General features: G+C 48.7%; 50 protein-coding genes and 1 pseudogene (1 of these 51 running past the window's edge). 31 read left to right on the top strand and 20 right to left on the bottom strand.

Going from position 1 to position 57,671, the window contains the following annotated elements:
• Positions 1 to 117: 117 nt before the first annotated feature.
• Positions 118 to 258: pseudogene (locus C233_RS24030) on the top strand (6-phosphofructokinase); the annotation flags it as partial.
• On the opposite strand, the gene rnc reads toward C233_RS24030, so the two are convergent.
• The 3 genes from rnc to C233_RS0106515 are packed head-to-tail and all read right to left on the bottom strand — an operon-like array spanning position 217 to position 2,703.
• Positions 217 to 1,173 carry a ribonuclease III gene (gene rnc, locus C233_RS0106505; RefSeq protein WP_018666784.1) on the bottom strand — a complete coding sequence of 319 codons (957 nt, stop codon included), beginning with the start codon at positions 1,171 to 1,173 and terminating at the stop codon, positions 217 to 219. The pseudogene C233_RS24030 and the gene rnc overlap by 42 nt on opposite strands.
• A 7-nt stretch (positions 1,174 to 1,180) precedes the next feature.
• Entirely contained in the window at positions 1,181 to 2,443 is a 1,263-nt protein-coding gene (gene fabF / locus C233_RS0106510) for a beta-ketoacyl-ACP synthase II (protein ID WP_025069236.1), read from the bottom strand.
• Between the two features lie 23 nt (positions 2,444 to 2,466).
• Positions 2,467 to 2,703, bottom strand: a complete 237-nt coding sequence (locus C233_RS0106515) for an acyl carrier protein (protein ID WP_004291965.1) — start codon at positions 2,701 to 2,703, stop codon at positions 2,467 to 2,469.
• 98 nt (positions 2,704 to 2,801) lie between these two features.
• Between C233_RS0106515 and purN the strand changes: the two genes are divergently transcribed.
• Positions 2,802 to 3,428: a phosphoribosylglycinamide formyltransferase gene (gene purN / locus C233_RS0106520; RefSeq protein ID WP_025069237.1), complete on the top strand. Its 627-nt coding sequence runs from the start codon at positions 2,802 to 2,804 to the stop codon at positions 3,426 to 3,428.
• A 7-nt stretch (positions 3,429 to 3,435) separates the two neighbouring features.
• On the opposite strand, the gene pdxB is transcribed toward purN, so the two are convergent.
• Positions 3,436 to 4,494: a 4-phosphoerythronate dehydrogenase PdxB gene (gene pdxB, locus C233_RS0106525; RefSeq protein WP_018666787.1), complete on the bottom strand. Its 1,059-nt coding sequence runs from the start codon at positions 4,492 to 4,494 to the stop codon at positions 3,436 to 3,438.
• A gap of 109 nt (positions 4,495 to 4,603) precedes the next feature.
• On the opposite strand from pdxB, the gene C233_RS0106530 reads away from it, so the two are divergent.
• The 4 genes from C233_RS0106530 (at position 4,604) to C233_RS0106545 (ending at position 7,648) form a co-directional block, all read left to right on the top strand.
• A complete protein-coding gene (locus C233_RS0106530) occupies positions 4,604 to 5,152 on the top strand; it encodes an ORF6N domain-containing protein (RefSeq protein WP_018666788.1) in 549 nt (182 codons plus the stop codon).
• A gap of 99 nt (positions 5,153 to 5,251) precedes the next feature.
• Complete coding sequence (locus tag C233_RS0106535; protein ID WP_018666790.1) at positions 5,252 to 5,968, top strand: glycosyltransferase family protein; 717 nt, start codon at positions 5,252 to 5,254, stop codon at positions 5,966 to 5,968.
• A 7-nt stretch (positions 5,969 to 5,975) separates the two neighbouring features.
• A complete protein-coding gene (locus tag C233_RS0106540) occupies positions 5,976 to 6,740 on the top strand; it encodes a lipopolysaccharide kinase InaA family protein (RefSeq protein ID WP_025069238.1) in 765 nt (254 codons plus the stop codon).
• Positions 6,741 to 6,748: 8 nt separating this feature from the next.
• The gene (locus tag C233_RS0106545; protein ID WP_018666793.1) at positions 6,749 to 7,648 is read left to right on the top strand and encodes a glycosyltransferase family 2 protein; all 900 of its coding nucleotides are present in this window, start codon (positions 6,749 to 6,751) and stop codon (positions 7,646 to 7,648) included.
• Between the two features lie 22 nt (positions 7,649 to 7,670).
• Here the strand turns inward: C233_RS0106545 and C233_RS0106550 are convergent, their stop codons facing one another.
• From C233_RS0106550 to C233_RS0106565, 4 genes are read right to left on the bottom strand one after another with little or no spacing between them, the layout of a single operon-like run.
• Positions 7,671 to 8,849, bottom strand: a complete 1,179-nt coding sequence (locus tag C233_RS0106550) for a glycosyltransferase (protein ID WP_018666794.1) — start codon at positions 8,847 to 8,849, stop codon at positions 7,671 to 7,673.
• Positions 8,850 to 8,857: 8 nt separating this feature from the next.
• Positions 8,858 to 9,739, bottom strand: a complete 882-nt coding sequence (locus tag C233_RS0106555; RefSeq protein WP_025069239.1) for a beta-1,6-N-acetylglucosaminyltransferase — start codon at positions 9,737 to 9,739, stop codon at positions 8,858 to 8,860.
• The gene (locus tag C233_RS0106560; RefSeq protein WP_018666796.1) at positions 9,739 to 10,653 is read right to left on the bottom strand and encodes a glycosyltransferase family 2 protein; all 915 of its coding nucleotides are present in this window, start codon (positions 10,651 to 10,653) and stop codon (positions 9,739 to 9,741) included. Before C233_RS0106560 ends, C233_RS0106555 begins: the two co-directional genes overlap by 1 nt.
• 14 nt (positions 10,654 to 10,667) lie before the next feature.
• Positions 10,668 to 11,513 carry an alpha-1,2-fucosyltransferase gene (locus C233_RS0106565; protein ID WP_018666797.1) on the bottom strand — a complete coding sequence of 282 codons (846 nt, stop codon included), beginning with the start codon at positions 11,511 to 11,513 and terminating at the stop codon, positions 10,668 to 10,670.
• Between the two features lie 252 nt (positions 11,514 to 11,765).
• On the opposite strand from C233_RS0106565, the gene C233_RS0106570 reads away from it, so the two are divergent.
• The 4 genes from C233_RS0106570 to C233_RS0106585 are packed head-to-tail and all read left to right on the top strand — an operon-like array spanning position 11,766 to position 15,554.
• The gene (locus tag C233_RS0106570; RefSeq protein WP_025068554.1) at positions 11,766 to 12,785 is read left to right on the top strand and encodes a glycosyl transferase family 90; all 1,020 of its coding nucleotides are present in this window, start codon (positions 11,766 to 11,768) and stop codon (positions 12,783 to 12,785) included.
• A 9-nt stretch (positions 12,786 to 12,794) separates the two neighbouring features.
• Positions 12,795 to 13,709 carry a glycosyltransferase family 8 protein gene (locus C233_RS0106575; protein WP_025068555.1) on the top strand — a complete coding sequence of 305 codons (915 nt, stop codon included), beginning with the start codon at positions 12,795 to 12,797 and terminating at the stop codon, positions 13,707 to 13,709.
• Between the two features lie 9 nt (positions 13,710 to 13,718).
• Entirely contained in the window at positions 13,719 to 14,618 is a 900-nt protein-coding gene (locus C233_RS0106580) for a capsular polysaccharide synthesis protein (RefSeq protein ID WP_018666800.1), read from the top strand.
• A gap of 18 nt (positions 14,619 to 14,636) precedes the next feature.
• Entirely contained in the window at positions 14,637 to 15,554 is a 918-nt protein-coding gene (locus C233_RS0106585) for a WaaS/CpsH family glycosyltransferase (RefSeq protein ID WP_018666801.1), read from the top strand.
• On the opposite strand, the gene glf is transcribed toward C233_RS0106585, so the two are convergent.
• Positions 15,544 to 16,665, bottom strand: a complete 1,122-nt coding sequence (glf, locus tag C233_RS0106590) for a UDP-galactopyranose mutase (RefSeq protein WP_018666802.1) — start codon at positions 16,663 to 16,665, stop codon at positions 15,544 to 15,546. The two genes, C233_RS0106585 and glf, sit on opposite strands and share 11 nt — an antisense overlap.
• Positions 16,666 to 17,099: 434 nt before the next feature.
• Here glf and C233_RS0106600 point away from each other — a divergent pair, with 434 nt between their 5' ends.
• Positions 17,100 to 18,938, top strand: coding sequence for an ABC transporter ATP-binding protein (locus C233_RS0106600; RefSeq protein WP_018666804.1), 1,839 nt, complete (start codon positions 17,100 to 17,102; stop codon positions 18,936 to 18,938).
• 576 nt (positions 18,939 to 19,514) lie between these two features.
• Here C233_RS0106600 and C233_RS0106605 read toward each other — a convergent pair.
• Positions 19,515 to 20,156, bottom strand: a complete 642-nt coding sequence (locus C233_RS0106605) for a ribonuclease H1 domain-containing protein (RefSeq protein ID WP_018666805.1) — start codon at positions 20,154 to 20,156, stop codon at positions 19,515 to 19,517.
• A 99-nt stretch (positions 20,157 to 20,255) separates the two neighbouring features.
• On the opposite strand from C233_RS0106605, the gene C233_RS0106610 reads away from it, so the two are divergent.
• From C233_RS0106610 to C233_RS0106635, 6 genes are all read left to right on the top strand, one after another.
• The gene (locus tag C233_RS0106610; RefSeq protein ID WP_018666806.1) at positions 20,256 to 20,858 is read left to right on the top strand and encodes a nitroreductase family protein; all 603 of its coding nucleotides are present in this window, start codon (positions 20,256 to 20,258) and stop codon (positions 20,856 to 20,858) included.
• Between the two features lie 223 nt (positions 20,859 to 21,081).
• Entirely contained in the window at positions 21,082 to 21,609 is a 528-nt protein-coding gene (locus C233_RS0106615; RefSeq protein ID WP_018666807.1) for a shikimate kinase, read from the top strand.
• Positions 21,610 to 21,744: 135 nt separating this feature from the next.
• Positions 21,745 to 23,637: a biosynthetic arginine decarboxylase gene (speA, locus tag C233_RS0106620; protein ID WP_018666808.1), complete on the top strand. Its 1,893-nt coding sequence runs from the start codon at positions 21,745 to 21,747 to the stop codon at positions 23,635 to 23,637.
• Entirely contained in the window at positions 23,637 to 24,410 is a 774-nt protein-coding gene (argB, locus tag C233_RS0106625) for an acetylglutamate kinase (protein WP_018666809.1), read from the top strand. Before speA ends, argB begins: the two co-directional genes overlap by 1 nt.
• Before the next feature lie 61 nt (positions 24,411 to 24,471).
• Entirely contained in the window at positions 24,472 to 24,981 is a 510-nt protein-coding gene (locus C233_RS0106630) for an RNA polymerase sigma factor (RefSeq protein ID WP_018666810.1), read from the top strand.
• Positions 24,971 to 25,453 (top strand): hypothetical protein, encoded by a 483-nt coding sequence (locus C233_RS0106635; RefSeq protein ID WP_018666811.1) that lies wholly within the window; start codon positions 24,971 to 24,973, stop codon positions 25,451 to 25,453. The genes C233_RS0106630 and C233_RS0106635 overlap by 11 nt, the downstream gene beginning before the upstream one ends.
• A gap of 468 nt (positions 25,454 to 25,921) precedes the next feature.
• Here C233_RS0106635 and C233_RS0106640 read toward each other — a convergent pair whose 3' ends face one another.
• Positions 25,922 to 26,785: a head GIN domain-containing protein gene (locus C233_RS0106640; RefSeq protein ID WP_018666812.1), complete on the bottom strand. Its 864-nt coding sequence runs from the start codon at positions 26,783 to 26,785 to the stop codon at positions 25,922 to 25,924.
• 261 nt (positions 26,786 to 27,046) lie between these two features.
• Between C233_RS0106640 and C233_RS0106645 the strand changes: the two genes are divergently transcribed.
• Positions 27,047 to 27,751 (top strand): YgjP family zinc-dependent metalloprotease, encoded by a 705-nt coding sequence (locus tag C233_RS0106645; protein WP_018666813.1) that lies wholly within the window; start codon positions 27,047 to 27,049, stop codon positions 27,749 to 27,751.
• Positions 27,752 to 27,758: 7 nt separating this feature from the next.
• Here the strand turns inward: C233_RS0106645 and C233_RS0106650 are convergent, their stop codons facing one another.
• Positions 27,759 to 28,160 (bottom strand): hypothetical protein, encoded by a 402-nt coding sequence (locus C233_RS0106650; RefSeq protein WP_018666814.1) that lies wholly within the window; start codon positions 28,158 to 28,160, stop codon positions 27,759 to 27,761.
• A gap of 196 nt (positions 28,161 to 28,356) precedes the next feature.
• Here C233_RS0106650 and rimP point away from each other — a divergent pair, with 196 nt between their 5' ends.
• The 10 genes from rimP (at position 28,357) to C233_RS0106700 (ending at position 41,535) form a co-directional block, all read left to right on the top strand.
• Positions 28,357 to 28,824 (top strand): ribosome assembly cofactor RimP, encoded by a 468-nt coding sequence (rimP, locus tag C233_RS0106655; RefSeq protein WP_018666815.1) that lies wholly within the window; start codon positions 28,357 to 28,359, stop codon positions 28,822 to 28,824.
• Positions 28,825 to 28,828: 4 nt separating this feature from the next.
• Complete coding sequence (nusA, locus tag C233_RS0106660) at positions 28,829 to 30,094, top strand: transcription termination factor NusA (protein WP_018666816.1); 1,266 nt, start codon at positions 28,829 to 28,831, stop codon at positions 30,092 to 30,094.
• 61 nt (positions 30,095 to 30,155) lie between these two features.
• Positions 30,156 to 33,098 (top strand): translation initiation factor IF-2, encoded by a 2,943-nt coding sequence (infB, locus tag C233_RS0106665; protein ID WP_026314761.1) that lies wholly within the window; start codon positions 30,156 to 30,158, stop codon positions 33,096 to 33,098.
• 97 nt (positions 33,099 to 33,195) lie between these two features.
• The gene (locus C233_RS0106670; RefSeq protein ID WP_018666818.1) at positions 33,196 to 33,702 is read left to right on the top strand and encodes a CvpA family protein; all 507 of its coding nucleotides are present in this window, start codon (positions 33,196 to 33,198) and stop codon (positions 33,700 to 33,702) included.
• Positions 33,702 to 35,156 carry a Fe-S cluster assembly protein SufB gene (sufB, locus tag C233_RS0106675; protein ID WP_018666819.1) on the top strand — a complete coding sequence of 485 codons (1,455 nt, stop codon included), beginning with the start codon at positions 33,702 to 33,704 and terminating at the stop codon, positions 35,154 to 35,156. Before C233_RS0106670 ends, sufB begins: the two co-directional genes overlap by 1 nt.
• 148 nt (positions 35,157 to 35,304) lie before the next feature.
• Positions 35,305 to 36,060 (top strand): Fe-S cluster assembly ATPase SufC, encoded by a 756-nt coding sequence (sufC, locus tag C233_RS0106680; protein ID WP_018666820.1) that lies wholly within the window; start codon positions 35,305 to 35,307, stop codon positions 36,058 to 36,060.
• Positions 36,061 to 36,147: 87 nt separating this feature from the next.
• Positions 36,148 to 37,491, top strand: a complete 1,344-nt coding sequence (sufD, locus tag C233_RS0106685) for a Fe-S cluster assembly protein SufD (protein ID WP_018666821.1) — start codon at positions 36,148 to 36,150, stop codon at positions 37,489 to 37,491.
• 105 nt (positions 37,492 to 37,596) lie between these two features.
• Positions 37,597 to 38,808, top strand: coding sequence for a cysteine desulfurase (locus C233_RS0106690; protein WP_018666822.1), 1,212 nt, complete (start codon positions 37,597 to 37,599; stop codon positions 38,806 to 38,808).
• Positions 38,809 to 38,874: 66 nt separating this feature from the next.
• Entirely contained in the window at positions 38,875 to 39,195 is a 321-nt protein-coding gene (locus C233_RS0106695) for a heavy metal-binding domain-containing protein (RefSeq protein ID WP_018666823.1), read from the top strand.
• Between the two features lie 138 nt (positions 39,196 to 39,333).
• Positions 39,334 to 41,535 (top strand): sodium-translocating pyrophosphatase, encoded by a 2,202-nt coding sequence (locus C233_RS0106700; RefSeq protein ID WP_018666824.1) that lies wholly within the window; start codon positions 39,334 to 39,336, stop codon positions 41,533 to 41,535.
• A 312-nt stretch (positions 41,536 to 41,847) separates the two neighbouring features.
• Here the strand turns inward: C233_RS0106700 and C233_RS0106705 are convergent, their stop codons facing one another.
• The 7 genes from C233_RS0106705 to C233_RS0106735 all read right to left on the bottom strand — a co-directional run bounded on the left by C233_RS0106705 (position 41,848) and on the right by C233_RS0106735 (position 54,774).
• Positions 41,848 to 43,785 (bottom strand): MGH1-like glycoside hydrolase domain-containing protein, encoded by a 1,938-nt coding sequence (locus C233_RS0106705; protein ID WP_018666825.1) that lies wholly within the window; start codon positions 43,783 to 43,785, stop codon positions 41,848 to 41,850.
• A 14-nt stretch (positions 43,786 to 43,799) separates the two neighbouring features.
• Positions 43,800 to 46,952, bottom strand: a complete 3,153-nt coding sequence (gene lacZ / locus C233_RS0106710; RefSeq protein WP_018666826.1) for a beta-galactosidase, LacZ type — start codon at positions 46,950 to 46,952, stop codon at positions 43,800 to 43,802.
• Between the two features lie 20 nt (positions 46,953 to 46,972).
• Complete coding sequence (locus C233_RS0106715; RefSeq protein WP_018666827.1) at positions 46,973 to 47,578, bottom strand: LysO family transporter; 606 nt, start codon at positions 47,576 to 47,578, stop codon at positions 46,973 to 46,975.
• Entirely contained in the window at positions 47,575 to 47,853 is a 279-nt protein-coding gene (locus tag C233_RS0106720; protein WP_018666828.1) for a LysO family transporter, read from the bottom strand. Before C233_RS0106720 ends, C233_RS0106715 begins: the two co-directional genes overlap by 4 nt.
• A 122-nt stretch (positions 47,854 to 47,975) precedes the next feature.
• A complete protein-coding gene (locus C233_RS0106725) occupies positions 47,976 to 49,574 on the bottom strand; it encodes a RagB/SusD family nutrient uptake outer membrane protein (protein ID WP_025068557.1) in 1,599 nt (532 codons plus the stop codon).
• A 29-nt stretch (positions 49,575 to 49,603) separates the two neighbouring features.
• Positions 49,604 to 52,726 (bottom strand): SusC/RagA family TonB-linked outer membrane protein, encoded by a 3,123-nt coding sequence (locus tag C233_RS0106730; RefSeq protein WP_018666830.1) that lies wholly within the window; start codon positions 52,724 to 52,726, stop codon positions 49,604 to 49,606.
• A 428-nt stretch (positions 52,727 to 53,154) separates the two neighbouring features.
• Positions 53,155 to 54,774, bottom strand: coding sequence for a tetratricopeptide repeat protein (locus tag C233_RS0106735; protein ID WP_018666831.1), 1,620 nt, complete (start codon positions 54,772 to 54,774; stop codon positions 53,155 to 53,157).
• Positions 54,775 to 54,869: 95 nt separating this feature from the next.
• Here C233_RS0106735 and C233_RS0106740 point away from each other — a divergent pair, with 95 nt between their 5' ends.
• Positions 54,870 to 55,475 carry a ribonuclease HII gene (locus tag C233_RS0106740; protein WP_018666832.1) on the top strand — a complete coding sequence of 202 codons (606 nt, stop codon included), beginning with the start codon at positions 54,870 to 54,872 and terminating at the stop codon, positions 55,473 to 55,475.
• A 17-nt stretch (positions 55,476 to 55,492) separates the two neighbouring features.
• On the opposite strand, the gene C233_RS0106745 is transcribed toward C233_RS0106740, so the two are convergent.
• The gene (locus C233_RS0106745) at positions 55,493 to 55,852 is read right to left on the bottom strand and encodes a helix-turn-helix domain-containing protein (RefSeq protein ID WP_025068558.1); all 360 of its coding nucleotides are present in this window, start codon (positions 55,850 to 55,852) and stop codon (positions 55,493 to 55,495) included.
• Positions 55,853 to 56,143: 291 nt separating this feature from the next.
• Between C233_RS0106745 and C233_RS0106750 the strand changes: the two genes are divergently transcribed.
• Together C233_RS0106750 and C233_RS0106755 are read left to right on the top strand one after the other, a co-directional pair.
• Positions 56,144 to 56,845 carry a hypothetical protein gene (locus tag C233_RS0106750; protein WP_025068559.1) on the top strand — a complete coding sequence of 234 codons (702 nt, stop codon included), beginning with the start codon at positions 56,144 to 56,146 and terminating at the stop codon, positions 56,843 to 56,845.
• Between the two features lie 22 nt (positions 56,846 to 56,867).
• Positions 56,868 to 57,671, top strand: the 5' portion of a protein-coding gene (locus C233_RS0106755; RefSeq protein ID WP_018666835.1) for a hypothetical protein. 84 nt of this gene lie beyond the right edge of the window; only the first 804 of its 888 coding nucleotides appear in the window; its start codon is at positions 56,868 to 56,870; the stop codon falls past the right edge of the window.

Here is a 57,671-nt window from a genome sequence, read left to right on the forward strand (position 1 = left end):
AAGATTGTGTGAGAAATTACAGGAATAGGACTATAAAAATGGCATATGAAGTGAGTATGCTCTATCATCTTCATATGCCATCTTGATTTTTAGGGACATTTACTGAATATCCCTAAACAGTTCGGACGTATGGTAACTTTGAAAGGAAATGAAATATCTTCCGCGCCTTTGGACGAAATAGCCGGTAAGCTGAAATTAGTGACCGAGGAGCACGATTTAGTCGTTCAGGGGAAGCGTATGGGAATTTGTTTCGGGTGATTCGGCAGTCTTCCGTACGGTATCCTCCTTTGTACTTTCCGGAGCTTCGGCCGTTTCCGGTGCTTCCACAGCGGGGATGCCTTCCGTTGCAGTTTCTTCTGCTACTTCTTCTTCTTCTTCTGCTGCTGCTGTTGCTGTTGTGTGGTTTTGTATTTTGGCTGTTTCAATGGCCTCCTTGAACGCCTCGTCGCTCTTGATTTTCTTTAATGCCATTTGTGCGGCGTTCTGTTGCGATTCTTTCTTGGAGTAGCCCGTACCCGTACCGGCAGAAAGCCCTTCGATGCGTACTTCCGTATGGAACATCGGATTGTAGTCCCGGTCGAGAAATTGCTCTATCAGTTCAAAGGACACTTCCATTTTGTTCTTCTGGCTCCATTCGATAAGTTTGGATTTGAAGTTGACCTCCTTGCGCGACATTTTGTCGAGGTCGATGTAGTTCTTAAGTATTTTCTCCTCCATGAACTGCTTGCAGCGTTCGTATCCCTGGTCCAGGTAGATAGCTCCGATAAATGCCTCGAAAGCATTTCCGTACATATAGCTGTTGTGCGAGGAGGAGCGGGTGGAGTACTTGACGAGCTTGTCCAGCCCTATCTCCACAGCCAGTTTGTTCAATGTTTCGCGCTGTACTATTTTTGAGCGGGTATTGGTTAGGAAACCCTCGCGGCGGCCTTCGAAATGTCTGTATACGATATCTCCTACGATAGCGTCCAGAATGGCATCGCCCAGGAATTCCAGCCGTTCGTTGTTTAGCGGACGCCCTTTTTCGGAACGGATAGAGGTGGATTTGTGCAGCAGGGCCTGCTGGTAGAAACGGATGTCGCGGGGAAAGAAACCGAGTATCCTGTAAAAACAAAAATAAGACTCTCTGTCCTTACGGAATAAGAGCCTTATCTTGTCTATCTGGTTACGTAACACGACCGTATTATTCTGCGTATTTCTTGAAAATAACACATGCGTTATGACCGCCGAAGCCAAAAGTATTGGATAAAGCTACGTTCACTTCGCGCTTCTGAGCCTTGTTGAACGTAAAGTTCAGGTCATAGTCGATGTTTTCGTCGTTATCGCCCTCTTCGTGATTGATAGTCGGGGGAACGATGCCGTTCTGAATGGCAAGGATACTTGCAATCGCCTCTACCGCACCGGCAGCACCCAGCAAGTGACCTGTCATGGACTTAGTCGAACTGATATTCAGCTCGTAAGCATGTTTCCCGAATACCTCCTGGATAGCTTTCACTTCCGAGATATCACCCACAGGAGTAGATGTGCCGTGCACATTGATGTAATCCACTTCTTCGGGCTTCATTTCCGCATCTTCCAGTGCATTCATCATTACCAGCTTGGCTCCCAGGCCTTCCGGGTGGGAAGCTGTCAGGTGATGAGCATCGGCAGACATACCTACGCCGGCAACCTCTGCATAAATCTTGGCTCCGCGCGCTTTGGCATGTTCCAGCTCCTCGAGAACCAGGCATCCGCCGCCTTCACCCATGATGAAACCGTCACGGCTTGCGCTGAACGGGCGGGATGCAGTCTCCGGAGAGTCGTTGCGGGTGGACAAGGCATGCATGGCGTTGAAACCGCCTACGCCGCAAGCGGCGATAGCTGCTTCCGAACCACCGCTTACAATGGCATTGGCCTTACCCAGACGGATAAGGTTGAATGCATCGGCAATTGCGTTGGTAGAAGTGGCGCATGCAGAACACGTCGCATAGTTAGGACCATGAAAACCGTACAGGATAGAAATTTGTCCGGCAGCGATATCCGAAATCATCTTGGGGATGAAGAACGGATTGAACTTGGGACCGTTTTCTTTATGGAGGGCATAGTTACCTGCTTCTTCTTCAAATGTACGGATTCCACCAATACCGGCGCCGAAGATGACACCGATTTTGTTCAAATCCTCATTTTCGACATCAAGACCGGAATCCTCTACCGCCTGCTTGGCTACGCCGATAGCATATTGAGTGTACAAGTCCATCTTGCGTGCCTCTTTGCGGTCGATATATTGATTGGCATCAAAGTTTTTCACTTCGCATGCGAATTGGGTCTTGAAAAGCGATGCGTCGAAATGAGTAATAGGTCCCGCTCCACTAACCCCATTCACGAGATTTTCCCAAAATTCGGGTACTGTGTTGCCAATGGGAGTAATGGCGCCAAGACCTGTTACTACAACTCTTTTTAATTCCATACTAAGAAATGAATGGATTAAGATTACTTAGCGTGTTCTTCGATGTAAGATACAGCATCACCTACCGTACCAATCTTCTCAGCCTGGTCATCGGGGATAGAGATACCGAATTCCTTTTCGAATTCCATGATAAGTTCTACAGTGTCAAGAGAATCTGCTCCCAAATCGTTAGTGAAGCTAGCTTCGTTAGTAACTTCTGATTCTTCAACGCCTAATTTGTCGACGATAATCGCTTTCACTCTTGATGCAATTTCAGACATAACTTTAAGTTTTTAATTAATAATTAGTTTTATTTCTTTAAATTTGCGGTGCAAAGGAATGAATATTTATCATTCCTCGCAAATATTTGATGAATTAAATGCACATTTTTGCACATTTTTCACGGTTTTGTGCAGGGATTGGAGGGTTTATGAGTAAAAACATTGCTATTTTGGCTTCCGGTAACGGGACGAATGCAGAAAATATCATCCGCTATTTCCGAAATAGCGGAACGGTGAATGTAGGGCTGGTTCTGTCTAACCGGAAGGCTGCCTTTGTTTTGGAACGTGCACGTAGTCTGAATGTTCCGTTTGCCTATATGGAGAAGGCCGAATGGACGGACGGAGAGGCTGTGTTGTCCCTGCTGAAAGACAAGCATATCGACTTTGTAGTCCTTGCCGGTTTCCTTGCGCGTGTGCCGGATTGCATCTTGCATGCTTATCCCAATAAAATTATAAATATTCATCCTTCCTTATTGCCTAAATTCGGCGGCAAGGGAATGTACGGCGACCGTGTACACCAGGCAGTGGTAGCTGCCGGCGAAACGGAAACCGGTATCACTATACATTATTTGAATGAGCATTTCGACGAAGGCGAAACCATAGTGCAGTACAAATGTCCGGTTTTGCCGCAGGATACGGCGGAAGATGTGGCAAAGAAAGTGCATGCGTTGGAGTATGAATATTATCCGCAAGTCATCGCCCGCCTGCTCTCGGAAATCCGCTGACGCTTTCTCACAGAATCCGCTGCATGGTATTCGATATTGTATATGCTTCCTTCTCTCTCCGCAAGGGATAGTCTCCCCGTAGCTTTTCGAATAACTCTGGACGCGTTTTCAGTGCATCGCTGTCCCGCCGGGGGTCGTACATTTGCAGGTAGACTTCCGATAGGCTGGTTGCCATAATTTGCGGCTGCGCCGGAGGAGGGGGGACAATCCGGTAATCTGCCTGTATATTGAAATGCCGGCATAAGGCATCCAGCGACATGCGGGTTGCATTGGCCTTGCCGTCTGCCGAATAACCGGCAATGTGCGGCGTGCCGAGGAACACCTTATTTAATAAGGTAAGATTTATATCCGGCTCGTTCTCCCATACATCGATAACGGCATCCGAAACCTGTCCGTTTTCCAGGGCATCCAGCAGTGCACCGGTTTCTATCACTTCGCCGCGCGAGGTATTGATGATGACGGGGCGGCGTTTCAGCGACCGGAAAAAAGCGGCATCGGCCAGGTGATAAGTCTTGTATTTACCTCCCCTATGCAGAGGCACATGGAAAGTGAGTACGTCGCATTCTTCTGCAAGCGACTGCAGGGAAGCGAATCCCCGTTTTCCCTCTTTATCTTCGCGCGGGAGGTCGTTCAGCAGAACGCGCATTCCCAGCTCTTGTGCAACTTTGGCTACTTTGCTGCCCACGTTGCCCACTCCGATAATGCCGATAGTGGCTTTCGATAAGTCGATACCTTTCAGTTTACGCAGTAAAATCAGGGATGAGTGCAGGTATTGGGCTACGGAGGCGGAGTTGCAGCCGGGAGCATTGCTCCAGGCGATACCTGCTTTACGACAATATTCCGTATCGATGTGGTCGAAACCGATAGTTGCCGTGGCGATGAATTTCACTTTGCTGCCTCCCAATAACTCGCGGTTGCAGCGGGTACGTGTACGGATAATAAGCGCATCCGCATCTTTCACCAAATAGGGGGTGAAATCTTTTCCCGGCACATAGACCACTTCATCCGCTATCTTTTCAATGACTTCCCTTATAAAAGGTATCTTGTTATCGACAATTACTTTCATATCTTTTTATTTATTGCAGGCAAAGTTAGAAATAATTCGTGAGAACAGGCATTGCCGATGTAATAATGCATATCTTTGGCAGATTGTTTATATCATAAATCATACGCTGATGAATACACTTGCCGGTTTTGAAGAAATAGAAGATAAGATAATTACCCTTCGCGGGCAGAAAGTCCTTTTGGACAGGGATGTAGCAGTTTTGTACGGGGTGGAGACACGCGACATAAATAAAGCTGTCAAGAACAATCCGGATAAATTCCCCAAAGGGTATCTTATTGAATTGAATACCAGGGAATTCGTTGGTTTGCGGTGGAAAAATTCCACCACAAACCTTTCCAAATCCCGGGTGCTTCCCAAAGCCTTTACCGAAAAAGGCCTTTATATGCTTGCCACCATTCTGAAGAGTCCCCGTGCCACAAATGCGACATTCACGATTATCGAAACCTTTGCCAAGTTGCGCGAACTTTCCCGTGCGATAGGCAGTTTGCCGGATGCTTCCGAGGAAGAGCAAAAATCCCTGTTGCAGAAAAGCGGCGATATGTTCGCCGACCTGTTGGATAATAACCTGCAGGCAACGGATTCGGAAACGACAATCGAACTGAATCTCGCCCTGTTGAAGGTAAAGCATACGGTCAAGCGGAAAGCGGGCGAAGAATAAATGCAGCGAACGGTTTGGCTGTGTGCAAAATATTGTATAGTTTTGTCAACTTGTGGGAATTTTACAGTTTGTTGAACAAAGACGAATTATTAATATCAGATGAAGTGTATTCATATCATTACTCCTGTAAAGGACTCTTTCGAACTGACGCTGCAAACGGCGGAGGCCGTTATGGCATCCGATTTTCAGACGCCGTTTACCTATACCGTGTACAATGATTTCAGCACGGAAGAAAATACGGCAAAGTTGCAGGAAGCCTCCGAAAAGTTGGGATTCGAACTGGTGAATCTTGCGGAGATTACGGTACACCCCTCTCCGAACTACCTGTTGGTTCTGCAAATGGCACAGCAGCGTGCTATTGAAGCGGAAGCCGGCCTGATTATCGTAGAGTCGGATGTGATAGTACGGAAAGATACGTTGCAGGCCTTGTTCGACGGAGCGACGGAAAGGCCGGACTGCGGTATTGCCGCTGCCGTAACGGTAGACGAGAATGGAGACATCAACTATCCCTACCTTTTTGCGAAAGGCAAGGAAAACCGGGTGTTCCCCGAACAGAAACATTGTAGCTTCTGCTGTTCCCTGCTGACATTGGATTTTCTGAAAGCCTTCGATTTCCACCGGTTAGACCCTGAAAAGAACTGGCATGATGTAACTATCTCGCATCAGTCCTTGAAGGAAGGGTTTAAGAACTACCTGTTTACCACATTGCCCGTATGGCATCGTCCTCACGGTAGCCGTCCGTGGAAACAACTGAAATATAAGAATCCGCTGAAATATTACTGGTTGAAGTACACGAAAGGACTGGATAAAATCTGATATGGCTATGAAATCTGAAATGAACCGGAAAACCGATATTTTTCATCCCCGTACCGTGGTGATTCATCCGGATTTTGAGGCATTGAGAGAGTTTGTCCTCTCTTTGCCGGAGCGCTTCGAACGGAATGAAGGCATTGTTATCCATAAAGGGCGTAACGAATTGAGGAAAATGGAGTATAACGGAGGGCAATACGTCGTTAAGTCCTTCCACCGTCCCAATCTCATCAACCGTTTTGTATACGGTATTTTCCGTCCTTCTAAAGCAAAGCGCTCTTACGACCATGCCGGGATGTATCGGGATATAGGAGTGGGAACCCCCGAGCCGGTAGGATATCTCAATGTACGCAGTGGCCTGCTGTTCGACAAGAGCTACTATGTGAGTTGTCTATCGGTATGTCCCTATGTTTATAATGATTTGTTCAAGCAGAAATTCGAATACGAAGAAGAAGTCTTGCGCGAGATAGGGAGGGTGACTGCCGTTCTTCACGAACATGGCTATGCCCATAAAGACTATGGGCGCGAGAATATCCTATTCCGGAAAACGCCGGAAGGAATAAAGCTGGAGATTGTGGATTTGAACCGTATGTTCATCGGAACTATCGGGATGAAAGCCGGCTGCAAGAACTTCGAACGTTTGCCCGCTACCCCGCAGATGCACCGTTGGATGGCCGAGGAATATGCGAAAGCCCGTGGCTTCGATGTGGAAAAATGTTTTGAACTTATGGTTGCTTATAGAAGTACCCAACCGGGAAAAATCGATAACCTTTATTAAAGATTGCCATGAATATCATAGCCGTAGTCGTTACCTATAATCGGATAGAGCTCTTGAAGCGTACAGTCCGTTGCCTGCAACAGAATAAGCCGGTTTCCGCTATCGTAGTTGTCAATAATGGAAGTACGGATACTACTGCCGAATGGCTGGAGACGCAATCGGAGCTTATCGTTATCAACCAGGCGAATGTCGGCGGTTCGGGCGGCTTTTATACGGGTATGCAATACGCATATCAGGCAGGTGCGGACTGGGTATGGTGTATGGACGACGATGTTTTTCCGCGTGCCGATTGTCTGGAGCAACTATTGCTCCATGCCGACAGGGAAGACATAGGCATACTTGCACCCCGCCGATTGCAGGAAGGCAAACTCTTTACCCATGAGTTCCAAGGTTATAATCTAACAAACCCTTTTGCTTCCATGTACACCGGAAAACTATCGAAGCAAACGGTAACCGCTCCTGTAGAGATACAGGGGGCAGCCTTTGAAGGACCTTTCATACGGCGTGAAGTAATCGGGAAGATAGGTTATCCCAATAAAGAATTATTTATCTTCTGCGACGATACGGATTATTGCCTTCGTGCGGTGCAGGCCGGATATAAAATACTGTATGTACCCACGGCATTAATGGATAAGGAAAAATTCTTCTCGAATGACAGTTGGAGTGTACGGAATAAGAAGAAAAAGTGGAAACGTTTCTATCAGATACGTAATTCCACTTACCTGAACCACCATTATGGCCGTAACTGGGCAGTAAAGTACCTTCGCGGATTTAATGGAGTGGCAGGTTATATCCTGACTGCTCTTGTTACTTGCCCGTTTACCGATGCCTATCAGTGGGGCGATATTCCGAAATTATGGAAAGCCTATCGCGACGGCATACGCGAACGGCTGGGCATTATGAAGTAGCGGTGATTGATAAAAAATCATACTATTCCTCCACTAATTTTATCCATTCCTTTATTATGGTGTCAATGGTAAACCGTTTGCTGCTTTCAATGGCATTGGCCGCCATGGATTTGCGCAATTTATCATCTGTCATTAGCCGTTTGATTTGTTTGATATACATCGGAATATCATTATTGGGGATGATGAATCCGTTGTCCTCACTTGTTATTATATTTTTCAATGATGCAAAGCTGTTGAAGGCCAGAGGAACGCAGCCGCATTGTTGTGCTTCAGTTAATGTCAGCGCCCACCCTTCAAAGGAGGAGGTCATCATAAATATGGAGGCTTCATTGTAATAAGGTTCCGAATTCTTTGCTCCTTCAAAAAAAACGCGGCTCAGGTTATGATGTCTGACAAAGTCTTTATATTGGCTTTCCATTTTCCCATGGCCTACAATTCTTAATTTCCAATCGGATAAGCTGCTGTCGGCTTCAATCTCTTTCCATATTTTTAAAGCTATGGAAACTCTTTTAGGTTCTTCCTCCAATCTGGACACAATGAGTACTTCTTTCTTTTTGCGCCCGTAGTTTGCCATATCATAAAAAGATTGGAATGAGAGGGCATTGTGAATTATTCTAATTTTGCTATCCTCTTTTAGACGGGCATATTTTAGAAAGTCGTTTTTGAAGTGCCCGGATAAGAGGACTACTTTGTCTGAAAAAGTATATGACTCTTTATATAGGACGGGTAGCTTTATGAGTTTTCTCATTTTTTGGTATGGGAAAGATGCGAATTTTCTGATATTCTTCCATATGTTCTTTCCCTCTTTGAGCTCTTTCTTAGGGTTGTCCAAAGTAATAAAGTTGACTTCAGCGGCAGGTTTGGTGTGAAGTGCAAATATCAGTTTACACTCTTTTCTATTCGATTGGCTTAAGGCTATCTTCAGGTGTTTGGTTAGTTTATGTTCCCCCTGGTTGATAATGACATCAATCTTGTTCTGCTCTATGAACTGAATTAACCGGGTGAGTTTATGGTAAGATGTGATTTTGATTGTATCGACGAATTGTTGTTTCTCAAATGAACTGTCAATGTCATATTTATAAGCTGAATAACAGTTTGCATTATAAAATGTGGTTAATGCATCTGCTATATTGGCTGTTATTCTTTCAACTCCTCCATATTGTGGAGCTACTTCATTGACAGTATAAAATAAAATATTCATTACGTTCGTTATTTTGAATATGATTTCTGTATTTCATGAACCACCTGCATTTGTTTGGAGTGAAACTTCCGGGCGAAAATCTTGTTGGAGCCGGCGAGTTTTTTATAATCGGCATTTTGCCATATGTAGGGATTCCCATGCTCCCAGTCAATGTCTCGCATGCAGCCTGTGTCGGCATCATTTATGCAGTACATCTTTTCCCGGAAAGGAGAGTTCCACAAGAGGGTTTGGATAAATATTTCGTCTGCGCAAAGCGTGTACCTCATCCGTTTCAATATAATGCTCTTGTATTGCAGCAGATATCTGACGGCATTTTCAGTGATGCTCACCCATTGTCCTCCTTTTTTGAACTCAAATGTTGTCTTTCTGCGGTAGTTGCTTATTTTATGGAGGGCTAAAACGATATTTCGGAGAAATGCGGTGATTCCATGCAACAGGTTTCCTTTATTTTTCAGTTTTTGTGTGAAAAAATAATATCGGAATACTTTACGCTCCAAATCCCGTTGGTGGGCTGCATCTTGCCAAAAGCCGACAAACTCTTTTCCTGAATTTTTATAAAAGAATTCATGAATGTAGTCTTGGCTCTTGATAGGAAGGTCTACTCCTGACAGTAAGTGATAATAGGCATAAGGCCCGTTTCTCAGAGCAGTCTCGAACAAGAGATATTCCACTTTTACTAAACTGATGTCTCCCCAATACACCTTCATATTTTTTTCGATGAGATAGAAACCGGCTTTCTTTATCTTGAATCTTTTAATTTTTTGATATAGGTTCACTGCTCGTTTGTCGATATGCAGATAGATATCGTTGCGTTCGTCGTCTAACATAGAAAGCAATACTTCGAGTATCGGATATTCGTTGTGGGCGATAATCAGAAAGGCGTGTTTCATCATTGGTGTATGTTTAGTTCTTTAAAGACATCCGGAATGGTTGTGTCCGGAATGATAAACTGCTCCTCACACAGCGCTTTATAAAAGGATGTCCCGATAACCCGGTCATACTCCGATTCAAGTTTTCCTTCTTTGTATAATTTGTAAAAGTACCTCCAATGACGACCTCCATGTCTGCCTTTATGCTGTTCTAGTTGTTTGCCCCCATTTATCATCTTTTCTAGGAATTGTTGTTTCCCGCGTATGTTATAATGGTATATACGTATACTACTGTCTGCGGATAGTTTGGGAAACATGGTAACTTTATGGTTTCCCATAGAGATTTGCAGATAGCCGGCGCTTCGATGAATGACTTTTTTGTTCTGTCGTTCGAATATGGAATAGGTAGACAAATCGTAGCGTTCCGGTTCATTGACAGGTTTCACAACTTTATCCCATTGCCAGAAAGGCTTGTTCTCTTCCGGATAAACGCTTCTCATTTCACAATTCAATACGTTGGCACGGGTGGCCGACAGGTCTGTTTTAAGATTACCGGAGGGAGAGTACCACAACTCGTCGGCATCGGCATTGATGAGCCAATCGGCTTTGTAGATAGTTTTGGCTTTCCAAATCATCCGGTCTACCCATTCTTTTTGTTCATAGTCTGTTGCTTTCTCCTCAATGACTTCCTTTATCCACCCTTTTTGTTTATATTTTCGGATAATGTCAGGAGTAGAGTCGGTGGAATTATTGTCTGTAATGATAAAGCCGTCCACACCCATTGCTTTGTGAAACAATAAGTTCTCCTCCAGCATGTTTTCCTCGTTTTTCACCAATAAGGTCATTATTAATTGTGAGGGAGGGGCCTTGCGGAATGTTTTGAAACTTTCCACAAGAGCTAAACTTATTTTCTTTATAAGGTAAGTATTTATCATCGCGATGTATGTAATCAGTTAATAGGTACTTTTATCCAACCGGCAGGATAGATGTTGGGCGTTTCACAATGTTGAAACCAGCGTTCAGGCATAATCACCGTCTTATTTTCTTTGGGGTTCAACCATGCTCCCCACCAACTGAATGTACTGTTACAAATGATGTGATGACGGCAATGACTCATCAGCATCATATCCTGCCAACTTTCCACTCCTTTATTCCAATCAATGAAGACGGCTTGTGGCAACGGTAGGTTTTCCTTTACCCAGGCTATGTCATCCGAAAAAACATAATAGAAAGGTTGTTCTATCCGTCTGTTCATTTCGGCAATAGCATTGATGTAATAGGGTAGTTGGCACACGCTGCCTGTTGTTTTCCAGTGTTTGGGCTCTAAATAATCTCCCCGGCGGACGTGTAGTGAAACGGCATGTTCATTATGCTCTATTTGCTTTAGCATTGTTTGGGTCTTTTCATTGAATAGCCCTGAGTTGAATGTAAAGGCTTTTCGTATGTCGTTTTCCATGTCGGCAAAGAACCTTTCCGACTGATAGAAGCCTTTAAAATATAGCAAAGGCCAAAAGTATTTTTTATCGAATGGGAGGAGGTTTGACGAGTCCTGTTTACGTTCATATATTTTCTTGAAGAAAAGAAATTCTATAACCTTTTTTAGAGGTTGGTTGATACAGAATTCTGTTTTGGGAAGATTGAACACGTGATGCATTTCATAGCCATGGTGGACGTTGTAATGCATCATGTCGGACAAATCAATCCGAGTGTTTGTATGACGTTTTTTCATTCGTAGATAGAAAGCATAGATAAACATTTGGTTTCCTAAGCCGCCTGTCATTTTAATCAGTCTCATATGTCTGTTTTTAAGGAATAGTGTTTTTTAAACGTTCGTTTAAAAAACACCTCTCAGAGCCTTCGTATAGGAAGAGCATTTGTTTATATTTATAACTATTCGGAAATCAGATATTATCAGATTAATACGTTTTTATCAATGGATATGAAAAAACGAGTAACAATATTTTTTATATAAGAAATTACTCCTATCTTTGTGTTTTTTAAACGAACGTTTAAAAAACACTATTTATTGCCTATAAAACAATATTAAATGAGTGATAGTCTGTTGTATAAGCTTCGTAGCGGTAAACCATCAAAAGCATTCTTTTTTCTGAAAGGGTATCTGAAGCGGTGTATACCTGATTGTTTTTTCAGTATGCGGAGAAAGAGCTGTTTGGAGCAAGTAGAAATGCGGCCTGATAAGGATTACATTTATGAACGGGTGAACTATTACAATAAGTTGCAGCATCCGGTAATACTGCCGGAACAGGTTTTGCACGAACATAAACATAGTCATTATGTATATTTGGATAAGATAAAAAACTTTCGTCCTTCTACTTTTCACAAAGCATATTATTTCGATTTGCAGGATGTTGCCCGTTGGTTCAATCAGAATCTGCGTATAAGTTATATCCCCGGCGACGTATATTTTACCCCTGAATATCCCTCGATAGTGAAAAGCCGGTTATTAAAAGATGATAACGCTTATTCCGTGGTACTGAAGCTGGACAAACTGCGCCATTTTATTTTCCTAAATGACCCTGTGCCCTTCTCGGAAAAACGTAATCAGGCCGTCTTTCGTGGCAAAATCCGCCTTAGCCGTATTCGCGAAAGATTCCTTCGGATGTATTTTGGCTCTGCCATTTGCGACTGCGGCGTTGTAGGTAAGAATGAAGGCTATCCGGAAGAATGGATGACTCCTAAAAAGACAATCCGCGAGCACCTTGATTATAAATTCATTATGGCCTTGGAGGGAAATGATGTAGCCTCTAATCTGAAATGGGTAATGTCCTCCAATTCTATTGCCGTGATGACTCGCCCCACTTGCGAAACCTGGTTTATGGAAGGAAAATTGATTCCCGACTACCATTACATAGAAATAAAGGACGACCTGTCCGATTTGGAACAGAAACTGACTTATTATATCAATCATCCTGCGGAAGCAGAGCAGATTGTCCGGCATGCACACGAGTATGTAGCCCAGTTCTTCGATACGGAGCGTGAACGGTTGATTTCGTTGCTTGTGATGAATAAGTATTTTCAAATGACGGGTCAAAATAACAATAAATAAAAACCTTTTATGATTCATATAGCTTGCAATATTGATGCTAATTTTACGCAACATTGTGCTGTTATGTTAGTTTCCTTGTTCGAAAATAATAAAACTGCTGATATTTGCGTACATATTGTAGCTCCGAATTTGCCGGAGAAGGCTCAGGATATATTGAAGTCTTTGGCTGCTTCTTACGACAATGAAGTCCATTTCTATTTTCCTTCGCCGGAGTTGTTGGCTAACTTCTCTATCAAGAAGTTCGGCAAACGTATTTCCATGGCTACTTATTATCGTTGTATGTTTTCTGCAATTCTGCCTGCAACGGTAGATAAGGTATTGTATCTGGATTGTGATATTGTCATTTTGGGAGACATCTCGGATTTTTGGAATACAGACCTTACAGGTTATGCAGTAGGGTGTGTAGAAGATATAGGATACGATGATATGGAACGTTACGATACTTTAAAGTACGACCCTAAATATTCTTATTTTAATGCAGGCGTGTTATTGATTAACCTGAAATATTGGAGAGAACATAAAGTAGACGAGCAATGTATCCAGTATTTCTTGGCCTACCCTGAAAGAATCCGTTATAACGACCAGGACCTGTTAAATGCCCTTTTGCACGAGCATAAGCTATTTGTATCTCTAAGGTGGAATATGCAGGATGCCTTCTATCGGTATGGTATGGAAAAGAAAATAGAACATTGGCCGACGTTAAAGCAAGATTTGCAGAATCCGGTTATACTGCATTATACCAATAAGAAACCTTGGAATTATGATAGTATGCATCCGTTACGGAAAGAATATTATACGTATTTAGATATGACACCCTGGAAAGGCAAGCGTCCTTTGTTGTCTTTGAAGAATTGTTTTTTGCGGTTTGTCAAGTTACTTCCGTATGTATTGAAATTGCGTAAGCCTAAGTATATGAAATTATAATTTGAAGAAATGAGTAATTTTCCGATACGGCAATCTAAGACCAAACGTTTTTTTAAACGTATAGAGAGATTTATTGTTTCCTGCAAACAATATGTAATCGTACACCATTTATTATCTCATGGCGGTAAGAAAGTTATCGCTGAATACGAACATTCTTCGTTGGAAAATTGTGAGAGGATTACCGAAACGTCTCCTATCTGGATTTGTTGGTGGCAAGGTGAGGAAACTATGCCGGACATTGTGAAAGCTTGTTACAAGTCTGTCTTGGCACATGCCGATAATCATCCGGTTATACTGATAACCGAAAATGATTATCGGGAATATGTTACTTTACCGGATTGTATTTTGCAGAAATGGAAAGCGGGAAAAATAACTTTAACCCACTTATCCGATATATTACGTATGCTATTGCTGAAAGCCTATGGAGGAATTTGGATGGATAGTACGGTATTGCTCCCCTCTAAGAATATCGGTGAGTTTATCGACCCTTCTAAAATATTCTGGAGCTGTCATCATTTGCCTATTTATTATAATATCTCAAGAGGCGGGTGGACCGGTTTCTTTTTGGCATGCGGCAAAGGAAATCTATTGCCGGCATTCATTTCAGATATGTTTTTGACATATTGGCAAAGTCATAACAAGTTGATAGAATATCTATTAATCGATTACACTTTTGCTATAGCCCGCGCCAATGTGCCGGCTATACATCAGATGATTGAAGAAGTACCGATAACGGTTATGGGGCCTCTTGGCAAGTGTTTGAATCAAGAATACACAGAAAAACGGTGGAATGAGTTCTGCTCTGATTACGATTTCCATAAATTAACCTACAAGATACCATTATCTCTCACAACTCCGGAAGGAAAAAAGACCTTCTACGGACATATTATTGAAACTTATTTAAGGTGAAATAGCTTTAATACATATATGACCTATATTATACATGCTGATTATCAGCCCCTGAATTATATTATTTCAGGAATTAATAGTTCCCAAATAAAAGAAATTTGTTTAAAAGATGTCGGAGATACATTGTTCTTACGTTGTGCCCGCGGTTTTTTTCGGCGAGTAGGGTTGTTTTGGTTTTTTCGCAGTCTGTATATCAAAGGTGAATCATTGAAACAAATCTCTCTTATTGAAGAAAATACGAGAGTCATTATTATTGATAACAGGCATCTTGTAGACTTACGTATTATCGATAAAATATTGCCTTCTTCTGTGGAACGGAATCTTTTCTATTGGACTCCGATTTGCCAACTTTTTCATCGGTATACTCCTGAGAAGCGAAGTAAATATATGAAAGCAATCAGTAAAATGTACCGGATAAGTAGTTTTAATGCGGACGATGCAAATATTTATCCTGAGATTACGGTAAAGCCGCCCTTTTTCAGGTTTCCCAATGAAAGCGAATCAGCCTCTGATATAAAGCAAGGATTGTACTTTATCGGTTATGAAAAAAATCGTTTGAATGTTCTATTGAAGTACAAGGCTTCATTTGAAAAGTTGGGGTTGCAGTGCTCCTTTCTGATATTCAAAAGGAAAGCAAAGGGCATATCTTATCTTGAAAATATACGGAATGTAAGCCATTGCAGTTGTGTTGTCGATATAACCGCAGGACAAGCAGGTATCTCCTTAAGACCTTTAGAAGCTTTATTCTTTGATAAGAAACTAATAACGAACAACAAAAGTATCAAAGAATACTCTTTCTATCATCCCAGTAATATCTTTGTACTGGAAGAAGATAATTTGAATGACTTACCGGCATTTGTTAATGCTCCGGTGTCTGTAATAAGTAAGAATATAAAAGAGGAGTTTGATATAAATACTTGGATACTTAACTATTAGTACGGTTAACCTCTTTTTCCCACAATCCCAGTGCCGCCGCCACCGTATCATCCATATCCGCATAGGTATATTGTGCCAGCCTGCCACCGAATAACACCTTCTCCTGCTGCTGTGCCAGCTCCTGATAACGATTGAAAATCCGGGTATTTTTCTCGTCGTTTACCGGGTAGTAAGGTTCTTTCCCCTGTTCGAAATCATCGGGATACTCGTAAGTGATGACGGTAGAAGGTTGCTTGCCGAACTCGAAGTGCTTGTGCTCGATGACACGGGTATAAGGAGTCTCGCGGTCGGTATAGTTTACAACAGCATTGCCTTGGAAATCTTCCACGTCCGCCAGATGCCTGTGCTCGAACCGTAGGCTGCGATACTCCAGATGTCCGCATGTATAATCGAAATATTCGTCTATACAACCGGTGTAGAGCACCTTTTCTGCCAAAGGCTCCAATTCCTTGCGATACTCTGTATAATCGATTCCGGTACGGACCTCGATACCTTCCAGTAAAGCGCCGATTAAACGGTTATAACCTCCTATGGGAATACCCTGGAACGAATCGTTGAAGTAATTGTTGTCGAAGATAAAGCGGAACGGAATGCGCTTGATGATAAATGCCGGCAGTTCCGTTGCCGGGCGTCCCCATTGTTTCTCCGTATATCCCTTTATCAGTTGCCGGTAAATATCTTCCCCGCAGAGTTTCAATGCCTGTTCTTCCAGGTTTTGCGGGTCGGTTATATGCTCGTACTTCCGACACTGCTCCTGTATCTTCGCTTTGGCTTCCGCCGGAGTACGCACTCCCCACAACTGGTAGAAAGTATTCATATTGAAAGGCAGGTTGTATAACTTTCCTTTGTAGTTGGCAATCGGAGAATTGGTGTACCTGTTGAACTCTACAAGACGGTTCACATACTCCCATACCTCCTTATTGTCGGTATGAAAAATATGAGCACCGTATTTATGTACATTGATACCGCTTATCTCCTCGCAGTAGATGTTGCCGCCGGTGTGAGGGCGCTTTTCTATCACAAGGCATCTTTTACCGGCTTTATGAGCTTCGTGGGCAAATACAGCTCCGAACAGGCCGCTGCCCACAATCAGGTAATCGTATGGTTTCATTTCTTCTTTAGAGTTGGTTTTGTTATTATTTGTAAGCGACTATACTTCTCTATAAACGCTATAAATCTTCTTTCTTCATCTGTTGTTTTTCAAGATAGTGTTCTCTTGCTATGGAGATAACCCGTTTCAGCTTTTCGGAAAGCACCTTCTTATCGGGAAGTTTGGTATATTTCTCTGTCGGCCGAATGGCTGAATTCCCGATAACCTGCTTACCGTATTCTGCACGACGGTTATACAACGCATCAAACTATCATTTGCCATAGGCAATATTTGCAATTCGGACTACAAAGCTACACAATTATTGCCAAGATAACGAAAAAACTGCCATTATCGTGTTGGGTTTGATAAAAATATCTGTTCCGCATTTTATTCTCCCCTTGGTTTGTGCTATCTTTGTCCCCAATACACAATGTAATGAATTAACTGCTGACCGAATGAAAGAATTCCTCCGACTCCTGCGGCGTTTTGTTCCGCCCTACAAGAAATATCTGATATGGGCCTTATTCCTGAACTTGCTATCGGCAATCCTGAATATATTCTCCTTCGCCCTGATTATCCCTATCCTTCAGATACTTTTCAAAATGGATACCAAGACCTACGAGTTTATCCCTTGGAATACCGTGGGAGTGGGACTGGAAGATATAGTGGTCAATAACTTCTATTACTACGTTACCGAGCTGATAGCCTCGCAAGGTGGTTCGTTGACCCTGCTGATTCTGGGCATATTCCTGGCGGGGATGACCCTGCTGAAAGCCTTCTCCTATTTCGCTTCTTCGGCGGTGATGATTCCACTCCGTACGGGCGTGGTACGCGATATCCGCGCACAGGTCTATAATAAAGTGCTGCACTTGCCGCTGAGCTTCTTCTCCGAAGAACGGAAAGGTGATATTATTGCCCGCATGAGCGGTGACGTTACCGAGGTGGAAACATCCGTAACCAGCTCGCTGGATATGCTGATAAAGAACCCGATACTGATTATAGCCTATTTCGGCACGCTGATAGCTATCAGTTGGCAACTCACGCTGTTCACGTTGCTGGTACTCCCGGGCATGGGCTGGGTAATGGGTACGGTGGGCAAGAAGCTGAAAAGGCAGTCGCTGGAAGCACAGGCAAAGTGGAGCGACACCATGTCCCAACTGGAAGAAACCCTGGGCGGATTGCGCATCATCAAAGCCTTTATTGCCGAGAGCAAGATGCTGGAACGCTTCAACAAGTGCAGCAACGAGTACCGCGACGCTATCAACCGGGTAGCCACCCGCCAGGCATTGGCACATCCCATGAGCGAGTTCCTGGGCACATGCGTCATCGTTATCGTGCTATGGTTCGGCGGTACGCTGATTCTCAGCAACAGCGCCACTATCGACGCCCCCTCGTTTATCTACTACCTGGTGATACTGTACAGTGTTATCAACCCGCTGAAAGAATTTTCCAAGGCCGGATACAACATACCCAAAGGACTTGCCTCCATGGAACGTATCGACAAGATACTCTTTGCAGAAAACCCTATCAAGGAGCCTGCCCGGCCGAAACCACTCTCCTCGCTGAATGACAAGGTAGAATTCAAGGACATCAGTTTCAGCTACGACGGTTCGCGCCAGGTGCTGAAACATATCAACCTGACCGTACCCAAAGGCAAGACTATCGCACTGGTAGGGCAGTCCGGTTCCGGCAAATCGACGCTGGTAGACCTGCTGCCCCGCTATCACGACGTACAGTCGGGCGAGATACGGATAGACGGATTGAACATTAAGGATATGCGCATCTCGGACCTGCGCGGCCTGATAGGAAACGTCAACCAGGAAGCTATCCTTTTCAATGACACTTTCTTCAATAACATAGCCTTCGGTGTGGAGAACGCCACCATGGAGCAGGTTATCGAAGCCGCCAAGATAGCCAACGCCCACGATTTCATCATGGATACCGAGAAAGGCTACGACACCAATATCGGCGACCGCGGCGGCAAGCTCTCCGGCGGACAACGCCAGCGCATCAGCATTGCCCGCGCCATTCTTAAGAACCCGCCCATACTGATTCTGGACGAGGCCACCTCCGCGCTCGATACGGAGTCGGAACGCCTGGTGCAGGAAGCTTTGGAACGGCTGATGAAAACCCGCACCACTATCGCCATTGCACACCGTCTTTCCACTATCAAGAATGCGGATGAAATCTGCGTGCTCTACGAGGGAGAAATCGTGGAGCGGGGCAAGCACGAGGAACTGCTCGCCAAAGACGGTTACTATAAGAAACTGAATGATATGCAGTCTTTGGCATAAGGACGGACAACCGTTTTTTTGCGTTTTTCTCGTCACTCGTCACTTTTTGGAATAAAGCATTGGAAATAAGTATTTTACCGAGTGACGACAACCGGTATGAGCAGTGATGACCGGATGTTGGTCGTCACTCTGTATTCTGTATCTTCTTGAATAAAGCCGCTTATTATTGAAGCTCTAAATAGAATTAATTGCCCGTATAAATTGCATAACCTACCGGATTACATAAATCCCGCATGAAGCCGGCCCCGTCGTATTGTCCCGGATTAGGTTGACTGATTGCCACAGCCTACGCTTCGCTTTCCGGAAACACGCTGCGTATTCCTTGCCGCTCTTGTGTAAAACCTCTTTTCGCATAGGCGGAAATGCCGTTATCCTTCTGCTTAAATCCCGTTTTCCAGTTGTGGGCTCTCCGGTTGCCAACTGTGTGCCGTGCGGTTTGCAGTTGCGGGCCCGACAGCCCGCAACTGCGGGACGAAGTTTTACATGCTGTACCGGTCTGTTTTAGTAAGGGTATAACCGTATTATCCCGTTGGAGAAGCGGGATTTTTTAGTGGGGGCAGAAGCGTTTCCACCCGTTTATTTCCTCCCGAAGTCTGCGGGTATTTCTCCCCATTGCCGGGTTTCCCATTTAAGGATAGGGGTGGAGTAGGTGTTCTCGCGCAGCCATTTCTCGGCGCGTTCTATCAGTTGGAAGAGTGTTTCGGTCTTGGAATCGCGCGGTAGCTTGGTTTTGCACTTCTTCTGCTTCACCCAGCCGATAGCGTTGACGCTGTCGCTGTAGATAGGCATGTCGTAACCTTTCTGTTTCAGCAGGGCGAGGCCGTGTACAATGGCGAGGAACTCGCCGATATTGTTGGTTCCGTACACGGGGCCGAAATGGAAAATCTGCTGCCGGCTGGCAACGTGCACCCCCCGGTATTCCATTGCGCCGGGGTTTCCGCTGCATGCGGCATCTACGGCAAGGCTGTTTTCGAGTACGGCAGGCGGAAGGGTATCTGTCTTTTGAGGCTGTCCGGGTTGCCCGCCGCCTGCGGGGGTGGTGCGCTTGATGTAGTCGTACGGAGAAGCGGCAAAGGCTTTCTCTGCTTCCTCGCGAGTGTCGAACGACTTGAATTTCGCTCCTTCGTAACCTTTGGTTTGTAACTGGCAGTCTGTCCAGGAGGTATAAATGCCCGGAGTGCCGCCTGCCCATACTACATAGAATTTCTCTTTCTTCATAACTCGGGCAAAGGTACGAATATATTTCGCAAATCAGAACAACTTATCCCTTCCGCTTGTTATCTTAAGAAGATAATAACGATAATGAAAAGAAAATATATGAAAAGAACATTCGCAGAAGCGCTGGAACACCGGCGCAGCTATTATTCCATAGGCAGCGACTCTCCCGTCCTGGACGAGGAGGTGGTGCATATCGTACGTACAGCGGTAAAGTATGTGCCGTCGGCTTTCAACTCGCAGTCCACGAGAATCGTGCTCTTGCTGGGCGATGAACATAAGAAACTGTGGGATATCGTAAAGAGTACTTTGAAACAGCGTATCCCGTCCGAAGCCTTCGTGAAGACGGAGGCCAAGATTGACGGCTGTTTTGCTTGCGGGCACGGTACTGTACTCTATTTCGAGGATACGGACGCTGTGAAGAAGTTGCAGGATGCCTTCCCCTCTTACAGCGGGAACTTCCCCACCTGGTCGCAACACACCTCGGCCATGCACCAGCTCGCCATTTGGACGATGCTCGAGGATGCCGGATTGGGGGCTTCGCTGCAACATTACAACCCGCTGATTGACGATGAAGTACGCCGTACCTGGAAGTTGCCCGAAAGCTGGATGCTGATAGCCGAGATGCCCTTCGGCACACCGCTTGCCGAACCGGGAGAAAAGGAGTTCCGGGAGCTGAGCGAGCGGATTAAGATTTTCCGCTGAGTGTGGAATAGCTTCGTTATGCGGTTACTTGTCTTTGCTCTGAAAGCGAAAATAAGCTGTACTTCGGCATAAAAAAAGAACAAGTTCGTTTTATTCTGCTTTCAGTTTGCATTATCTTTGCTCTAAAAGCGAAGATAAGCTGCGCCTCGGCATAAAAAATGAACAAGTTCATTTTATTCTGCTCTCGGTTTGCATTATCTTTGTGCCCAAACGGTAAGCAACTATGATACGTATCTTTTTAACCGGCTACATGGGAGCCGGTAAGACGACTTTGGGAAAGGCTTTTGCCCGCGAATTGGATGTACCCTTCATCGACCTGGACTGGTACATCGAAGAACGTTTTCACAAATCTATCCGTGAACTGTTCACCGAGCGGGGGGAAGCCTCTTTCCGTGAGTTGGAGCGGAACATGCTGCACGAGGTGTCCGAGTTCGAGGATGTGGTTATCTCGACCGGCGGCGGCACTCCTTGTTTCTTCGACAATATGGATTATATGAACGGGCACGGGCAGACCGTTTTTCTCGACGTACATCCCGATATACTGTTCGACCGCCTGCGGGTGGCCACCCGGCAGCGCCCTATCTTGCAAGGCAAGACGGACGACGAGCTGCGCTCCTTTATCGTGGAGGCGCTGGCGAAGCGTGCGCCTTTCTACTCGCAGGCGCGTTACCGTTTCGATGCCGGAAGCTTGGAGAGCAGGAGCCAGATAGCTGCGTCCGTGCAGCAACTACGTACTCTCCTGGACGTTTAATCTCTTGTAAATGTGTGTTTTTCGCCCGAAAAGGCAGGATGTTCCGGATTTATCATTATTTTTGCATTCCTTAATTAAGGTAATACCTCCGGTTGGATATAGTAATTTGTAAATAGTCAAATAGTAAATGTACTGATGAGAAAATGGCGTATTGAAGATTCGGAAGAGCTGTACAACATCACTGGTTGGGGCACTTCGTACTTTGGTATCAATGACAAGGGTCATGTAGTAGTAACACCGCGCAAAGACGGGGTGGGCGTCGATTTGAAGGAGCTGGTGGACGAGTTGCAGTTGCGCGACGTAACGGCTCCCATGCTGGTGCGCTTCCCCGATATCCTCGACAACCGGATTGAGAAGATTTCCTGCTGTTTCAGGCAGGCGGCGGAGGAGTATGGCTACAAGGCGGAGAACTTTATTATCTATCCTATTAAAGTGAATCAGATGCGCCCCGTGGTAGAGGAAATTATCAGCCACGGCAAGAAGTTCAACCTCGGGTTGGAGGCGGGTTCCAAGCCGGAGCTGCATGCAGTGATTGCTATCAATATGGACTCCGATTCGTTGATTATCTGCAACGGCTATAAGGACGAGAGCTACATAGAGCTTGCTTTGCTGGCGCAGAAAATGGGCAAACGCATCTTCCTCGTGGTAGAAAAACTGAACGAGCTGAAACTGATTGCCAAAATGGCGAAGCAATTGAACGTGAAGCCCAATATCGGCATTCGTATCAAGCTGGCTTCATCGGGAAGCGGCAAGTGGGAGGACTCCGGCGGCGATGCCAGCAAATTCGGCCTGTCGTCCAGCGAACTGCTCGAAGCACTCGACTTTATGGCGGATAAGGGTATGCAGGATTGTCTGAAATTGATACATTTCCATATCGGCAGCCAGGTAACGAAAATCCGCCGTATCAAGACGGCCTTGCGCGAGGCGTCGCAGTTCTATGTGCAGTTGCATGCCATGGGGTTCAATGTGGAATTCGTGGACATCGGCGGCGGTCTGGGCGTGGACTACGACGGAACGCGTTCCTCCAATAGCGAGGGCAGTGTAAACTATTCCATTCAGGAATATGTGAACGACTCCATATCTACTTTGGTGGATGCCAGCGATAAGAACGGCATTCCCCACCCCAATATAATAACGGAGAGCGGACGTGCCCTGACGGCACATCACTCGGTACTTATCTTCGAGGTGCTGGAAACGACCAACCTGCCCGAGTGGGACGATGACGAAGAGGTGACCGAGAACGACCACGAGCTGTTGCAGGAACTTTACGGCATTTGGGACACCCTGAACCAGAACAGGATGTTGGAGGCCTGGCATGATGCGCAGCAGATACGCGAGGAGGCGCTCGACTTGTTCAGCCACGGTATCGTGGACTTGCAGACCCGTGCCAAGATAGAGCGTTTGTACTGGTCTATCATGCGCGAGGTAAATCAGATTGCCAGCGGGCTGAAGCATGCGCCCGACGAATTCCGCGGGCTTCCCAAGCTGTTGGCGGATAAATACTTCTGTAACTTTTCGCTTTTCCAGTCTTTGCCGGACTCCTGGGCGATAGACCAGATATTCCCCATTATGCCTATCCAGCGCCTGGAGGAAAAACCAGACCGGACGGCTACGTTGCAGGATATTACCTGCGACTCGGACGGCAAAATAGCCAATTTCATTTCTACGAAGAATGTGTCGCATTACCTGCCGGTGCACTCTTTGAAGAGCAAAGAGCCGTATTATGTGGGGGTGTTCCTGGTGGGCGCCTATCAGGAAATTCTCGGCGATATGCACAACCTGTTCGGTGATACGAACGCCGTACACGTGTCTGTAAGCGATAAGGGTTATACCGTGGAGCAGGTTATCGACGGCGAAACGGTGGCGGAGGTACTGGATTATGTGCAGTACAGTCCGAAGAAGCTGGTGCGCACCTTGGAGACGTGGGTTACCCAGTCTGTAAAGGAAGGGCGTATATCGCTGGAAGAGGGAAAGGAATTTTTGTCTAACTATCGTTCCGGCTTGTACGGATATACGTATTTGGAATAATGAGAGAGAAACTGACGGTGATTAAGGTGGGTGGCAAGATTGTGGAAGAAGAGGCTGCCCTCTGTAAGTTGCTGGACGACTTTGCTGCTATCGGCGGCTATAAGGTGCTGGTGCACGGCGGCGGACGTTCGGCAACGAAGATTGCAGCCCGGTTGGGTATCGAGAGCAAAATGGTGAACGGACGCCGCATTACCGATGCCGAGACTTTGAAGGTGGTGACAATGGTGTATGGCGGGCTGGTAAACAAGAATATCGTTGCCGGCTTACAGGCGCGGGGCGTGAATGCGCTGGGGTTGACGGGGGCGGATATGGATGTGATTCGCTCCGTGAAGCGCCCGGTAAAGGAGGTGGACTACGGTTTTGTAGGCGATGTGAAGCAGGTGAACGGAGATTTCCTGGGCGGGCTTATCCGCCGGGGTGTCGTTCCGGTAATGGCTCCGCTGACGCACGACGGCGAGGGGCATATGCTGAATACGAATGCCGACACGATTGCCGGCGAAACCGCCAAGGCGTTGTCCGGCCAGTTCGACGTGACACTGGTGTATTGCTTTGAAAAGAAAGGTGTGCTGCGCGACGAGAACGATGACGACAGCGTCATTCCCCGGATTACCCGGGAGGAGTTTGAACGGTATGTTGCCGAAGGAGTAATCCAGGGCGGTATGATTCCCAAGTTGGAGAATTCTTTCGAGGCATTGGATGCCGGGGTATCAGAGGTCGTAATTACTTTAGCTTCAGCTATTAACAGTAACGGTGGAACCCGTATCATAAAATAATCCGAAAAAAAGTGGCGGTAGGCTGTAACTTCCGGCCTGCTGAACCGTCAATTAATTAGAGATGCAAGAAATCAGCTTTCGTAATGACATTCTCCCTCTGAAAGACAAGCTCTTTCGGTTGGCCCTGAGAATTACATTCGACAGGGCAGAAGCGGAAGATGTTGTGCAGGAAACACTGATTAGGGTGTGGAACAAGCGTGACGAGTGGTCGCAGTTCGGCTCTGTCGAGGCTTATTGCCTGGCAGTAGCAAGAAATCTGGCAATAGACCGGAGCGAACGGAAAGATGCTCAAACGGTGGAGCTGACACCCGATATGGAAAAGGTTTCCGATGCATCGGGTCCTTACGAAAGGTTGGTGAACAGGGAGCGAATGGCATTGGTGCACCGTCTGATAAATGAGCTTCCCGAAAAACAGCGCTTGATTATGCAGTTGAGGGATGTGGAGGGTAAGAGCTACAAGGAGATAGCGGCAGTCTTGAATTTGACGGAGGAACAGGTGAAGGTGAATCTTTTCAGGGCGCGGCAGAAAGTTAAACAACGGTTTATCGATATAGAAGGTTATGGACTTTAAATATATAGAACAGCTTTTGGAACGCTATTGGCAGTGCGAGACTTCTCTGGAGGAGGAGGCGCAGTTGCGTGCTTTCTTTACGAAAGGGGATGTACCCGGACATCTGCTCCGTTACAAAGATTTGTTTGTATATCAGCAGCTTCAACAGGAGGAGCACCTGGGTGCGGATTTCGACGCACGGGTACTTGCCCGGGTCGAGGCTCCGGTGGTGAAGGCAAGGCGCATGACGCTTGCCGCGCGCTTCATGCCGTTGTTCAAAGCCGCTGCGGTAGTGGCGGTGGTGCTTTCGTTGGGCAATATGATGCAACACTCGCTCTTTGCCGATGTACAGGAAGTAGCCGCAGCCGATACTATCGGTAAACAGATTTCCGCTCCGTCGGTAGCTCTCTCGGGAGAGGCGGCGGTAACGCACGAGAAGCAGATGCTGGATAGCCTGCACCGTGTGAACCGGGGAAAGGAAATCAAGGAATAGACATTTTTCATTTGCTTTTTAAATAACATTTTCATTTGCTTTAAAATATAGTTAGTGTGCTTTTATTAAAACAAAAAACAGAGGCTGTGAAGTTTCAATTCTCTCAAAATTTATAAGAACTAACTAAGATAAATGGGACGCCGCGTGATGCAGCGTCCCTTTTATGTGTTATTACGGAGGGTACAGAGTTTTTCACCACAGAGCACACGGAGTTTCACAGAATTTTTTTCTTTTTTACTTTGTGGTATGGAGGGCACAGAGCTTTTCACCACAGAAGGCACGGAGTTTCACAAAGTCTTTTTTACTTTGTACTACGGAGTACACAGAGTTTTGCAGAGGTAATGAAACAAAGCAGTAATGAAGTAAGTAAAGTAATTATATACCAATCTGTGTTAATCCAGTGTAATCTGTGGTGAAAAACTCTGTGCCCTCTGTGGTGAAACCTGAGCCAGTGAACCCGCTGATACATCAGAGCTTATACAACCCCTTTTTCGGGTAATCCAGCTCCGGATTGCCTTTGTAACCGATATTTCCGCTTCCGCTGGTACGTGCTTTCAGGAAATCGGTGGCATGGCATTTGATGTTGCCTGAACCCGATACACTTGCAGAGACGCGTTTTGCTTGCAGGTCGGAGGCGAATAAATCTCCAGAACCTGTTACGCGATAGTTGGCTTCCTGGGTCGTTCCTGTCAATATCACTGTGCCGGAGCCTGCTACGGAAGCTTCGGTGGCGGTGGCTGATACGTTGCTGAGCTTCATGTCTCCGGAGCCTGTTACGGATGTCTTGAAATCGGCGCAGGTGATGTTGCTGCCTTGTATGTCGCCGGAGCCGGCAATGGATATGCTGAGGCAGCCGGTGCACGCGATGTCGTTTGCCTTGATATCGCCGGAACCCGCTACGGACATCTTCAGGCGGTCGGTTTTCAGGCCGTTGGCAAGTTCTATATTTCCTGAACCTGCTACGGAGATAGAGTTGAGCGTAGCGGAAGAAATACGGATTTTCAGCTTGTTGTAAGATACGTTGACGCCTTTCTTGAATTTGATAGTCAGCATGCCGTTGTCTACGCTGATGTCCAGGAGGTCTATAATATTGTCGGAAGTGTATATTTCTACCTCGGGCTTGCCTGCTTTCTGCGTGTAGGTGATATCGGGGCTGCCTGCCAGGCTCACGCCGGTGAACTCGTCTACTTTGATGTTCTTGGTTACGTAGTTCTTGCTGGCTTTGACGGTTTTTCCGCCGAATAGCCCGGAGTACTGTCCGTGTTTCGGTGAACAAGCTGTTGCGCTTAGTACGAAGACACTTAATGCGATGATTGTTGTTAAAGTTTTCATGTTCGTTTATTTTTAAGTTCTTTTGTTGGTTAGACGTGGCGTCCTTTCAAAAGGTTGCAGGCAGGGCAACTTTTTTGCCGGAACTTTTTACCGGTAATTCCTGTTCAAACTCTGTGCCATGTGTGTAAGTCGCTGTTTGTGAGGATGCGGTACGGGATACGCCGTGTCCGTTTTCGGACACTCTGTTCGTTTTTGATAGCCGGTGGTTTGCTTTTTCGGATGATTCTTCGTTCTTTTGCCTCCGTTTCAAGAAAAAGACGGATGATGACGGAACATATATTGGAGGACGAGGAGCTGGGGCGCCTGGCGGTACGGGTAAATGCCCGCGCCCAGCGTTTGACTTTCCGTACGCGCGGGGATGTTATCCATGTAACTGTTCCGCCGGGTACGACGGTGGCGGAGGTGAGGAATGCTGTCGAGCAGCTTCGTTCCCGGTTGAGGGCGGCACGGCAGAGGCAGAGCCGCCCGTTGATAGACCTGGATTACCGTATCGATACGGAGTTCTTCAAGTTGAGCCTGGTCAGGGGAGAACGTGCCCGCTTCCTTTCCCGTTCGGAGCTGGGGGAGATGCAGATTGTCTGTCCGCCGGATGCGGATTTCCGGGACAAGGAGCTGCAAGCCTGGTTGCGTAAAGTGATTGAGGAGGCGCTGCGCCGGAATGCCAAAATTATTCTCCCTCCCCGGCTTTATGCGCTTTCGTTGCAATACGGTCTTTCCTATAAGAGCGTGAAAATAAATTCCAGCAGCGGACGCTGGGGGAGTTGCTCGGCAAGCGGAAACATCAACCTTTCCTATTTCCTGGTGTTGCTGCCCAGGCATCTGATAGACTACGTATTACTGCACGAACTGGCGCATACCCGCGAGATGAATCACGGCGAGCGTTTCTGGGCTTTGCTCGACAGCATGACGGGCAACAAGGCGCAAGCCCTGCGCAGCGAGTTGAGGAAGTACAGGACAGATTTCTGAAACGGCTTTATTCTTCTTGTGCCAGCAGCTTCACTTCGTCGCCCTCTTTCTCGAAGCGGTAGCTGCCGCCTTTCTCGCTCAGCTCGAACAGGGAGAGCTTGTCGGTGGCTTTGTCCACTATCATCAGGGCGCTCTGCTCGGCGAAGCGCTTCACCTCGAAAGTGAAAGGTTCTTTGCCGATGCGCCGGTTTACCAGCAGGCTGTCGTTGAGAAGGACGGATATGGAGTCGCCTGCAAATCCTTTTACTAAAGTGATGCTGTAAGTCTCGGCGAAGTACCGTTCGCCTTCTTTCTGGCGTTGCAGCCGCATGCTCATATAGACGAAAATAACGACAACGAATATTACGGCAAAGGCGAGGATGCCGTTGCCTATCATGAATTGCTTGTTGGTATTCAGGTGATGTGCCATGATAATCGGGTTTTAAAGAACCCTGCAAATGTAGTGATTAATTTTGAATAGAGGATAATCTCGGGCTATATGCTAAATATTCTTTTTTTCTCCTATTATTTTGTAGTCGAACAGATTATTTATATCTTTGCAACCGAAACGGATGAAAGGTGGAGGGGCGATTAAGCTCCTCTTTTTCGTTCTTAATGGTTAATCTATGATAGAAAAGAAAACAGTTTGTCAGATTGTAGACGAGTGGCTGAAAGATAAGGACTATTTCCTGGTGGAAGTCGTAATCGGCCCGGACGACAAGATTGTGGTGGAAATAGACCACAAGGAAGGTGTTTGGATTGAGGACTGCGTAGAGTTGAGCCGTTACATAGAATCCCGGCTGAACCGCGAGGAGGAGGATTACGAGCTGGAGGTCGGCTCTGCCGGCATCGGACAACCGTTTAAAGTGCTGCAACAGTACGTCAACCACATAGGTAAGGAAGTGGAGGTACTGGCGAAGGACGGACGCAAGTATTGCGGTACATTGAAGGACGCCGACGCGCAGCGATTCATCGTTACCGTCCGGAAAAAGGTGAAAGAGGAGGGAGCCAAGCGCCCCAAAATGGTGGATGAAGACCTTGCCTTTACATACGAAGAGATAAAATATACTAAATACTTAATTAGTTTTAAATAAGACTATGGCCAAGAAAGAAGAAACTATCAGCTTGATAGATACCTTTTCGGAATTTAAAGAACTGAAGAATATTGATAGAACCACCATGGTGAGCGTACTCGAGGAGTCGTTCCGCAGTGTGATTGCAAAGATGTTCGGCACCGACGAGAATTACGACGTAATCGTGAACCCGGACAAAGGCGACTTCGAGATATGGCGTAACCGTGAAGTGGTGGCAGATGAGGAGCTTGAGAATCCGAACTTGCAGATTCCCCTGAGCGAAGCCCGGAAAATAGACGCTTCGTACGAGGTGGGAGAGGAAGTGACGGACGAGGTGAACTTTGCAAAATTCGGCCGCCGCGCTATCCTGAACTTGCGCCAGACGTTGGCTTCCAAGATTTTGGAGCTGGAGAAAGACAGTATTTATAATAAGTATATCGATAAAGTAGGTACTATCATCAATGCGGAGGTTTACCAGATTTGGAAGAAGGAAATGCTGCTGCTCGATGACGAAGGCAACGAACTCTTGTTGCCCAAGACCGAACAGATACCGAGCGACTTCTACCGCAAAGGCGAAACGGCACGTGCCGTAGTAGCGCGGGTGGACAACAGGAACAATAATCCGAAGATTATCCTGAGCCGTACATCGCCCGTATTCCTGCAACGCCTGTTCGAAATGGAAGTACCCGAAATCAATGACGGACTGATTACTATCAAGAAGATTGCCCGTATTCCCGGCGAACGTGCCAAGATTGCCGTCGAGTCCTACGATGACCGTATCGACCCGGTAGGCGCCTGCGTGGGTGTGAAGGGCAGCCGTATCCATGGTATCGTCCGCGAGCTGCGCAACGAGAATATCGACGTTATCAACTATACGTCGAATATCCAGTTGTTTATACAGCGTGCCCTCAGCCCTGCCAAGATTTCTTCTATCCGCCTGAACGAGGAAGAGCATAAGGCAGAAGTTTTCCTGAAACCGGAGGAGGTGTCGCTGGCTATCGGTAAAGGCGGTTTGAATATCAAGCTGGCCAGTATGTTGACTGAGTACACCATTGACGTATTCCGCGAATTGGATGAGGCGGTAGAGGATGAAGATATCTACCTGGATGAGTTCCGCGATGAAATCGACGGTTGGGTAATCGATGCTATCAAGGCTATCGGTATCGATACCGCCAAGGCCGTGTTGAACGCCCCGCGCGAAATGTTGATTGAGAAGACCGACCTGGAAGAGGAAACGGTGGACGAAGTATTACGCATTTTGAAATCGGAGTTTGAGGAAGATAATGAGTAAGCCGCGTAACGGCTTTCGGGTTTGCACTGACTTCTTTCTCCATTATTCATTAAATTAAAGTATGACGATAAGGTTAAATAAAGTAACAAGAGATTTAAATGTAGGAATCACGACGGTAGTTGAGTTCTTGCAAAAGAAAGGGTATGCCATTGAAGCGAACCCCAATACGAAGATTACCGATGAGCAGTACAACTTGCTCGTGAAAGAGTTTAGTACAGATAAGGATCTTAAACTGAAAACAGAGCGTTTCATCCAGGAACGCCAGAGTAAAGAGCGCAACAAGGCATCGGTAGCCATTGACGGGTATGACAAGGAGACACAGGAGAAGCCGAAAGCCGAAGAGGTTGTAAAGACGGTGGTTCCCGAAGATGTGCGTCCCAAGTTCAAGCCTGTCGGTAAGATAGATTTGGATAAGCTGAATCGCAAACATACTGTGGAAAAAGAGAAAGAAGCGGAGCCGGAGAAACCGGTAGCTGAAGCGATAAAGACGGAAGAACCCGCCCCTGTTGCGGAAGCTCCGAAACCGGAACCCGTTCCCGAACCCCAGCCCGAACCGGCAGCCGCTCCGGTTATCGAACAGGTGCCTGCTGCGGAAGAAGAATCCGCACCCGCTGCCGCCGAGGAACCCGTACCGGCTAAGGAGGAAGCCGCCCCTGCCGAAGAAACAGCCCCGGAAGACAAGGAAGAGATATTTAAAATACACCAGCCCGAGTTCGTGTCCAAGATTAATGTAATCGGACAGATAGACCTTGCTGCGCTGAACCAGTCCACGCGCCCGAAGAAGAAATCGAAAGAAGAGAAACGCAAGGAGCGCGAAGAAAAGGAGAAGCAGCGCCAAGACCAGAAGAAGCTGATGAAGGAGGCCATTATCAAGGAAATCCGCCGCGATGACAATAAGGTGAAGGAAGGCGCCAACGATGCCAATGCCAAGAAGAAGCGCGTCCGCATCAACAAGGAAAAGGTGGATATCAACAATGCGTCCAACTTCCAGCGCAGCGGCAATGACCGCCTGAAAAGCGGTAGCCAACAGGGTGCTGGTAACCAGCAGGCCGGTAAGAATAAGAACAAAGACCGCTTCAAGAAACCTGTCATCAAACAGGAAGTAAGCGAGGAAGATGTAGCGAAGCAAGTAAAGGAAACCTTGGCGCGCCTCACCTCTAAGGGCAAGAATAAGGGAGCGAAATACCGCAAGGAAAAGCGCGACCTGGTATCGAGCCGTATGCAGGAGCTGGAAGACCAGGAAATGGCGGAAAGCAAGGTATTGAAACTTACCGAATTCGTAACCGCCAACGAGCTGGCAAGCATGATGGATATTTCCGTTACGCAGGTTATCGCCACTTGTATGAGTATCGGCATGATGGTTTCCATTAACCAGCGCCTGGATGCCGAGACAATCAACCTGGTGGCCGAAGAGTTCGGCTTCAAGACGGAATACGTAAGTGCGGAAGTTGCCCAGGCTATCGTAGAGGAAGAAGATGCCGAGGAAGATTTGCAGCCCCGTGCTCCGATTGTTACGGTAATGGGACACGTAGACCACGGTAAGACATCATTGCTCGACTATATCCGCAAGGCGAATGTGATTGCGGGCGAAGCCGGCGGTATCACGCAGCACATCGGTGCATACCACGTGACGCTGGAAGACGGCCGCAAGATTACGTTCCTCGATACTCCGGGACACGAGGCGTTTACCGCTATGCGTGCCCGCGGCGCCAAGGCTACGGATATCGCTATCATCATCGTAGCTGCCGACGACAACGTGATGCCGCAGACCAAAGAGGCTATCAACCACGCCATGGCTGCCGGTGTGCCTATCGTATTCGCTATCAACAAGATTGACAAGCCGACCGCTAATCCGGATAAGATTAAGGAAGAACTGGCTGCCATGAACTTCCTCGTAGAGGAATGGGGCGGCAAGTACCAGTCTCAGGATATCTCCGCCAAGAAAGGCATCGGCGTGGCCGATTTAATGGAGAAAGTATTGCTGGAAGCCGAGATGCTGGAATTGAAAGCGAACCCCAACCGCCGTGCTACGGGCTCTATCATCGAATCCTCGCTGGATAAAGGCCGCGGTTATGTAGCTACAGTGCTGGTGTCCAACGGTACTTTGAAAATGGGCGACATCGTGCTGGCAGGTACAAGCTACGGCAAGGTGAAAGCAATGTTCAACGAACGCAACCAGCGTATGAAAGAGGCGGGACCTTCGGAACCGGCTTTGATTCTGGGCTTGAACGGTGCGCCGGCTGCCGGCGATACGTTCCACGTAATCGAAACCGAGCAGGAAGCCCGTGAAATCGCCAACAAGCGCGAGCAGTTGCAGCGCGAACAGGGCTTGCGTACGCAGAAGATGCTGACGCTCGATGAAGTAGGCCGCCGCTTGGCATTGGGCGACTTCCACGAGCTGAACATCATCGTGAAGGGCGACGTGGACGGCTCCGTAGAGGCGTTGAGCGACTCGCTGATTAAACTCTCTACCGAGCAGGTACAGGTGAATGTTATCCACAAGGGCGTCGGTGCTATCTCCGAGTCGGATGTATCTCTGGCTGCCGCTTCGGATGCGATTATCGTCGGCTTCCAGGTGCGTCCTTCGGGTGCTGCCGCCAAGCTGGCGGAGCAGGAAGGTGTGGATATCCGCAAGTACTCCGTAATCTACGATGCTATCGAAGAGGTGAAGGCGGCTATGGAAGGCATGCTTGCACCGACCCTGAAAGAGCAGGTAACGGCCACTATCGAGGTTCGCGAGGTATTCAACATTACCAAAGTAGGTATTGTGGCAGGTGCCATGGTAAAGACCGGAAAGGTAAAGCGCAGCGACAAGGCACGCCTTATCCGCGACGGTATCGTTATCTTCACCGGCAATATCAATGCGCTGAAACGCTTCAAGGACGATGTGAAGGAGGTAGGAACCAATTTCGAATGCGGTATCAGCCTGACGAACTGCAACGATATCAAGGTAGGAGATATTATAGAATCTTACGAAGAAGTAGAAGTAAAGCAAACTCTGTAAGGACATAACCCTTTAGGCACGGATTACACGGATTTCACGGATAGGTTATAAGAAAAGCCGTGCTTATCCGTGTAATCCGTGCCTTTTTAATATGACTATGGCCACTGTAGACATCATAATCCTGGTAATCATCGGTGCGGGAGCGGTCGTCGGCTTCATGAAAGGTTTCGTGAAGCAACTCGCCACCCTGTTGGGACTGGTTGCCGGTTTGCTGGCGGCGAAGGCGTTGTACGCCTCTGTTGCAGAGAAAGTCTTTTCGAAAGTCACCGATTCGATGACAGTGGCGCAAGTGCTGGCGTTCATCGCTATCTGGATAGCCGTACCGCTGGCTTTCGCACTCATAGCCTCTTTGCTCACGAAGGTAATGGAAGCCGTTTCGCTGGGCTGGCTGAACCGTTGGCTGGGCTCCGGGCTGGGAGCGCTGAAAGCCCTTTTGCTGGTGAGCCTGCTAATCGGCGTCATCGAGTTCATCGATGCGGACAATACGCTGCTCAGCCAAACAAAAAAGAAGGAATCGGTGTTATATTATCCTATGGAGTCGTTTGCCGGGATATTCTTTCCCGCTGCCAAGCATGTTACAGAACAATATATATTGAATGAATAATGCAACAAGAAGAACCCAATAAATATGTAAAGGAACTCACTCGGGAGAAGTACAAGTACGGCTTCACCACCGACGTGCATACGGACATCATCGAGCGCGGCCTGAATGAGGACGTGGTACGCCTGATTTCCGAGAAAAAAGGAGAGCCCGATTGGTTGCTGGAGTTCCGCCTGAAAGCGTACCGCCACTGGCTGACGCTGGAGATGCCCACATGGGCGCATCTCCGTATTCCTGAGATAGATTACCAGGCCATTTCGTACTATGCCGACCCTACCAAGAAGAAAGACGGTCCCAAGAGCATGGACGAGGTAGACCCGGAACTGGTCAAGACCTTTAACAAACTAGGCATTCCGCTGGAAGAACAAATGGCGCTGAGCGGCATGGCGGTAGATGCCGTCATGGACTCCGTATCCGTAAAGACTACTTTCAAGGAAACGCTTATGGAGAAAGGGATTATTTTCTGCTCGTTCAGCGAGGCGGTACGCGAGCACCCCGACCTGGTGCAGAAATACCTGGGCTCTGTGGTGGGCTATCGCGATAACTTCTTTGCAGCGCTGAACTCCGCGGTATTCTCCGACGGCTCTTTCGTCTATATCCCTAAGGGAGTGCGCTGCCCTATGGAGCTGTCTACCTACTTCCGCATCAACGCCCGTAATACCGGGCAGTTCGAAAGAACCCTGATTGTGGCGGACGATGATTCGTATGTGTCCTACCTGGAAGGATGCACAGCCCCGATGCGCGATGAGAACCAGTTGCATGCCGCTATCGTGGAGATTGTAGTACACGACCGTGCAGAAGTAAAATACAGCACCGTCCAGAACTGGTATCCGGGCGATGCCGAAGGCAAAGGCGGCGTCTATAACTTCGTGACGAAGCGCGGGCATTGCAAGGGCGTAAACAGCAAACTGTCCTGGACACAGGTGGAAACCGGTTCGGCTATTACATGGAAATACCCGTCCTGCATCCTTTCCGGCGACAACTCTACGGCAGAGTTTTACAGTGTGGCGGTAACCAACAACTACCAGCAGGCGGATACCGGTACGAAAATGATTCACCTGGGCAAGAACACCCGCAGCACTATCGTCAGCAAAGGTATCTCTGCCGGGCGGAGCGAAAACTCCTACCGCGGGCTGGTACGTGTCGCCCAAAAAGCAGACAATGCCCGTAATTACAGCCAGTGCGACTCCTTGCTGCTGGGCGATAAGTGTGGCGCCCATACCTTCCCCTACATGGATATCCACAATGAGACGGCCATTGTAGAGCACGAGGCAACCACCAGCAAGATTAGCGAAGACCAGATATTCTACTGCAACCAGCGCGGCATTTCTACGGAAGACGCCGTCGGGCTGATTGTAAACGGCTATGCCAAGGAGGTACTCAACAAGCTGCCTATGGAGTTCGCCGTAGAAGCCCAGAAGCTGTTGGCCGTTTCGCTGGAAGGAAGCGTAGGTTGATTTGCTGCCGGACGGTTCGTTGCGTACTATCCGCCTGTGCAACCGGCAGATGAACGGTAGACAGGCAAAAGGCAGACCGGATAGCAATATGAGTATTAGGAGTAGCATTAAGTAATAAATTGTAAATAGTCAAATCGTAAATATAAAGATGTTAGAGATAAAAGACCTGCATGCCAGCATCAATGGCAAAGAGATATTGAAAGGCATCGACCTTACTATCCGCGACGGTGAGGTACATGCCCTAATGGGGCAGAATGGAGCCGGAAAAAGCACGCTGAGCAATGTGCTGGTGGGACATCCCGCATACGAGGTAACGCGCGGCACGGTTACTTTCAACGGCAAAGACCTGCTGGCAATGAGCCCCGAAGACCGTGCCCATGAGGGTATCTTCCTCTCGTTCCAGACGCCGGTGGAGATTCCGGGCGTTTCTATGGTGAACTTCATGCGCGCCGCTGTGAACGAGCAGCGCAAATACCGCCATTTGCCTGCGCTGTCTGCCAGCGAGTTCCTGAAACTGATGCGCGAGAAGCGTGCCATTGTAGAGCTGGACAACAAGCTCGCCAACCGTAGCGTAAACGAAGGATTCAGCGGCGGCGAAAAGAAACGTAACGAAATCTTCCAAATGGCTATGCTGGAACCCGTTTTCGCCATTCTCGACGAAACCGATTCCGGCCTCGACGTAGACGCCCTGCGTATCGTAGCTGACGGCTTTAACAAATTGAAAACTCCCCAGACCAGCGCCATGGTCATCACCCACTACCAACGCCTGTTGGACTACCTGAAACCGGATACCGTCCACGTACTGCTTGGCGGACGCATCGTAAAGACCGGCGGCCCCGAACTGGCGAAAGAAATTGAGGTAAGAGGATTCGATTGGATAAAGAAAGAAGCAAGCGAATTATAAATTATGAATTAGGGATAATGAATAGGCTGCACTATCGTATCGTATGGCAATTCATCATCCGGAATTCAAAACTCATAATTAGATGACATGAGTGTAGAGCAACAATACATAGACCTTTTCTCCCAAACGGAAGCGATGATATGCCGGCACAGCGCCGAGGTGCTGAACGCTCCGCGCGCTGCCGCATTTGCCGACTTCGAGCGGCTCGGCTTTCCTACCCGCAAGACGGAGAAATACAAATATACCGATGTCGGCAAGTTCTTCGAGCCCGACTACGGCCTGAACCTGAACCGGCTGGAAATACCGGTCAATCCTTACGAAGTGTTCAAGTGCGATGTGCCGAATATGAGCACTTCCCTTTACTTCGTGGTGAACGACGCCTTCTATAACAAGGCGCTGCCCAAGCCACACCTGCCCGAAGGTGTCGTATTCGGCGGTCTGAAAGACATGGCGGAGCAGCACCCGGAGCTGGTGAAGAAATATTACGGCAAGCTGGCGGATACCTCCAAAGACGGAGTGACAGCTTTCAATACAACCTTTGCGCAAGACGGCGTATTGCTGTACGTTCCCAAGAATGTAGTGGTGGAGAAACCTATCCAGTTGGTGAATATCCTGCGCGGCGACGTCAATTTCGTGGTGAACCGCCGTGTGCTTATCATCCTGGAAGAAGGAGCGCAAGCCCGCCTCCTGGCGTGCGACCACGCAATGGACGGCGTTAACTTCCTTGCGACGCAAGTAATTGAAGCCTTTATCGGCAAGAATGCCTCCTTCGACTTTTATGAACTGGAGGAAACACATACCAGCACGGTACGTATCAGCAACCTGTATGTCCGGCAGGAAGCCGACAGCAATGTGCTGCTGAACGGTATGACGCTGCACAACGGCACTACCCGCAATACGACCGAAGTCACCCTTGCCGGCGAGGGCGCCGAACTGAACCTCTGCGGCATGGCCATTACGGATAAGAACCAACATGTGGATAACCATACGGCGATAGACCATGCCGTGCCCAACTGTACCAGCAACGAGCTCTTCAAGTATGTGCTCGATGACCGTTCCGTCGGTGCTTTTTCGGGTTTGGTACTGGTACGCCCCGGTGCGCAGCACACGGTTTCCCAGCAGACCAACCGTAACCTTTGCGCCACACGCGAGGCTCGTATGTACACCCAGCCGCAGTTGGAGATTTATGCCGACGATGTGAAGTGCAGCCACGGCGCTACGGTAGGCCAGCTCGATGAAAGCGCCCTGTTCTATATGCGGCAGCGCGGCATCTCCATGCGCGAAGCCCGTCTGTTGCTGATGTTCGCCTTCGTCAACGAGGTAATCGACACTATCCGCCTGGACGCCTTGAAAGACCGCCTGCACCTGTTGGTGGAGAAACGTTTCCGCGGCGAGCTGAATAAGTGCCAGGGATGTGCGATATGCAAATAAATGATGAATTATGGATTTCGCATAATGAATTGCCCTGCGGCATGACGACGCGCAGCCCGTTCATAAACCGAAATCCATAATCCGAAATTCATAACTCAACTAACTATGGACCTTCAAAAGATAAGAGCCGATTTTCCGATACTTTCCCGTGAGATATATGGTAAACCGCTGGTTTACTTCGATAACGGAGCCACTACGCAGAAGCCCCGCCAGGTGATAGACGCCATTACGGACGAGTACTACTCGGTCAATGCCAATGTGCACCGCGGCGTGCATTTCCTTTCGCAGCAGGCTACGGAACTGCACGAGGCATCCCGCGAAACGGTGCGGAAGTTTATCAACGCCGGCAGTACCGATGAAATCATCTTTACGCGGGGTACGACGGAAAGCATCAATCTGCTTGTATCCAGCTTCGGCGAGGAGTTTATGCAGGAGGGAGATGAAGTGATTCTCTCCGTCATGGAGCATCACAGCAACATCGTTCCCTGGCAACTGCTGGCCGCCAAAAGAGGCATCGCTATCAAGGTTATCCCGATGAGCGACGAAGGCGAACTGCTGCTGGACGAATACAAGCGGCTGTTTTCCGAACGTACCAAGATTGTCGGCGTGGCGCATGTATCCAATGTGCTGGGCACGGTAAATCCCGTAAAGGAGATGATACGCTACGCCCACGAACAAGGCGTCCCCGTACTTGTAGACGGCGCCCAAGCCATTCCGCATATGCCGGTGGATGTACGGGAGCTGGATGCCGATTTCTACGTCTTTTCCGGGCATAAGGTCTACGGACCTACCGGTGTGGGCGTGCTCTACGGCAAGGAAGAATGGCTCGACAGGATGCCCCCCTACCAGGGTGGCGGCGAGATGATACAACACGTATCGTTCGAGCGGACTACCTTCAACGAACTGCCGTTCAAGTTCGAGGCGGGTACGCCCGATTACATCGGCACGACGGGGCTTGCCAAGGCGCTGGATTATGTTTCGGCAGTCGGCATGGAAGCTATCGCCGCCCACGAGCACGAACTCACAACATATGCCACTGCCTGCCTGCGGGAAATTCCCGGCATGCGTATCTTCGGCGAGGCGAAAGAAAAAGGAAGCGTTATCTCCTTCCTCGTAGGCGACATCCACCATTTCGATATGGGCACTTTGCTCGACCGCCTCGGCATTGCCGTGCGTACGGGGCATCATTGCGCACAACCGCTGATGCAACGCCTCGGCATCGAAGGCACGGTGCGCGCTTCCTTCGGCATGTATAATACGAAAGAGGAGATAGATACGCTGGTGGCAGCTATCGGCCGGGTAAGCAAAATGTTCTGAGAGCTTGCAACTTTTTCCGGCTCCTTTCCGTCTAATAATATACCGAGAACTTAAAAATACAATATTATGTTAGTAACGACAACTCCAACTATCGAAGGCGCCCGCATCGTCCGTTACTTCGGTATCGTCAGCGGCGAGACGATTATCGGCGCCAATGTATTCCGTGATTTCTTCGCCAGTATCCGCGATGTAGTGGGCGGACGCAGCGGTTCGTACGAAGAAGTGCTCCGCGAGGCCAAAGACACGGCGCTCCGCGAGATGCAGGAGCAAGCCCGCCTGTTGGGTGCGAATGCCGTAATCGGCGTAGACCTCGATTACGAAACCGTGGGCGGCAGCGGCAGCATGCTAATGGTAACCGCCTGCGGCACGGCTGTAACGATAGAATAAAGACCGTATCGCCTGCCCGTACCGGGCGGGTGATATTGTTTTTCCAGGGCTCGGCATAAATTCGGTTAATCGTTTGCTTATTTCATTCCAAATCAATACTTTTAGGCTTTCGTTCAACCTTTTAATACGATTTATGCTATGGACCGATTGCTTTTCTGGCTGGTTCCAGCCGCTTCCATTCTGGCACTCTGCTTTGCCTGGTATTTCCACCGTCAGATGATGAAAGAGAGCGAGGGCACTCCTCAGATGATGAAGATTGCCGCCGCCGTGCGCAAAGGCGCCATGTCCTACCTCCGCCAACAATATAAGATTGTGGGCTGGGTGTTCCTGGGGCTGGTAATTCTTTTCTCGATTATGGCTTACGGCTTCGGCGTCCAGAACTCCTGGGTTCCGATAGCCTTCCTTACCGGTGGGTTCTTCTCCGGGCTTTCCGGTTTTCTCGGTATGAAGACAGCCACGTATGCCTCGGCACGTACGGCAAATGCTGCGCGCACCTCCCTGAATGCCGGCTTGCGCATCGCTTTCCGCAGCGGTGCGGTAATGGGGCTGGTAGTAGTGGGGCTCGGTCTGCTCGATATATCCTTCTGGTATCTGCTGCTCAATGCGGTAATTCCCGTGGATGTAATGACACCTACCCATAAGCTTTGCATCATCACCACCACAATGCTCACATTCGGTATGGGAGCCTCCACCCAGGCGTTGTTCGCACGTGTGGGCGGCGGTATCTATACGAAAGCCGCCGACGTAGGCGCCGACCTCGTGGGCAAGGTAGAGGCGGGCATCCCCGAGGACGACCCGCGCAACCCCGCAACCATTGCCGACAATGTAGGCGACAATGTGGGCGACGTTGCCGGTATGGGCGCCGACCTGTACGAAAGCTATTGCGGCTCTATCCTCGCCACGGCCGCCCTCGGCGCAGCCGCCTTTATCCATTCGGGAGACACGCTGATGCAGTTCAAGGCGGTTATCGCCCCGATGCTGATTGCCGCTGTGGGAATTATCCTGTCCATTATAGGTATCTTCTCCGTGCGTACCAGGGAGAATGCCAAAATGAAAGATTTGCTGAACTCCCTTGCTTTCGGTACTAACCTGAGTTCGGTGCTGATAGTCGTTGCCACCTTCCTCATCCTCTGGCTGCTGAAGCTGGATAACTGGATGTGGATTTCCTGTTCGGTGGTTGTAGGTTTGATAGTGGGTATCATCATCGGCCGTTCTACGGAATACTACACCTCCCAGTCCTACCGTCCCACCCAGAAACTGAGCGAGAGCGGCAAGACAGGCCCTGCCACAGTCATTATCTTCGGTATCGGCCTGGGCATGCTCTCCACCGCCATTCCGGTCATTGCCGTAGTGGTAGGCATCATCGCTTCTTATCTTTTCGCTTCCGGTTTCGACTTTTCCAATGTAGGTCTGGGGCTTTACGGCATCGGTATCGCTGCCGTGGGCATGCTCTCTACGTTGGGCATTACACTGGCTACGGATGCTTACGGTCCCATTGCCGATAATGCCGGCGGCAATGCGGAGATGTCCGGCTTGGGCGAAGAAGTGCGCAGACGTACCGATGCGCTCGACTCTTTGGGCAATACGACGGCCGCTACGGGCAAAGGTTTCGCTATCGGCTCGGCAGCGCTGACGGGGCTTGCCCTGCTCGCATCCTATATCGAGGAAATCCGTATCGGCCTTACCCGCCTGGGTACTACCGATATCTTCGTGGGCGGCGAAACGGTATCCGTGCAGGACGCTACTTTCTTCGACTTCATGCACCATTACGATGTTACGCTGATGAATCCCAAGGTACTCTCGGGCATGTTCCTCGGCAGTATGATGGCCTTCCTGTTCTGTGGGCTGACGATGAATGCCGTAGGCCGTGCCGCCGCCCATATGGTAGACGAGGTGCGCCGCCAGTTCCGCGAGATAAAAGGCATCCTTACGGGCGAGGCGGAACCCGACTACGAACGTTGCGTTGCCATTTCTACGAAAGGCGCGCAGCGCGAAATGGTAGTGCCGTCGCTGATAGCCATTGTAGCCCCTATCCTGACCGGCCTCGTGTTCGGCGTTCCCGGCGTGTTGGGGTTGCTTATCGGCGGGCTCAGCAGCGGTTTCGTGCTTGCTATCTTCATGGCTAATGCCGGCGGTGCATGGGATAACGCCAAGAAGTATGTGGAAGAAGGAAACTTCGGCGGCAAAGGCAGCGAGGTACATAAAGCCACCGTTGTGGGCGATACCGTAGGCGACCCGTTTAAAGATACTTCCGGTCCGAGCCTCAATATCCTTATCAAGCTGATGAGCATGGTAGCTATCGTTATGGCGGGGCTCACCGTGGCGTGGAGCTTGTTCTGATAAGAGATACCCGAGCATAAAATTGAAAAAGAGGGTATCAAAACCCAATATTGAAGTGCACCCCAAAAGTTAGACATAAAACTTTTAGGGTGCACTTTATTTTTGAAAAGATGAACTTTTAATCTGAAATTCGAGCACTCTGAAAGACAAAAGAAAGGGTCGTATCATTACTCAAAACGGAGCTTGATACGACCCTTTCAGTTATTATAGTTACAATCCGTAACTTTTAAGAGTAGTCATTTTGTTTCGACACATTTGTCGTTTCATGGAAGGAAAAAGAAACTTCCTGTAAGGCAAATGCCTGAGAGGGCATTACTTGAGCACCTTTCCGTAGTCATCATACAACATTAGCAAGTGCGAGGAGCTCCAACTGAAATGCGGAGCCTTAAGCCGCTCGCCCGTATGCGTTCCATAGTTCTCGTGTATCGGCGCTCCCTCTTTCAGGCCGCTGAGACGATCGAATACCTGCAATGTATACCGGTCTGCAAGTTCGTTATAACCGTAGTTGCGCAACCCCCGAATGGCGAAATACGTCTGGTCTAACCATATGGGGCCACGCCAATACCCACGCGGATTGTACTTGGGATTGTCTGCCGCAACAGTCGGGAAGGGGATATAGGTAGAGAATTTGGCAGTATCCTGAAGCATGGGCAACATACTGTCCACTTGTTCCTGTGTGGCAACTTCCGTCCATAGCGGGGTATAGGCTTCGCATCCCGGTTCGCGGATGAAAGAGCCGTCTTTCAGGCGACGGTCGAAGAAAAAGTTCATCTCCTTGTCGAAGAAGTAGCCGGCCACCCGGTCGCTATAATCGGGAGCGTCGAAGGGTATGCCCAGCAGCCCGGCGAATTTCTTCAGCAGCTTGCATTCCAATGCAAGGTAGGCGTTCAGGTCTACACTTTCCTGGTCTATGCTCCAAGCATCGTCGGCGCCTTTGTTTTTCAGCATTACGGCATTGTCGAAGCGGATAGCATTGTCCATGCCGCTCTCCCATGCGGCGGCTTCGAGTGTTCCGTCGGTGGAGCCGTATTCGCACATGCCGTTTTGGTTATGGTCGCGTTTTTTGTACCACCATTTGTAGTAAGAGAGCAGTTGCGGATACATTTCCGCCACGAAAGCGGTGTCGCCGGTGTGCGTAAAGATTTCGTCTACCGCCCAGCATACCAAAGGCGGCTTGCTGTCACGGGCATTGTTTTCGGACGGGTCGGTGTAGATACAGTCTATTATCATTCCGTCGGGTTGCTGGTAGTCGAACATGGCGCGGATATTGTTCTTTGCCAGTTCGGGGTCGAACTTGGCTGTTCCCGCACTGAAACGCCAGGTGTCCCATGCCCAGAAACCTACGAAGTAACCTACGGCATGGCTGGGGATGATGCCCTCGTGCAGCAGTCCGCCGCGATGCGTCCGCCAGTTCGAGATAAGCGTTGTTACGGCTTTCACGGCGATGCGGTCGTATTCGGGCTTCATGTCGGTACGCAGAATCTTCTTTAAGTAGCCTTCCCAGCGGTCGGAGTTGGCGCGCAGCGCCTCGTCCGGATTGTTGAGCAGCGCGGTGATGTTCTGTATGCCGGCAGTCAGCTCCCTTTCGGAAGTAAAGAAAGAGATAGCTATGTTGGTTTGCCCTTTCGGATTGTGCAGTACGGCAGTATAGTTGTCGTCGAGCTTTGTCAAAGTAACCTCCGGTGTAAATGTCACCACTACGCTTTCGCCGCTGGGATGACGTGCTATGACCGAATTTTGCTCTACGCTTATCGTAACATCCTTGTCCCATTGGCTGCCTGTAAATACCAGCCCGCCCGTATCATCGGTATCGATACGCAGCAAGGCGGTGGTGGCATCGGTGAAGTTCAGGCGCTGGCAGATTGTCCCCTTGCCGGAATGTGCAGACATATACAGTTCGCCCGGGTAGTAACACGTAGAGTCGGGTACGAAGCTTTCTTCGGGAGCCTCGGCAAACCTTACCGTTACGGCAGACTGCGCTATCCATTGGCGGCGGAACATATCGAGGCTGAAAGGGCCGCAGAAGCCGTTTACCCATTTATCCTTTTCGGGCAGGGTGAACCCCATCCACGAACCGGCATCGGTAAACCAGCCGTAGCATCGGTGCAAGGTGTCGGGCGTATAGGCTATATCCAGGATATTGTCGAAAGCATATCTTTTCTCCGTTATAGTCTTGCTACCTGATTGGCAGGCGGCGACGCCTGCAATCAGTAGCGATAGACAAATAAAATATCTTACTTTATGTAGCATAACTTCAAGTCTTTTTAGAACCAACATTTATGTGCTTGTCTGGCTGCATCCTGCCCTGCATCGAGAGGTTGCAGGGTGAAGCTGTACTTCCACTCGTGCGGAGTGATAGTATATTCGGGATGTACCTGCGCACCCCAAGTATTGTCGCCGCCTACACCCATTTGTTTATGGTCGATGTTGAGCCACACCATATCTTTCTTCAGGATGCTTCCTCCGTGGCGGCGTTCTGTTTGCGACGGGCGGTATTCGATGTCCTCCATCGGGAAATTCCATGCACTGACACTGAGGGGCTGTCCGCCGGTGACGAGCAGGCCGTTTCCGGCAGCATCACGCAAGGCTACCCAGCGCACATCGCAGTGGTTCCCCGTTTCCTGGGCGCGTACATAGGGGTGGAAAGTGTCCCACACCGTAGATTGGTACACTCCTACGAGCGCGCCAGTCTTGCGGTCGGCATAGTTTTCCTGCGGTCCGCGTCCCAGCCAGGACATCATTTCGTATTCGGCAGGCAGTATCATGCGCATGCCCAGCCGCGGCATTTCGCTCAACGGCTTCTTGCCGGGCACGAAGTGCATGGTTACGCGGATAGCGCCGTCGGGACGTATATCATATACGGTTTGCAAGCGGGAGTCTTGCGCTTCCATGCGGTAAGTGGCAGTGAGGGTTGCGGACTGCTTGCTTTCCGTAACTTTCAGGTCTGTCAGCAAGGCGTCGCGTCCGGCCGTTTTCCAGGTGGCGCAGCGGTCGAGGTGTCCGGTGGGTATATCGTTATCAGTCATCGGACGCCAGAAGTTGGGTTGCAGACCTTGTTTCAGCATCTCCTTTCCGTTGTAGGCAAGGCTCGTCATCTCACCGTTGCGGGTGGAGAACCGTACCTGGAAGTTATTGCCTTTCAGCAGGACGGCGCTGTCGGTGCGCTCTACCGCCAGTGTGCCGTTAACCGGTTCTGCGGTCTTTACGATTGGGGCGGAGGGCAACAGCCATTGTTCGATAGCCGCTTCGTGCCCTTTCGGAACCAACGGCGCTTCATGTTTGGTGAAGGCGCGCAAGGTAAGGAAATATTCCCTGCCGTCGGCGGGCAATGCTTTCAGCGGGAGCTCTATCTCGGCAGATGCTCTCGGGGCGATAACGGGAAAGTCCGTCTCGCCGCTTTGCACCGTTTCGCCGTCGCACTCTACCGCCCAGCGGAGCCGGTATCCTTCCAGCCCGATGAAGTCGTGCCAGTTGGTTACTTTTATCTTGTTGGTAGTGAAAGCCACGGGAGCGAAGTGGATATATTGCAATACTTTCTTCACTTCGTAGATGTGCGGATGCGGGGTGCGGTCGGCTGCTATCAGTCCGTTGGCGCAGAAGTTGGAATCGTTTACAACACCCACGAAACCCATATCGCCGCCGAATGCCCATATATCGCGGTCATTCTTGTCCTTAATGGCGAAGGTCTGGTCTACCCAATCCCAGATGAAGCCGCCTTGCAGTTGGTCGTATTTATAAATCAGGTCCCAGTAGTCCTGGAAGTTTCCTACGCTGTTGCCCATGGCATGAGCGTATTCGCACATAATCATCGGGCGCTTGTCGCGCTGGTTGGCATGGCGGCGGAGCGACCAGATACGTGCGTACATGGGGCAGTAGATGTCGCTCTTTGCGTTATAACCGCCGCCTTCGTATTGTACGGGGCGCGTGGTGTCTATCTTCTTCGTATAGTCGTAAAGCGTCTCGAAGTGTTTGCCATAGCCCGATTCGTTTCCCATAGACCAGGTAACGATAGCGGTACAGTTGCGGTCGCGGGCTATCATGCGGCTCATGCGTTGCATGAACGGCAGTTCCCAGTCGGGATAGTTGGCAAGAGTCTCGTCTTTATGGAACATCATGCCGTGGCTTTCGATATTGGCCTCGTCCACCATATATAAGCCGAATTCGGTACAGAGTTCGTACCACGGGGCATTGTTGGGGTAGTGGCAGTTGCGTACGCCGTTCATGTTGAACTGTTTCATCAACTGGATGTCATGTATCATGGATGCTACGGTAATGGTGCGTCCCTTGTACGGGTCGTGTTCGTGGCGGTTCACCCCTTTGAAAAGCACTGCCTGGCCGTTAATCATCTGCATGCCGTTCGTCATCTCTACGGTACGGAAGCCGAAAAGGTGGGTGAACGATTCCAAAGGCCTGCCTTGCGAGTCGAAGTTGCTTACTACCAGCGTATAGGTATTGGGCGTTTCGGCATTCCACGGGCGGGCATCCGGGAAGAGCTGTTGCTGGCTGAATAGAGTGTCCGCGGGCGAAGCGACGGTCTTTTTCCGGTTGTAAATCACCTTATCCTTATCCAGCACTTTCACTTCTACGGTCTCACCGGGTTGAGGCCGGTGCAGAATGACGTCCAGTTGCAGTTTGCCGTCTTTATAGTCATTCACCAGCTCGGAAGTCATACGGAAATCCTTTACGCGGCTTTGCGGACGTGCATAGAGATAAACATCGCGCTCTATGCCGCTATATTTCCAGTAATCCTGCCCTTCCAGGTAAGAACCGTCGCTGTAACGGAATACTTTTACGGCGAGTTTGTTGCTTCCCTTTTTCAGCAGCTTGGTGATATTGAAATGCGACGGCAAGCGGCTGTCCTCGGCATAGCCGGCAAGCTCCCCGTTGACCCACACGTAATAGGCGGATTCCACACCTTCGAAATCGAGGAAGATATCCATGCCCTTCCAGTCGGCAGGTACGGTGAACTCGCGGATGTAAGCGCCTACGGGATTATAGTCGGCAGGCACGTAAGGCGGATTGGGCGGGAAAGGATAGCGGGTATCCGTATAGATAGGCGCATCGAAGCCTTGTAATTCCCAGCTTCCGGGAACCTGTATCTTACTCCATTTGCGGGTGCTATACCCGGGTTTGTGGAAGTCTTGGGGACAGAGGTCGTTGTTCTTGGAATAGAGGAATTTCCAGGTCCCGTTCAATGAAACGCGCCGCTCGGTTGCAGGATTCAGGTTGAAACGCACATCAGCGGGTAGGGCGCGTTGCTTCAAGGCATTGGCTTCATTGGTAAAGGGGATGAAGTGTGCGTGCATCGGTTCCCGGTTCATTTCGTTTACCTGCGGATTCTGCCAAGGCTCGTTGTCTGCCAGGGCGCCGGTGCACAATAATGAAGAGAGTAGTAAAGTATAAAGTTTGATTTTCATGGTTTTCTTGAATTATAGATTTATATCGAACAGAACAGGGTTACCAGGAACGGTACGCTGAAATCGACTACGAATCCGTGGAATATGGAAACTACGACGAATTGTTGTCCTGCCGTACGGGTAATGATAGGGAGCGTGGTATCCATTGTAGTGGCTCCTCCGGCGGATATAGGCGCCAGGTTGCCGAACCACCGTACCAGTAAAGGGGCGGCAAGCAGCGTCAGGATTTCACGGCTGATATTGGCAAGCAGGGCGATAGTTCCTAATTCGGCTCCTTTGTATTCGGTAATGAAGATACTGGAGAGCGAATAGTATCCGAAGCCCGAGCCGATAGCCAGGCAATCCGTAACGGAGCGGTGAGTCAGGATGAGGCTGACTGCCGCAGAACCTGCCAGCGTACCCAATATAGTCATTATGGGCAGAAAAACCAGCCGGGGATTAAGCGAACGGAAGTTTTTCAATGTCTGGGGGTCGTTGCCCACACTCAGTCCTACGCTGAACATCAATGCGCAAAGGGCGTAGTAGCTGATTTGGCTGTCCATGACGAGGTCTACGGGTATCAGGCGGAAAACTCCGCAAAGCGTACCCAGGACGAAGAAACCGACTATGATAAGACTTCCTTTCATACCCGTTCTCCTTTCCTTTTATATAAGACCCTCCACAATGCCCAGGCAGCAACGACGCTTCCCAGGGTTCCGCCCAGGGTCAGTACGACCGCTTCCAGTCCTATGGTATGCAGCCCTTTGATAATCTGTTCGTTTCCGCCTACCTCGATGCCGAGGATAAAGAGCAGTATCCAGATTAGCACTGTGATAATGGTATGGATTCTACGTAAATTCCGTTTCCGTAAGAGGTAGCCCAGCAGCATTCCTGCGAGCATCAGTCCGATAATTATAAACATATCTGTTGTCGTTTGATTTTAAGGGCAAAGATAATGCAATTTGCGCAAAGGCAAGAATCAGACAGGGCAAGACGATATTATTCGGAAGGCATATACCGCCTTGCCCGGATTGCCGGATTAGGTTATTGAACCTGAGGATTGGCGTTGATTTCCCACAACGGGATAGGGAAGAACTCGTGCGTACCCTTCACAAAACCGCGGCTGCCTAATTGTTGCTCCAGTTTACCCCAACGGCGCAAGTCGTACCAGCGATAGCTTTCCAACGGGAATTCTATGATACGTTCGTGCTCTATCTGAGCCTGTACATCTGCCTGGGTGGTTCCGGACATGGCAGGCATGTCGCCGTGAATTCTTCTGATATCGTTGATGATAGGAATGGCCTGTTCGGGATGCCCCTGTTTGTTCAGTACCTCGGCCTTCATCAGTAATACGTTGACGTAACGCATCAAAGGGATGTTGAAGCCGCATCTCGTTTTAAGCTCTTTCTTTGTGGCGGGAGTGAAGCGGCGGAAAGCCGGGCGGTCAATCAACTGGGCGCCGGGTGCGGGTTCCTTTAACGCATCGCCGTCCTCGTCCTTAATGTTATTGCCTTCTTCATCTTTGGGATAAACGTATTTGTCGGCAAACCAGTAGCTGTATTCCTGTCCTATCACCAGTTCTTCCCCTTCTGTGAAATATTCGTCGAGGAAATATACGGTATTGTATAGGCGCTGGTCGTAGCGTCCTGCTGTTCCGCCGGGTCTTACCCTGCCTTCCTTCTTGAATTCGTTCATCAGGAAGTCATTGGGCAGAATTTCATCCCAGCCGCCCAACTGCTTGCTTGCGATGAACTGGTGGACGTAAGAGTAGTATCTGGCGCCATTGTCTGTATTCGAGCTATATTGCAGTTCGAAAACGGACTCTTTGCAGTTTTTATTCTTGCCGTTGAACATATCGACCAGGTCATCGCCGCTTACCAGTTCGTAACCCTTTACCTCGTTCAGTGCATCCAGCGCATTGCTCAGGAAAGTCGCTTCTTGCTCGGGTTCTTCGTATGCGCGTGTCAGGTAAGCGAAGCCCAAGTAGGCGTTGGCTGCTCCGGATGTGGCACGCCCTGCCTCTGTGCTGGGGCGTTCTGCCGGAAGGGCTGTCCCTAATTTAAGTTCGTCGATGATGAAATCCCAGCAGGTTGCACGGTCAGACAGCGGAAGATTCAATTCTGCTTGGTCGTTGATGTATTTGTCGCGTATGATAATCTTTTCCCAGTTCAGCACCAACATCATATGGAGGTAGCCTCTCATAAAGTGGGCTTCGGCTATCAGCTCGTTCCGTTTGTTGGTAGTAATGCCGGTTTCGGGTATCTGGGGAACAAACTCCAGTACCTGGTTGGCAAAGTTGATTCCGCGATAAAGGTCTTGGTAGTAATAAGAGAATTGCGTATTACCGTTAGTATAAGTGAATTTATAGATGTCCGTCCAGGTCTGGTAGTTGATAGCGTCATTTCCCATGGTGTACAAATCCGTACGGAAAGCCTCTACCGGCCATCTGACTTCACTGGTGGCATAAGCGTCGCCGTGGTAAAGCTGTGCGTAGACCGATGCCATGGTAGCTTCGGCGTCTTCCTGGTCTCTCCAGAAGTTATCGGTGGTCAATTCGTCGGGAGAGGATACTGTTAGAAAGTCATCGCAGGAGGCGAAAGACATTGTGAGGCATAGACTTGCCAAATATATAAGCTTTTTCATATTCTTATGTATATATCTGTTTGTAATGGTTAGAATGTAAGTTGCGCGCCTACCGTATATGAGCGGGTAAACGGATAGATATGTCTGTCGATACCGGAGTTGACGGGACTGCTGGTAGAGAATTCCGGGTCGATGCCGTCATATCCCGTAATGGTAAACAGGTTATCGCCGCTGATATAGAAACGGAGCTTTTCGATGTGCGCTTTCTTCAGCAAGGAAGCGGGCAGGGAATAACCTATCTGTGCCTGGCGCAGACGGACGAAGTTGCCGTTCTCCAGGAAGCGCTCGGATTCGCGGGAGTTACCGTTGGGGTCGTTATAGACGGCGCGCGGGATGTCCGTACCGGCATTGTTCGGAGTCCAGGCATCGGCTACGCTGCTTAACATATTGGTAGGGGCGCTCATTGACTGGTAGAAGTATTTGTTGCCGTTGTAAATCTTATGTCCCCACGCACTGCCCAGGCTCAATGAAAGGTCGAAGCCCTTATAAGCTGCGGAGAAGTTGAGGTTCGCTTCTACCTTGGGAATACCTGTACCGCAGTATTCCTTGTCTTCTTCGTCGATAGTGCCGTCGCCGTTCGAGTCTACGAAACGGATATCGCCGGCTTTGGCATTGGGCAGCAGGCGTTCGCCGTCTTTATTGACATATTCGGCAGCTTCCTGGTCGCTTTGGAAAATACCGTTTGTACGGTACAGGTAGAAACCGCTGATAGGCTTGCCTTCCTTGGCATAGGCAGGGACATGGTCGGTGTCGTACAGCAAGCCTGTGGCGGGCAGTGCCTGGCCTTTGTCGGCCAATTCTACCACTTCGTTCTTGGTAGTGGCAAAGTTGAAGCCTATGTTGTATTCAAAATCCTTTACCTTATCGCTCCAGTTCAGTTCCAGCTCCACACCCGTATTGCGTATCTTGCCTACGTTCAATATCGGATTCTCGTAACCTGCGGAGGGAGACAGGCGTTTGGTAATCAGGAGGTCTTCTGTCTGGTTGATATAGTAGTTGATGCTACCCGTCAGCTTGTTATTGAACATGCCGAGGTCGAAGCCGATGTTCTTCGTATCGGTAGTTTCCCATTTCAGGTCGTTTCTTTCGATATTCCAGGATGCGGAACCCGGCCAGGCGTTTCCACCTTGTACGTAGCCGCCTTCGTGACGGTTGTAAGAGGTTATGAGCGCTTGGAAGTCGTAGTATCCTAAAGCGTTCTCGTTACCCAGGCGTCCCCAACTGGCACGGAATTTCAGGTTGTTGAGGAAGATGTCTTTCGGGAAGAAAGCTTCTTCGCTGATTCTCCAACCCAGGGCTACGGACGGGAAACAACCCCAGCGGTTATTGGAACCGAACTTGGAAGAACCGTCGTAGCGCATGGTGGCCTGGACAAGATAGCGGTTGTTGTAATTGTAGTTGACACGACCGAAGAAAGAAGCGCGGTTGTACTTATAGTTATAGCCGTCGCCTGCAAACGTGCCGCCTACACCTGCGTTGATAGTGCTGAAACTCGGGTCGAGGAAGCCGGCGGGCTCTTCGCGGTTAGCCAGGTTACCGTTTTGGTCTACATAGTATTTGGTCGTTTTACCGGTTACGTTTACACCGTTTTCGGTATATTTGGTGGAAGTAATAGAAGAACCTGCCATTACATTCAGGCTGTGCTTGCCGAACTCTTTATTGAAAGTCAGTACATTATCTATAACCTGCTCTTCCCAATAGTAGGTGTCTTCCTGTTGGTAGGGGTAGTTGTAGGGATTTTGTCCGTTGGATATATAGTCGGGGTAGTGCAGGGCATAGCGGTAGTGTACGCCGCGGTAGGCGTAGCTGCTCTTGAAGTTGAGCCAGGGAGCCAGTTTTATACCTAAAGAGACGTTGGCTGTGGTATAGAACTTCTTGGTAGCCGCGTTGCGGAAAGTATGGTCTGCCATAACGTTGTTGTTGGCTGGCAGTTGGTGGGTGGATGCCAGGCCGAAACCGTATTTCTCCGTTTCGTCATAAACAGGAAGTAGCGGAGAAGAGGCATACATCTCTTTCAGGCTATATTGCGGCTGCTTGCTTTTGGTATAACGGAAGCCCAGGTTGGCATCGATGTCGAAAATGTATCTGCTCATGTGCATTTTCATGCGGGCGTTGTCCTGGCGATAGCTGTTGCCCAGGAAAATACCTTTGTCGTCCGCGTGGTTGTAGGATAGGGAATATTGGGCTGTTTCTCCGCCGCCGCGTACGCTGAACATGTAGTTCTGCGAAAGGCCGTTGCGCAACATCAAGTCTTGCCAGTCGGTGTCTACGCCCGTATTGGAAGTAACGTATGCGGGAATCGCTTCCGCATCGTCGGGGTACTGGGCGTTGTAGTTCTCGAACATGGTTTTAATGGTGCTCTTGTACTGTTCTGCATTGGTCATTTCCAGCTTATTGGCAACTTGTGTCACGCTTAGATAGGTGTTGAAGTCGATATGCGTTTCGCCTTTCTTTCCGTTCTTGGTCGTGATGATGATAACTCCGTTGGCGGCTACCGAACCGTAGATTGCGGCGGCGGCTCCGTCTTTCAGGACTTCCATGGACTGGATGTCTTGCGGATTGACGTTGTCGATGTCGCCGGGGAAGCCGTCGATGATGTAAAGGGGCTCGTTGCTGCCGAATGATTTCACACCGCGGATTTTTACGGAAACGCCGGCGCCGGCATTACCGCCCGCCTTCATGATGTTTACACCGGCAATCTTGCCTTGAAGGGCTTCTGCGGGGTTGGTTGTGGCGCGTCTGGTCAATTCTTCCGTATCCACCGAGGAAATGGCTCCGGTCATGTCGCTTTTCTTCATGGTTCCATAGCCGATAACGACTACTTCGTCCAGCATTTCGTTGTCTTCTTTTAAAACGACTTTCAGTGTCTTACGGCCGTTGAGCGGAATTTCCTGTGTCGTATAGCCTACATAGGAGATTACGATTGTCGCGTTGGGTGATACGGCCAGTGAGAAGTTGCCGTCGAGGTCGGTGATAAGGCCGTTGGTGGTTCCTTTTTCCAATACGCTGGCTCCGATGATTGTCTCGCCGGATGTATCGGTTACCGTACCCGTCAACTGGATGCTTTGTGCCCATGTACATACAGGTAGCATAAAAGCAAAGAAAAGAAGCAGTTGGATTGTTCTTTCTTTGAAAGCATTACTTTTACTCATTTGAATAAGTTTTTTAAGGTTAATATTTTTTTGTTTTTCACACCGCTAAATTAAACGATATTAATAAGGATTGCTAATAAAGCTTATCTACACACACCCTACAAATAGAGTGTTTTTACTCTTTTGTAATCTACACGGTTGTTTTTAAGTCGTTGATATATAGTGTTCTATTTGTGTGTTACTATCTACAGGATAGAATATCCTGCCGCGTAGTATATTTTAAGGATGCAGGAGGCGGGGAATATCCCACGGTTATGTAAAGCTCAATCCGTTAGACAGCCGTTATCTGTTCGTTAGACAGTTGTTTAACGAACGGGCAACAACTGTCTAACGAACAGATAACGGCTGTCTGACGAATTAAATGCGGTAAGCCGGGGCGGTAATGGATAGAGCCTTCCTTCTTATTATTCCTACGAAAAAGGATAATCTTATATATTCTGCAAGTAGTCCGTCAGCTCTTCTTCGGCAGATAGGTTCAGGGACTTGCGCAGGCGGTAGCGGTTCATGTTGACGCTCTTGGGGGTAGTGCCTGTCAGCATGGCTATTTCTTTGGTGGAGAGGTTGACTCTTAACAGGGTGGCGAGGTATTTCTCGCCTTGTGTCAGTTTAGGGTGCAGGGTAATGAGCTTTTGCAGGAATTCGTTGTTTTTGTCCTCGATATTGGTTAGTAGGGGCGTGTTGGCTTTATCTCCGTTTTGATATTGTTTGATAAACGAATTGATTTTCTTAAGGTGCGGAACGATTGCCTGGGAGTCTATTTTATATCCTTCTTTTATCATTTCGCGTATTTTGTCCAGCAGTTCATTACGGCTTTTCAGGAATACGGCAAAACTGGTAGCTTCCTGTTGGCTTGCTTGCAGGGCATTCTGCACGTTTTGCAGCTCCAGCTCCTGTTGGTGCAGTTTCAGCTCGGAAATCTTCTGTTCGGATAGTTGAAGCTGGTAGCAGGCTTCTACTAATTGGAGATTTTTTTTGCGTTTATACCATTTGTATAGAAAGATGCAGGAGGCTATGCCCAGGGTGAATATGCAGCTCAAAAGCCATAGGTTTCGTTTCAGGAGTTCTATCTTATAGGTTTGCTCCTGCATCTCGGTAGCATATTTTTGGTCTTGGTATCTTTTGTAGGAGATTTCCTGCTCGATGTTGCGCAGTTTGTTGCTGCTTTGGAGCTCCTTGCTCAAAGCGTACATCTGGTTCAGGTATTTGAAGGCTTGTTCATAGTTGCCAATAGCGGCGTATACCCAGGATGAGTATTCGTAATTGTCGCAAATCAGTTCGCGCGCACCGATGTTATGGGCGTATTCGTAGGCTTTTTGCAGGGCTTCCAAGGCTTCGGGGTATTGCTCTCCGAAGTAGTATTGCTTGCCCATATTGTTATAATTCTCGCCTAAAGACCATTGGGAATCCAGGTTTTTGTTGATAGTAATGGCTTCGTGTATGAGTTTCAGTTTTTCATCGGTATTCCCTTGATACAGGCATAGGTTGCTCAGGTTGGTGGCGATGCCTTTTAAGTTGCGTTGGGCGCGGTTTATTACTAACGCACGCTGAAAGAATCCTTCGGCAATCAGAAATTCGTTGAGGAGGTAATGCATCACGCCGCGTTCGTTATAACATTCGGCAATGGAGGTTGAGTCTCCCAGCACCTTGAAAATGGAGGTGGCTTTGTCATTTAGTTCAATCGCTTTGTTGTAGTCGCCCAATTTGCCGTATACGCGTCCCATGAGGGAGTAGAGTTGTGCATTCTGCGGTTTGTCCGAGGGCTTGATGTATTTCTCCGCATCGTATAGGTTCTTGATACTCATATCGAAGTTGCCCAATAGCTGTTCTGCCTGGCTTTGGAGCAACATGGCTTGTGCACGCAGCTCGTTGGGCTGGTTCTCCGGGAATAGGATTGCTGCCTGCTTTGCATAGTACGAAGCTTGCTTGGGAGTGCTGAAAAGTGTTTTCTGGGCTTGTTCAATCATTTTCTGCGCTTTTTCCAAGTCTTGCGCTTGTAGCAGGATGTTGGGCAAAAAGCAGGTAAGGAAAAAGATATAGTGATTTTTCATAAGGGTTCTTCTTTTTGCAAATTTAATTATTTTTGTTTAAACGCCTCGTTTACTTATGAAAAGATTTATCTTTGTGTGCTCTAATGTAGTGATGTATGCTGTTACCTTACTTATATGAAGATTTGATAGAAGCCGGTTGCGACGAGGCCGGGCGCGGTTGCCTTGCCGGTGCTGTGTATGCCGCCGCCGTTATCTTGCCTAAGGATTTTAAGAATGAGTTGCTCAACGATTCCAAGCAACTGAGCGAGAAGCAGCGGTATGCCCTGCGCGAAGTTATCGAGAGGGAGGCGTTGGCATGGGCGGTAGGCGTTGTCTCGCCGGAGGAAATCGACAGGATAAATATCCTGAATGCTTCTTTTCTCGCCATGCACCGTGCTATCGACCGGTTGGAGCTGTGTCCGCAGCATTTGCTTATCGACGGTAACCGTTTCAGGAAATACCGGGATATCCCGCATACCACCGTGGTGAAGGGCGACGGCAAGTATCTTTCCATTGCAGCGGCTTCCATTCTTGCCAAGACTTATCGGGATGATTATATGAACCGGCTGCACGAGGAATTTCCTTATTACGGCTGGAACCGTAATAAGGGGTATCCCACGAAGGAGCACCGCGCCGCTATCGCCGAACGGGGAACCACTCCTTATCATCGCATGACTTTCAATTTATTGGGGGACGGGCAACTGGAGCTGCCTTTCTCGTAGTTGCTGTTCTAACTTTCTCATAGCTGCTGTTCTAACGTATCCAGGCGTTTGCACAGTAGGTCGATAGTCCTGCTGTGGGCTTTGATAAGTTCCCGGAGGTCGCTGTAATGCTCTGCGTCGCTGTTGCTCCGGTTGTTGTCGGAATTTGGGCTCATACTTTTGTTGATGCGGTTGAATAAGTCCGAGGTAGACATATTCAGGATTTTTGCAATCTTATCCAATCGTGTCAGCGTCAAGTCCGTTTCTCCGTATTCTATCTTACAGTATGCGCTCGTAGACAGGTTTAACTTTTCGCTCATTTGCTCTTGGGTCAGGTTCCTTTCCAAGCGCAGCATCTGTAGTTGTTGTCCTACTCTTTTCTTAATTTGTGTTTCCATACTGATAATGATTTGGAGGGTATTCCTTGTTTATTGGACAAATGTAATAAATATAGTGGACATAACCAATGTTAAAACAAACTTATCTTTGTGAACAAAGAAAAACACTTATAAAAGCCCGGTTAATACGGTGAGAATTACCGCCGGGCGGTTGGAAAACTGATGAAAGAACGCCTTTGGTTTTGTATGGGTTCCGTTGTAGAAGAAAGTCTGTCGGAGAGAGATTTACATATAATTATAAACCGTGGAACAGCGATTATCGGTTCTGTTCCATATTAACACTTACAGGTTATGAAAAAGTATTTATTTATTTTATTGGGACTATTTGTTTTTAGTACTACTACTGTGTATGCCCAGGAATTAACGGAGAAAGAAAAGGCAAGACAAGAAAAAGAGGCGAAAAAACAGGAAAAGGAGAACGCCAAGAAGGAAGCCAAATTGAAGAAAGCCGCTAAGAAGGATGCCAAGATTGCCAATCTGCGTGTGGAGTATGAGGAGTTTCTGGCAGAATGGAAACCGATTGAGGCGAATATCGGCATTGCGGAAGTGGATACCTTCTTCATACACACCAACGAGTTGTTTGCCCTGCTGTGCCAGGTAGAGGAGAATACCGGTTTCATAGAAATGGTTCCGGAACCTTATTTCGACGAGGAAATGGGTGTGACCGATACGATTTGGAATGCCAAGAACAAGAAAACGAACGAGCCTATTGCCAAGAATGATGCTTTGAAGGTATATAGCATCGCCACGCTGAACCTTACGGAAGCTGCTGCCCGCGGGGTGTCTCTGACGGCCGAGAGCGTCTCTGCACTGACTTCCCTGACTTCGGACCCGTTGAAGGCGCTGACTATCGGGAAGAAGGTGAAGCAGGCTACGAAAGCCATTAAGATGTCGGTCAATGTGATTCCTCTGATTCAGCGCAACATTAAGGAGAATACGGAGAAACTGAAATATAAGAAGGCCAACGAAGGGCAGGAAGTCAAAGAGGAATAAGAGCATAAAGTGAAAGAGCATTATGAAGAAGATATTTTTATTGTTTGTAATGATTACTCTTGCTTTGGGCGCTTTTGCCCAGAGCAAGGGTAAGAATGCCATGACTTTGCGTCTTGTAGATATTAAAGTAACGGACGGTACTTTGGTGAATATCGCCAAGGAACAGGAGGCTAAAGGCAATACCAAGCCTATGGATATGATTCGCATTTATGAGGGCAACGTGCGCGCCAAGTTGGACGAAGTGGCAAAAGCCAGCGGACGTTTCGAAATATCCGACGAAAACACGTTGGACGCCCTTACGCAGGATGCGGAAGCCAGCCTGTTTATGAAGATGTCCAGGGCGGAGAAGATAGATTATGTCTCTTCCAAGCAGAACGATTATGCGCTTTCCTGCGATATCAACAGTTGCCAGTTTACCCGCAGGGCGGGAGGGGCAGGCTATTCCTGCGTGCTCCGGCTGAAGGTAAGCATCAGTGACGCGCGCGATTCTACCGCGGCTGCGCTTATCTCCCGCGAGTTTATCAGCGACATCAAGAAAACGGCTATCCGCCCTAACAGGGATGCCGCCTGCCAGGAGGCTTTGGCTACCCTGACGGAGCCTCTGACGGATTTCTTCCTGAATAATATTCCGGTATACGGGCTACTCAGTTATGAGGGCGACGAATATGTCATTACTTGCGGCGAGGACTTGAATATAAGGAAAGGCGACCAGTTTCAGGTTTCTTTGGTGAAGTACAACGGGGGTGAACGGCAAAGCGAAGTAGTAGGTGTGGTAAAGGTGCAGGACTTGCGTGCTTCTACCTCCGCCATTTCCTTTTCCGAGGGT

Source organism: Bacteroides gallinarum DSM 18171 = JCM 13658 (genome assembly GCF_000374365.1).
GTDB classification, from domain to species: domain Bacteria; phylum Bacteroidota; class Bacteroidia; order Bacteroidales; family Bacteroidaceae; genus Bacteroides; species Bacteroides gallinarum.

What these genes read in the sequence shown, in the direction of transcription:
- C233_RS0106650 (WP_018666814.1), bottom strand. Translation starts at nt 28,160, where the DNA reads ATGGCACATCACCTGAATACCAACAAGCAATTCATGATAGGCAACGGC.
- C233_RS0106635 (WP_018666811.1), top strand. Translation starts at nt 24,971, where the DNA reads ATGGACTTTAAATATATAGAACAGCTTTTGGAACGCTATTGGCAGTGC.
- C233_RS0106600 (WP_018666804.1), top strand. Translation starts at nt 17,100, where the DNA reads ATGAAAGAATTCCTCCGACTCCTGCGGCGTTTTGTTCCGCCCTACAAG.
- C233_RS0106560 (WP_018666796.1), bottom strand. Translation starts at nt 10,653, where the DNA reads ATGATAAATACTTACCTTATAAAGAAAATAAGTTTAGCTCTTGTGGAA.
- C233_RS0106725 (WP_025068557.1), bottom strand. Translation starts at nt 49,574, where the DNA reads ATGAAAAAGCTTATATATTTGGCAAGTCTATGCCTCACAATGTCTTTC.
- C233_RS0106670 (WP_018666818.1), top strand. Translation starts at nt 33,196, where the DNA reads ATGGCCACTGTAGACATCATAATCCTGGTAATCATCGGTGCGGGAGCG.
- C233_RS0106555 (WP_025069239.1), bottom strand. Translation starts at nt 9,739, where the DNA reads ATGAAACACGCCTTTCTGATTATCGCCCACAACGAATATCCGATACTC.
- C233_RS0106630 (WP_018666810.1), top strand. Translation starts at nt 24,472, where the DNA reads ATGCAAGAAATCAGCTTTCGTAATGACATTCTCCCTCTGAAAGACAAG.
- C233_RS0106565 (WP_018666797.1), bottom strand. Translation starts at nt 11,513, where the DNA reads ATGAGACTGATTAAAATGACAGGCGGCTTAGGAAACCAAATGTTTATC.
- purN (WP_025069237.1), top strand. Translation starts at nt 2,802, where the DNA reads ATGCACATTTTTGCACATTTTTCACGGTTTTGTGCAGGGATTGGAGGG.
- C233_RS0106535 (WP_018666790.1), top strand. Translation starts at nt 5,252, where the DNA reads ATGAAGTGTATTCATATCATTACTCCTGTAAAGGACTCTTTCGAACTG.
- C233_RS0106720 (WP_018666828.1), bottom strand. Translation starts at nt 47,853, where the DNA reads ATGTTTATAATTATCGGACTGATGCTCGCAGGAATGCTGCTGGGCTAC.
- C233_RS0106690 (WP_018666822.1), top strand. Translation starts at nt 37,597, where the DNA reads ATGGACCTTCAAAAGATAAGAGCCGATTTTCCGATACTTTCCCGTGAG.
- C233_RS0106530 (WP_018666788.1), top strand. Translation starts at nt 4,604, where the DNA reads ATGAATACACTTGCCGGTTTTGAAGAAATAGAAGATAAGATAATTACC.
- C233_RS0106640 (WP_018666812.1), bottom strand. Translation starts at nt 26,785, where the DNA reads ATGAAAACTTTAACAACAATCATCGCATTAAGTGTCTTCGTACTAAGC.
- C233_RS0106580 (WP_018666800.1), top strand. Translation starts at nt 13,719, where the DNA reads ATGAGTAATTTTCCGATACGGCAATCTAAGACCAAACGTTTTTTTAAA.
- argB (WP_018666809.1), top strand. Translation starts at nt 23,637, where the DNA reads ATGAGAGAGAAACTGACGGTGATTAAGGTGGGTGGCAAGATTGTGGAA.
- C233_RS0106540 (WP_025069238.1), top strand. Translation starts at nt 5,976, where the DNA reads ATGAAATCTGAAATGAACCGGAAAACCGATATTTTTCATCCCCGTACC.
- C233_RS0106515 (WP_004291965.1), bottom strand. Translation starts at nt 2,703, where the DNA reads ATGTCTGAAATTGCATCAAGAGTGAAAGCGATTATCGTCGACAAATTA.
- C233_RS0106645 (WP_018666813.1), top strand. Translation starts at nt 27,047, where the DNA reads ATGATGACGGAACATATATTGGAGGACGAGGAGCTGGGGCGCCTGGCG.
- C233_RS0106750 (WP_025068559.1), top strand. Translation starts at nt 56,144, where the DNA reads ATGAAAAAGTATTTATTTATTTTATTGGGACTATTTGTTTTTAGTACT.
- speA (WP_018666808.1), top strand. Translation starts at nt 21,745, where the DNA reads ATGAGAAAATGGCGTATTGAAGATTCGGAAGAGCTGTACAACATCACT.
- C233_RS0106695 (WP_018666823.1), top strand. Translation starts at nt 38,875, where the DNA reads ATGTTAGTAACGACAACTCCAACTATCGAAGGCGCCCGCATCGTCCGT.
- C233_RS0106605 (WP_018666805.1), bottom strand. Translation starts at nt 20,156, where the DNA reads ATGAAGAAAGAGAAATTCTATGTAGTATGGGCAGGCGGCACTCCGGGC.
- C233_RS0106615 (WP_018666807.1), top strand. Translation starts at nt 21,082, where the DNA reads ATGATACGTATCTTTTTAACCGGCTACATGGGAGCCGGTAAGACGACT.
- C233_RS0106585 (WP_018666801.1), top strand. Translation starts at nt 14,637, where the DNA reads ATGACCTATATTATACATGCTGATTATCAGCCCCTGAATTATATTATT.
- lacZ (WP_018666826.1), bottom strand. Translation starts at nt 46,952, where the DNA reads ATGAAAATCAAACTTTATACTTTACTACTCTCTTCATTATTGTGCACC.
- sufD (WP_018666821.1), top strand. Translation starts at nt 36,148, where the DNA reads ATGAGTGTAGAGCAACAATACATAGACCTTTTCTCCCAAACGGAAGCG.
- C233_RS0106730 (WP_018666830.1), bottom strand. Translation starts at nt 52,726, where the DNA reads ATGAGTAAAAGTAATGCTTTCAAAGAAAGAACAATCCAACTGCTTCTT.
- C233_RS0106575 (WP_025068555.1), top strand. Translation starts at nt 12,795, where the DNA reads ATGATTCATATAGCTTGCAATATTGATGCTAATTTTACGCAACATTGT.
- sufB (WP_018666819.1), top strand. Translation starts at nt 33,702, where the DNA reads ATGCAACAAGAAGAACCCAATAAATATGTAAAGGAACTCACTCGGGAG.
- C233_RS0106705 (WP_018666825.1), bottom strand. Translation starts at nt 43,785, where the DNA reads ATGCTACATAAAGTAAGATATTTTATTTGTCTATCGCTACTGATTGCA.
- C233_RS0106735 (WP_018666831.1), bottom strand. Translation starts at nt 54,774, where the DNA reads ATGAAAAATCACTATATCTTTTTCCTTACCTGCTTTTTGCCCAACATC.
- C233_RS0106550 (WP_018666794.1), bottom strand. Translation starts at nt 8,849, where the DNA reads ATGAATATTTTATTTTATACTGTCAATGAAGTAGCTCCACAATATGGA.
- rimP (WP_018666815.1), top strand. Translation starts at nt 28,357, where the DNA reads ATGATAGAAAAGAAAACAGTTTGTCAGATTGTAGACGAGTGGCTGAAA.
- glf (WP_018666802.1), bottom strand. Translation starts at nt 16,665, where the DNA reads ATGAAACCATACGATTACCTGATTGTGGGCAGCGGCCTGTTCGGAGCT.
- C233_RS0106570 (WP_025068554.1), top strand. Translation starts at nt 11,766, where the DNA reads ATGAGTGATAGTCTGTTGTATAAGCTTCGTAGCGGTAAACCATCAAAA.
- fabF (WP_025069236.1), bottom strand. Translation starts at nt 2,443, where the DNA reads ATGGAATTAAAAAGAGTTGTAGTAACAGGTCTTGGCGCCATTACTCCC.
- sufC (WP_018666820.1), top strand. Translation starts at nt 35,305, where the DNA reads ATGTTAGAGATAAAAGACCTGCATGCCAGCATCAATGGCAAAGAGATA.
- infB (WP_026314761.1), top strand. Translation starts at nt 30,156, where the DNA reads ATGACGATAAGGTTAAATAAAGTAACAAGAGATTTAAATGTAGGAATC.
- pdxB (WP_018666787.1), bottom strand. Translation starts at nt 4,494, where the DNA reads ATGAAAGTAATTGTCGATAACAAGATACCTTTTATAAGGGAAGTCATT.
- nusA (WP_018666816.1), top strand. Translation starts at nt 28,829, where the DNA reads ATGGCCAAGAAAGAAGAAACTATCAGCTTGATAGATACCTTTTCGGAA.
- C233_RS0106610 (WP_018666806.1), top strand. Translation starts at nt 20,256, where the DNA reads ATGAAAAGAACATTCGCAGAAGCGCTGGAACACCGGCGCAGCTATTAT.
- C233_RS0106715 (WP_018666827.1), bottom strand. Translation starts at nt 47,578, where the DNA reads ATGAAAGGAAGTCTTATCATAGTCGGTTTCTTCGTCCTGGGTACGCTT.
- C233_RS0106700 (WP_018666824.1), top strand. Translation starts at nt 39,334, where the DNA reads ATGGACCGATTGCTTTTCTGGCTGGTTCCAGCCGCTTCCATTCTGGCA.
- C233_RS0106740 (WP_018666832.1), top strand. Translation starts at nt 54,870, where the DNA reads ATGCTGTTACCTTACTTATATGAAGATTTGATAGAAGCCGGTTGCGAC.
- C233_RS0106545 (WP_018666793.1), top strand. Translation starts at nt 6,749, where the DNA reads ATGAATATCATAGCCGTAGTCGTTACCTATAATCGGATAGAGCTCTTG.
- C233_RS0106745 (WP_025068558.1), bottom strand. Translation starts at nt 55,852, where the DNA reads ATGGAAACACAAATTAAGAAAAGAGTAGGACAACAACTACAGATGCTG.